Origin of the sequence: Micromonospora sp. M42 (genome assembly GCF_000568915.1) — a bacterium.
GTDB lineage: Bacteria > Actinomycetota > Actinomycetes > Mycobacteriales > Micromonosporaceae > Micromonospora > Micromonospora chalcea.
On the sequence record NZ_KK037233.1, the window covers coordinates 3,822,360 to 3,873,626 of the forward strand.

Here is a 51,267-nt window from a genome sequence, read left to right on the forward strand (position 1 = left end):
CATCAGGTCCTCGTACCACCATCGGCCGCCTCGGCGGCGAACGCGGCGACCACTGCCAGCAGCGCCAGCCCGCCCACACCCCGAGCAGCCAGGGCGGGCCGGCGGTGGCGAACCAGACCGCCAGCGCGGCGCACTCCACCACGACGAGCTGCCCGACCACGACCGGGCCGAGCCGGCCCCGGCGGCGCTTGTCGGCCGGGGTGACCGGCCGGTCCACCGGTACGGCGGGGGCGGTGGCCGTACGACCGGGTGGCGCCTGCAGCTGCGTCATCGGTGCGTCCCTTCTGGACATCCTGGACATCCGCCGGCGGGGTGCGGCGTTCGGGCGGCGGACGGGGTCCGGCGCACCCCCGGTGGCCCCTTATCGTAGGGAAGCCCGCGACGCCGCTCGGCCCTGTCGTCGTTGGACCCACCCCGCCGGAGGTTAGTCATGCGGACCCGCCGCGATCAGGTCCAGGCGTACCGCTTCGTCACCCGCCGCATCGTCTCGGCGCTGCTGTCGGGCGACCCGGAGACCAACGACCTGCCGATGCGCCGCCTCGGCATGGCGGTGTTCGGCAGCGTGATCGCGGCCGCCGTGGTGCTCGGCGGGGTGGGCGCGTACGGGCAGCTCACCAGCAACTCGGCGCCGCTGGAGCCGAACACGCTGGTGATCGAGCGGGAGACCGGCGCGACGTACTACTTCGGCGAGGACCGGGTGCTGCGCCCGACGCTCAACTACGCCTCGGCGCGGCTGATCATCAACGACGCGGCGGCGAAGCCCCGCACCATGTCCCAGGCGTCCATCAAGGACCGGCCGCGCGGCCGGCTGGTCGGCATCGTGGGCGCCCCCGACGACCTGCCGGACCGCAAGTCCCTGGTCGGGCTCCCCTGGTCGGTGTGCGACGTGCCCGACCCGAACGACACGCAGCGCTCCACCACGCACCTGGTGATCGACCGGACGCTGCCCGGCGGCACCGCGCTCACCGACCGGGCCGTCGTGGTGCGCACCGGCGACGCCCGCTACCTGCTCACCGGCGGCTCGCGGCTGCGTGTCGCCGGCGACGACCAGGCGCTGGTGGCGTTGAAGATGGCCGGCGTCACGAACCTCACCGTCGGGCAGCAGCTGCTGAACGCGGTGCCGGTGGGGCCGGTGCTGCGCAAGCCCACGATCGACGGGGACGGCGGCGCGAGCGGGCTCACGGTGGGCGGCCGGCCGGCCCGGATCGGCCAGGTCTACCAGGCGGCCGGCCAGTACTACGTGCTCACCCGGCAGGGCCTGGCCACGCTCCGGGAGGTGACCGCGCTGCTGCTGCTCGGCCGGGGTGGCGAGGTGGCGCAGATCACGCCGGACGAGGCGGGCCGGCTCCTCACCGACCAGCGGCTGGAGCCGGACGGCCTGCCCGCCCGGCTGCCGACGCCGCACGAGGTCCGCCCGGGGCGCACGGTGCTCTGCGCCACCTACCGGCCCGGCCCGGCCGGCCAGCCGCCGACCACCACGCTTGAGGTCTTCGACTCCCCGCCGGCCGAGCTGACCGAGGCGACCGCGATGCCGTCGCGGCAGGGCGGCCGGGACGCGGTACGCACCGCCGAGAACGTGCTGCTGCCCGGCGGCAAGGGCGTGCTGGCGCAGGCCACGGCCGGAGAGAGCGGCAAGCCGGCGGCCGGGTCGACGGTCTACCTGATCACCGCCCAGGGCATCCGCTATCCGCTCGGCACCGCCGGGGGCGACGCGAAGAGCGCCCTCGGGTACGGCGACGTGACCCCGCTGGCCGTACCCGCCTCGCTGCTGGCGCTGGTGCCGACCGGCCCGACGCTGTCGCGCCAGGACGCGATGGCGTACTTCGATGCCTCGACCCCGGCGGCGCCCACCGCGACCCCCTCCACCGGCGGAGCCGCGGCCCAGGTCCAGGGCGGTTGACCGGCCCCGCCCGGGTCCGATGTGGATGGGGCCTGTCACGGGTCGCCCGGGTTGGCGCGTTTCGACTAACCTGAGTGCGGCGAAGGTTATCGACGATGACTACGGGGATGCAGCCATGACGGGGCGCACGACAGTAGACGTACTGTCCCTGGAGGACTTCCACCAGCGACTTGAGCGGCGGCTGGACGAGGCGGAGTCGGTGTTGCGCAAGCTGAACACCCAGATGCAGTGCCGCCCGCCCGCGCTCGGCACGTTCACCGACGCGACCGACAACGCACGTCGCTACTCCGAGACGCACCAGAGCTACGTCAACCACGTCGACCGGCTGCGCCGGGCGATCCTGGCCGCCCGCGAGGCGACCCACAAGATCATGACGAACTACAAGACCGCCGAGGCCCGCAACGCCGCCGCCGCGGCCGACATCGCCGCCGCCCTCTCGGGGCTGAACGAGGCGATGAAGCAGCCGAAGGAGGACCCGCGTGTCTGAGTACACCCGGCGCTACGAGCACGTCAGCCACGAGGAGCTCTACCAGGGCGTCAACGCCGGCGACCCGAAGCAGATCGAGGCGCTCAGCGCCCAGTGGACCTCCCTCAAGAGCACGCTCGACGACCTCGGCCGCGACCTCACCGCCGACCTGGAGGCGCTGTCCAAGAGCTGGACCGGCGACGCCGCGCGCGAGTTCACCAGGCGGCTGGACATGGTCGTGCGCTACTCCGGCAACCTCGCCGAGGGCATGACGGGCATCCGGCAGGGCCTCGACATGATGTCCAGCGAGCTGCGGGCCGCGCAGTCCAAGGCGGAGAGCCCGGAGAAGACCGACGACAACGACAAGCTGCTCTCCGGCGCCGGCAAGGGCTTCCTGCTCGGCGGCGCCCCCGGCGCGGGTGATCGGCGGGATCGTCGGCCACCAGCAGGACAAGGCCGAGCAGGAGAAGGCGCACCAGCGGATGGTGCAGGTCGTGGCGAAGCTCGCCGAGGGCTACGACTTCTCGGCGTACGGCCGGATCGTCGTGCCGGACCCGCCCGAGGTCGAACTGCCCGGCAACACCAGCAACGGCGACCCGACGCTGCAGAACGGCCCCTCGGTCAAGACGCCGTCGTCCGGCCCGAACCTGGGCAGTTTCGGCCCGGGAGCGAGCGCCACCGCCACCACGTCGGGCGTGCACCACACGGCGCCGACCAGCGGCACGCCCGGTGCGGGCGCCCCGGGCGCGGGCACACCGGGCGGCAACCCCGGCGCGGGCGCTCCGGGCCGGTCACCACCGGCGGCACCGTCGACCCGGGCGGCACCTCGCTGGCCGGCGCCGGCCCGTTGACCGGCACCACCGGCGGCCCGACGATCGGCGGCAGCGCGGGCTTCGGCTCCGGCGGCGGCCCCGCCACGATGACGGCCGGCGGGGGCAGCGGCGGGCTCTACGGCGCCCCCGGCGTGCTCAGCACCGGGTCGCTCGCGGGCACCGGTCCCAACTCTGCGTCCTCGGCCCGGTTCGGCGGCGCGCCCGGCGCGGAGAACCGCGCGGCGGCCGGCACCGGCCGGCTCACCTCCGGTCGCGGCCTGGTGGTCGAGGCCGGGGGCAGGTCCGGCGAGCGGGCCGGCGGCACCGGGCGGCCCGCGATGGCCGGCCGTGGCGGCGTGCTCGGTGGTCGCGGCAGCCACGGCGACGACGAGTCCGACGGCCGGCTGACCTGGCTCACCGAGGACGAGATGGTCTGGGGCGACGGCGACGGCGCTCCGCCGCCGGTGCTCGGCGGCAACTGACAGCGGCATCGAGGCAGCGGTCCGTCCACAGCGACCCGTGGGACGGCTCACGTAACCAGCAAGATCTTTGAGCTGCGAAATCGTCCGCTGACCGATAGGTTGAATTGGTGCTGCCCGTAGCGTTCGCCCCGTCCACCTGGACGGCGACGCTGCGCCGGATCGCCCGCACGGCCGTGGCCGGCCTGGTGCTGATCGTCGGCCTCCAGGGCATCGCCGCCGCACCCGCCCATGCCACCGTGACCGAGCAGTCCGTCGCGGTCACTGTCGCCTCCGCCGCCGCGCCGAGCGTGATCGCGTCTCCGGTTCCGGCCGAGGTCGGCCTGACGACGGTCGCGGCGGGCGGCACGACGGCCGACGGCGCGCCGCGGTCCACCTCCGGTCCCGCCGCCGACGCGGCCGGCACCGAATCCACAGCCGCCGGGCGGGTGCCCGGCGTCGAGGCCGTCGCCGTCGCCGACCCGGCTCGGGCAGCCATCGCCCGCCGCGGTCCGCCGCGCGCCTGACCGGGCCACCTTTCCGGTACGCCCCGGCGCGGCCACACCTGCCGCACCCGCGCGCCCTGCCGCGTCTCCGTAGCGAGACGCACCCCACCCGGATGACCGGGCCACAAACCGTTGTTCGTCAGTCGTTCCACCTTGAGGTGCTGGTGATGCAGACCGTCTTCTCCACCGTCCTGCCCGACGTCCCCGCTGCCGCCGTGATCTGGCTGGCTCTGCTCGCCGTGGCCGCCACAGTGGTCGCCGCCCTGATCGTCCGCCCGTCCCGGTTCCGCTCGGAGCTTGTCGACCGGATCAGTGACGCCGCCCGGCCGAGCAGCATCGATCAGGCCGAGCGGGCCCGCGTACAGGATCGGGAGCGGGACCGGTACGCCGACGAGGTGGTGATGGCCCGCTGGTCGACGTCGGCCACCGCCGAGCGGAGCCGGACGGAGTGGCTGACCGCCCAGGAGGAGGCCGAGGCGGCCTGGCAGGCGTACCAGGCGGCGGAGGACGACGTGCGGCGCCTGGCCGCCGCCGCGGCGCTGCCGCTGCCCCGGACCGCCCGGACCCCGGCCGAGTACGCGGACCGGGAGCGCTGGCTGCACCGGGCGGCGATGGACGCCCAGTGGCGCAACGAGATCACGGTGCGGCAGCTCAGCGACATCCTCGGCGGGAACGGCTGGGACCCGAGCCGGCACCCGGTGGAGCAGGAGCTGCTGCTGCGCCGGCTGGTTCGGGACAACCTCGCCGCCCGGCACCGGGCCGCCACGCAGCGGGAACAGGCCGCCTGGCAGGCCGCCGAGCGGGCCGCGGCGGCGGCGCAGAGCCTGCGCGACGAGGCGTTCGCGGCGCTGCACCCGGCCCCTGAGCCGCAGGCGGAGCTGTCCATCGTCGGGTTCGCCGGGCCGGAGACCACCCGGGAACTGCCGACCGGTTCGGCCGCCGTCGACATCACCCGCGAGCTGACCCCGGTTGCCCGGGGACGGGCGGCCGTGGCGGCCTGAGCGCCCCGGCGTCCCGAGCCCGTTGCCACCACTTCGGCGAAGTGGCGGTCCGGTGCCCCGGGCCACGCCCCGGGGCGTCACGGCCACGACCCGCGGGCGGCATCGACCCGGCTCGGCTAGCGTGAGGGCGTGTCCCGTGAAGCCTGGGTGCTCGTCGTACTCGCCGCCGTCGTCGCGGCGGCCATGCTGGCCGGGGCGGTCGTGCTCGCCGTCCGGCTGGTCCGCACCCGCCGCATGCTCGGCGCGCTCGGCGCCGGCGGCAAGGTCGCGTTCTACGGCGCGCTGATCTACACGATCCTGCCGGTGGACCTGCTGCCCGACCCGATCTACCTGGACGACATGGGCGTGCTGGCCGGCGCGCTGTTCTACCTGGGCCGGCTGGCCGTCAAGCATCGTGCCGCCCAGGTGGAACAGCGGGCCACCGGGAAGTCCCCGGCGCTGCCGCCCGGCGCGGCGCCCCGCCGATGAGACACGCGAACGAGGAGACGGCATGGCGGGACGGCACCGGTTGGATCCGCACGACGGGCGGGTGGCCCGCTTCTTCGCGGACCGGCATCTCGCCACGCTGACCACGCTGCGCGCCGACGGCACCCCGCACGTCGTACCGGTGGGGGTGACCTTCGACCCGGAGGCCGGCCTGGCCCGGGTGATCACCTCCGCGGGGTCGGCCAAGGCGCGGCACGTCGCGGCGGCCGGACCGGACGGCACTCCGGTGGCGGTGTGTCAGGTCGACGGCCGCTGGTGGCTGACCGTGGAGGGCCGGGCGGCGCTGCGCCGCGACCCGGCTTCGGTGGCCGAGGCCGAACGGCGGTACGCCGAACGTTATCGCACCCCGCGTCCGAATCCGGCGCGGGTGGTCATCGAGATCGCGGTGACCCGGCTCCTGGGCAGCCTGCCCGACTGAGGCGCTCTGTCCGGTTTCGCGGTGGCCCCGGTCACGCCCGGAAATGAGGCCCGGAAGCAGGGCGGTTGAACTCTCCGTACGCCGAGCGCCACTCCTGGTGCCGCGTCTCCCGCACGGAGCCGTCGACCCCCGAATGGAGCCTCGACATGAATCCGATCATCCGCAAGTGCCTCCTCTCCGTCGCCGGTCTCGCCGCTGCCGGCGGCGCCGTCGCCGGCCCGGCCGCCGCCCACGCGGCCCCGGTCAAGGGCAAGGGTGACCGCACCGCCGACTACGAGTACCAGGCTCAGCCGAACTTCTTCTACTGTGGTCCCGCCTCGGCCCGCATCGCGCTCTCGGCCGAGGGCAAGGACGTGAGCCAGGACGAGCTGGCCGCGAAGCTGGGCACCACCCAGAACGGCACCGACTCCGCCATCGACATCACCCGCGTGCTCAACGAGTACACCGGCGGCAAGTACCGGACCACCGAGATCCGCGACGACGTGGCCACCCCGGAGCAGGTGGCACGCCTGCGCGCGGACATCCGGACCGCCGTGGACGACGACCGGCCGGTGGTGGCGAACATCCTGGGCGGCGCCCGGGACATCGACGGGGTGGAGCACAACTACCCCGGCCACTACCTGACCGTGGTGCGGTACGAGGGCGACGCCGACACCGTCCTCATCGCCGACCCGGCCCGGCCGGACACGCCGACGTACTGGATGGACGTGACCGAGCTGGCCAACTGGATCGCCGGACGCGGCTACAGCTCCTGACCCCGACGCCACGGCGGCCACGCTCCCTGAGGGGGCGTGGCCGCCGTCGTGTCCGGCGCCGGTGCGGGTGTACGGGGTCAGCGCCCGGTGTCACCCTCGCCGGTCCGCTGCTGCGCCATGTCGACGCCCTTGTCGATCTGGGCGTCGTACTTGCCGCCGGTGCGCTTGTCGGCCGCGTCACCCGCCTTCTCGATGCCCTGGTCGACCTGCTTGTCATGCTTGTCGGCGAAGTCCTTGGCCTTGTCCATGAAGTCGCTCATGTCGGATCTCCCTTCGATACGTTGGAAGCCTTCCCTGGGGCTGGGGGCACAAACACCGGGTGGGCGATTCCCACCGGGGTGTCGGATCGACGTGCGTCGGGTACCAACGGCCACGATCGAGGAGGCGACGTGGACGCTGATGGATCCGAGCCGACGCGGCCGGCACCGACGACCGGCCCCCGGCAGACCTGGGCGGGGCTGCCCTGGCCGGTACGGACCGCTGTCACCTGGAGCGCCTGTCTCCTCGTGGTGACGACCGGGTTGTGGCTGCTGGGGCAGATCGCGGTGCTGCTCGCGCCGCTGGCGGTGGCGCTGGCCGGCACGCTCTTCCTCACCGCGCTGCTCGATCCGGTCCTGGTACGCCTGCGCCGGCTGCGGGTGCCGGCCGGGCTCGCCGCGCTGCTCACCGTCCTGCTGTTGCTCGGCATCCTGGGTGGTGCCGGCGTCCTGGTCTGGAACCTCACCGCGAGCCAGTTCGGCGAGCTGAGCCAGCAACTCGACGAGGGGCTGCAACGCACCCGCGACTTCGTCACCTCCAGCCTGCCGGTCACCGATCAGCAGCTCGACCGGCTGGTGGAGCAGATCCGGCAGGGCCTGAGCAGCGGGACGCCCGACCCGGTGGCCGGGGCGCGCAAGGCAGCCGAGGTGGCCGGCGCGATCCTGCTCGCGCTGGTGCTGCTGTTCTTCCTGCTCAAGGACGGCCGTTCGATGTGGCACTGGGTGTTGCGCCGGCTGACCGGTCCGCGCCGGGAGCTGACCGCCGAGGCGGGCCGGGCCGGCTGGCGCACGCTCGGCGCGTACAGCCGGGGCACGATGATCATCGCGGCCATCGACGCCATCGGCATCGGACTGGCGCTTGTCGTGTTGCGGGTCCCGCTGGCCCTGCCGCTCGCCCTGATCACGTTCCTCGGCGGCTTCGTGCCGATCATCGGTGCCACGGTGGCCGGCGCGGTGGCGGTGCTTGTCGCGCTCGCCGCGAACGGTCCCACCACGGCTCTGCTCACGCTCGCCGCGGTGATCGCCGTCCAGCAGATCGAGGGCAACCTGCTGGAGCCACTGGTGATGCGGCGGCAGGTGCAACTGCATCCGGCGGTCATCCTGGTGGTGGTCACCGCCGGCACGCTGGTCGCCGGGGTGGCCGGCGCGTTCGTGTCGGTGCCGATCGCGGCGGTGCTCTGGCGGGTGCTGGACACCGTGCAGCGGCACCGCGCCGAAACCGGCCGCGCCGCCGGGCCGGACCCGGCCGTCGAAGCCGCGGGCTGACGGGCTGCCGCTCAGGCGGGGTGCGGCTGGCGCAGGTGGGTGGTGAACCAGGTACCTGCCTGGTCGGCCACCTGCTCCAGCGTGCCGGGCTCCTCGAACAGGTGGGTGGCGCCGGGCACGATCCGCAGCTCCGCCACCTCGCCGAGCGCGTCCCGGGCCTGCTCGTTGAGCACGATCACCTGCTCGTCCAGGCCGCCGACGAGCAGCAGCGTCGGTGCGCGTACCGCGGTCAGTGAGCTGCCGGCCAGGTCGGGCCGGCCGCCCCGGGAGACCACCGCGGCCACCCGGTCCGGCCGGGCCGCCGCGGCGACCAGGGCGGCGGCGGCGCCGGTGCTGGCCCCGAACAGCCCGATCGGGAGCCGCCCCAGCTCCGGGTCGGCGCCCATCCAGTCGACGATTCCGGCCAGGCGCTCGGCCAGCATCCCGATGTCGAAGCGCAGTTCGGCGGTGACCTCGTCCCGCGCCTCCTCGTCGGCGGTCAGCAGGTCGACCAGCACGGTGGCCAGCCCACGGTCGTTGAGCGCGCGACCGACGGCCGTGTTGCGCGGGCTGTGCCGCGAGCTGCCGCTCCCGTGCGCGAACAGCACCACCCCACCGGCCCCGCCGGGCACACTGACATCCCCGACGAGCCCCCCGTCGACAACAGGCACCGAAACCTCACGCATATCCCTCCACCCCCCGCCCACCCGATACCCCCCAACCGCACGATCATGAAGTTGACGGCCCAGAAAGCGCTTCCCCACGCCGTCAACCTCATGATCGACGGGGAGGCCGCGCGTGCGGGGTTGCGTTGACGTCGGCGGCAAGGTTTAGCGTCGATTCACCAGGCAGGGACGGGGGCGGCGGATGCGGATCGGGGAGCTGGCGCGGCGGGCCGGTACGAGCACCCGCACCCTGCGCTACTACGAGACCCACGGCCTGGTCCGGCCGGGCCGGTCCGCCAACGGGTACCGGATCTACGACGAGGCGGAACTGCGCGTCGTCCGCGAGATCCGCTCCCTGCTGGCGATCGGTTTCGGCCTGGACGACATCCGCCCGTTCGTCGCCTGCCTGCGCGCGGGGAACGACTCCGGTGACGTCTGCCCCGATTCGGTGGCGGTGCTGCGGCGCAAGCTCGCCGAGGTGGACGACTACCTCGACCGGCTGGGCGACGTCCGCCGCCGCCTGCACGACCAGCTCGCCCACGCGATCGCCCAACGGGAGGAAACATGCCTCAGGACACGGGGACCGGCCGGCTGACCCCGGTCACCGACGACACCTTCGCGGCCACCGTGCTGGCCGCCGACCGGCCCGTGGTGGTCGACTTCTGGGCCGAGTGGTGCCCGCCGTGCCGGGTGGTGTCGAAGCACCTGGCCGAGCTGGCCGAGGAGTTCGGCGACGCGCTGCGCTTCGTCACCCTCAACACCGACGAGAACCCGGCGACCACCCGCGCCCACCGGATCATGTCCGCGCCGACCATGCTGGTGTTCCGGGACGGCGAGGTGGTCGGCTCGATCGTCGGCTCCCGCCCCAAGGACCACCTGCGGCGCAGCTTCGCCCGCCACCTGGACGGTTGAGCCGCCGCCGGGCGGGAACGCGCGGGATGACCACGGACCCCGACGGATCGCGAGGATCGTCATGGCGAAACAGGACAGGTCCCGGGAACAGGAACTCACCGACCAGGAGCGCCGCAAGCGGGAGCTTGAGGGCTCGCCGGACTGGGCCGACCGCGCCTCGACGGCGCGGACATCCGACGATCCGCGGGCCACGGCGCCGCGCGACGCCGGCGGGCGCCCGTCCAACGGCCGCCAGTTCTGAGGGTACGCGTACCGAGCGGTCCCGCCTCTTCGGGGCGGGACCGCTACATGCGTTCCGGCAGGTGCATCAGCGGCGCGCGGCCCTGCGGCTGCTCCGGCTGCGGCTCGGTCGGGTGCTCGGGCGGGATCGGCACGGTGACCGGCTGCGCCGAGGTGACCCGCAGCGGCTCGCCGTGGTGCCGCAGCTCCACCACCGTGTCCGGGCCGCCGTTGCGCAGCGAGTACGTGGTCTGGTGCGGCCGCACGTCGACGCGCAGTCGCATCCCGCGCCACTGGAGCGAGAACTCCAGTCGGCTGAGGCGGCTGGAGAGCCGGGGCGCGAAGGAGAGCGTCCCGTCGTGGTCCCGCAGGCCGCCGAATCCGGCGACGAGCGCGATCCAGGCGCCGGCCAGGGACGCCATGTGCACGCCGTCGCGGGTGTTCTCGTTCAGGTCGTGCAAATCCATCAGCGCGGCCTCGCGCAGGTAGCGGTGGGCCAGTTCGAGGAAGCCGACCTCGGCCGCGAGCACCGCCTGGGTGCAGGCGCTCAACGACGAGTCGCGTACGGTGCGCCGCTCGTAGTAGACGAAGTTGCGCAGTTTCTCGGCGGCGCTGAACGCGTCGCCCCGCCAGTGCATGGCGAGCACCAGGTCGGCCTGCTTGACGACCTGCTTGCGGTAGAGGTCGAAGTACGGGTAGTGCAGCAGCAGCGGGTACTTCTCCGGTGGCGTGTGCTCGAAGTCCCACTCCTGGAACCGGGTGAACCCCTCGACCTGCTCGTGCACCTCGGTCTCGGCGTCGTACGGGACGTGCATGTCGTTCGCGGCGTCCCGCCACGCGGCGGCTTCCTCTTCGGTGACGCCGAGGTCGAGGGCCTGGTCCCGGTAGCGCATCGCGCAGTCCGCGGCGGTACGCAGGTTCCGCTGCGCCATCAGGTTGGTGTAGACGTTGTCGTTCTTCACGGCTGTGTACTCGTCGGGGCCGGTCACGCCGTCGATGTGGAACTGCCCGGCCCGGTCGTGGTGGCCGAGGGATCGCCACAGCCGGGCGGTCTCGACAAGCAGTTCCAGTCCGATCTCGCGTTCCAGTGTCTCGTCGCCGGTGACCAGCACGTAGCGGCGCAGCGCGTCGGCGACGTCGGCGGCGATGTGGAACGCGGCGGTTCCGGCCGGCCAGTACGCCGACGACTCGGGTCCTTCGATGGTGCGCCACGGGAAGGCGGCGCCTTCGAGGTTCAGCGTGCGGGCCCGCTCCTGGGCCTGGGCGAGCGTGGCGTGCCGCCACTGCAGCGCGTCGCGGACCGCGCCGGGCTGGGTGTACGTGAGCACCGGCAGCACGAACATCTCGGTGTCCCAGAACGCGTGGCCGTCGTACCCGGGGCCGGTGAGGCCCTTGGCGGAGATCGGCCGCCGTTCCCCGCGGGCGCCGGCCTGGAGCACGTGGAAGAGGCCGAAGCGGACGGCCTGCTGGACCTCCGGGTCGCCTTCGACGCGCACGTCGGCGGCGTCCCAGAACGCGTCGAGGTATTCCCGCTGCGCCCGGCGCAGCCCGTCCCAGCCGTCGAGCCGGGCCGCGGCGAGCGCCGCGCCGACCTGGTCGCGCAGCGCCGGCAGCGACCGGCGGCTGGACCAGCCGTATGTGAGGTACTTGATCACGTGCAGCTTCTCGCCGGGCTTGAGCACGCAGCCGATGGTGGTGCGGACCCAGTCCTCGTACCCTTCGCTCTCGATCGTGGTGCGTTCGGGGCCGTGCACGTCGTGGCCCATGGCGGCGGCGACCCGCAGACCGCTGACCTTGGTCCGGTGGATGAGCAGGCCGCCGTCGTCGGTGGTGAGTTCCTCCTCGGCCTGCAGCGGTGACTCCAGCACGGCGGCCACCCGGGGGTCGCGGCTCTGCGGCGGCAGCGTCTCGTTGGCGACCAGCTCGGACTGGAGGATCAGCCGCAGCGGCCCGTCGACCGGCTCCACCTCGTAGTGGATGGCGGCGACCGAGCGCTGGGTGAACGACACCAGCCGGGTGGTGCGGACCTTGACCTCGCGCCCGGCCGGGGAACGCCAGTGCAGGTCGCGTTGGAGCGTTCCGGCGCGCATGTCGAGGACCCGCTCGTGGGCGAGCACCTCGCCGTAGCGGACGTCGAGCGGTTCGTCGTCCACGAGCAGCCGGATCAGTTTGCCGTTGGTGACGTTGACGATGGTCTGCCCCGACTCGGGGAAGCCGAAGCCGGCTTCCGCGTACGGCAGCGGGCGCAGCTCGTAGAAGGAGTTCAGGTAGGTGCCGGGCAGGCCGTGCGGCTCGCCCTCGTCGAGGTTGCCGCGCAGCCCGATGTGCCCGTTGGAGAGCGCGAACACCGACTCGGACTGGGCCAGCACGTCCATGTCGAGGCGTACCTCCCGGACATGCCAGGGCTCGACCGGATACGCCCGTTCCCGGATCACGCGGCCGGCTCCGCCGCGAGCAGTTCGGCGAGGTCGGTGACCACCACGTCGGCGCCGTGCGCCAGCAGTTCGTCGGCCTGGCCGACCCGGTCGACGCCGATCACGTACCCGAATCCGCCGGCCCGTCCGGCGGCCACGCCGGCGAGGGCGTCCTCGAAGACGGCGGCCTGCGCCGGTTCGACGCCGAGCAGCCGCGCGCCTTCCAGGAACGTGTCCGGGTCCGGTTTGCCGCGCAGCCCGTTCGCGCGGGCGACCACGCCGTCGACCCGCGCCTCCAGCCAGCGGTCCAGCCCGGCGGCGTGCACCACGGCGGCGCAGTTGGCGCTGGCCGAGACGACCGCCCGCCGCAGCCCGGCCGCGGTGGCGGCCTCCAGGTAGCGAACCGAACCTTCGTACGCCTCGACGCCGTGCTGCTCGATCCGCTGGAGCAGGACGACGTTCTTGCGGTTGCCGAGGCCGTTGACCGTGTCCGCCTCGGGCGGGTCGTCGGGTGAGCCCTCGGGCAGGGTGATGCCGCGCGAGGCCAGGAATGTGCGCACCCCGTCGGCGCGCGGTCTGCCGTCCACGTAACGGTTGTAGTCCGGTCCGGGGTCGAACGGTTGGAACGGCTCGCCGGTTTCGACGGACCGTCGCCGCAGGTAGGCGTCGAACGTCTCCGCCCAGGCGGCGTTGTGCACCTTGGCGGTCTGCGTCAGCACACCGTCCAGATCGAAGAGACACGCGCTCACGTGCGCGGGGAGGCCCAGCATCGCTTGAATCTATCCGGCGCTCGCCCCAGGCAAACCCGTTCAGGGCTCAGCGGTTCGGGCGCAGCGTCCAGATCACGGTGAGCGAGGAGGTGAGCGTGCCGTCCTCGGTGCGGACCTCCACCTCGACCGGGAACTCGGGCCGTCGCCCGGCGTCCAGCTCGGCCAGCACCTCGGCGGGGACACCGCCGAGCCGCGCCGTCGCCAGCACCGGCCCCACCGCCACCTTGAGGTAGCGGATGGTCGCGGTCACGGCCAGGGGTACGGCCCGGTCGAGCACCTGCCCGAACGCGGCCAGGACAACCGCGCCCGAGGCGCTCTCCCCCAGCGTGAACATGGCCCCGGCATGCGGGCCGCCCACGTGGTTGTGGTGCGCCGGGTCGTCGGGGAGCCGGACCACGGCCCGGACCCCGCCCTCGGCCTCGGGCGCCACCTCGACGAACTCGATCCCGAGCGTGCGGGCGAACGGCACAGCGTCGAGGAGACCGGCCGCCACCTGGCGAGAGTCGATGCTCATGCCCGAACGCTACTCGCCGGTAACCAACCCGGCAAGACGCCGGAACGCGCCGACCCAATGTCACTAAGTAAGTGACATCCGCACCACAAGGAGCTAGCTTTGTCTCTTATTAAGAGACATTAGGACATGAGATGATCTACTCCACCCCTGAACTCAGCGATCACGACGAGACCGTGCTGGACGAGGTGCATGACATGCGCCGCGTGCTCGCTGATGTCCTGCGCACTCCTCGCCGGTGGACCGGTGGCCTCCGGCGCACGATGTTGGCCCGCGCGATTCTCGGCTCCAACAGCATCGAGGGCTACGTGGTCGCCGAGGACGACGCCGCCGCCGCGCTAGACGGCGAGGAGCCGCTGAGCGCCGACGACCGGACCTTCGCCGAGATCCGGGGCTATCGGCAGGCTCTGGGATACGTGCTGCAAACCGCCGGGGATCCGCACTTCCGGTTCGACACGTCGGTGATCCGCAGCATGCACTACATGATGCTCTCGCACGATCTGGGCAAGAGCCCGGGGCAATATCGCAAGGGCCCGATCTACGTCCACGATGAGCGAACCGATGAGCGGGTGTACGAGGGCGCGGACGCCGACCACGTGCCTCACCTCATGGAGGAGCTAACCGAAGATCTACGGTCGGATGTCACCGCCTCTCCGCTCGTCAAAGCAGCCATGGCGCATCTGAACCTGGTGATGATCCATCCGTTCCGTGATGGCAACGGGCGAATGGCACGCGCCCTTCAGACGTTGGTGCTCTCCCGACGCGCGATCGTCGAGCCTGCTTTCTCCAGCATCGAGGAATGGCTGGGCAGCAACACCGAGGACTACTACCGGGTGTTGGCGGTTACCGGACGTGGCCGCTGGAACCCCGAAGGTTCGGCGCACCTCTGGGTGTCGTTCAACCTGCGCGCCCATCACATGCAGGCGCAGACCGTCGCTCGCCGCTTCGAGGAGGCGTCCGGCATCTGGTCGGAGTTGGACGCGATCGTTGCCGAGAACAGGCTCCCTGAGCGGGTGACCGATCTCCTCTACGAGGCAGTCCTGGGCTATCGCATCCGTCGCTCCGGGTACGTCAAACTTGCCGATGTCGAGGACAGGACCGCATCTCGGGATCTGGCCAGCCTTGTCGAGCAGGGCCTTCTGGAAGCACGAGGTGAGCGGCGGGGCAGGCATTACGTCGCCGGCCCCACGCTGGTGACGGTGCGGGAAAGAGTCCATGCTCAGCGCAAACCGATCAGCGACCCCTATCCGGCCATGCCGGTCGTTCTCGCAACCGAGGCTGCCAATACGACCGGCTCAGGTGAACGCTTGTAACCACGGCTTATTTCACGGCGCTGTCGCGGCGTTTCGGCGGCTGTCGACTCCGGGTAGCGAATGGCCCATGAACCGCGATCTCGCGCGCGGGCTGACGGTGGCGTGGGCGCTCCCGGAGTTCCGCGACGGGCTGCGTCACCTCGTCGACCTCGACGAGGTGACAGTGCTGCTGGCCGCACTGTCCCTTCCGGACCGCGACCGCGAGGTCGAGCGCAGCGCGCTGGGCCTGCTGCGGTCCGGGCTCGACAGCACCGAGGTCCGGGAGGCGGTGTTGCTGCTGCTGGAGCGGGACATCGTACGCCGGCCGCTCGTCGCCGCGGCGGTGGAGCCGCTCGCCGACCGTCCCGGCCTGGTCACCGCCGTCACGTCCGCGGCCGAGGACCCCCGGGTACGCCACGAGGTAAGGGCGATGCTGGACAGCCCCGGCGTCCGCGAGCTGATCTGGCGGGCGGCCGACGACCAGGTGAGCGACAACCGGTTCGGGCTGGTCCGCGGGGCGGCGGTGCTGTTCGTCCGGCACCCGAGCGCGCGGCGACTGGCGTGGGCGCTCCGCCGGCACGGCGTGCTCCGCGAACTGCGCCGCAAGGCGTGATCCGGAGCCGCATCACCTGATCGGGCCGGTCAGCTCCGCACAGCGGGGCCGGCCCTCGACAGCTCGGCCGTCACTCGTAGCCCATGGCGGGGATGATCTCGCCCAGTTCCCGCTCGACGTACGCGCGGGTGCCGGCGTCGAACTGGTCGTCGCGGTGCGCGAGCCTACCCGCCTGGAACGTCGACGCGGTGACGGCGTCCTCGACGCCGAGCCGTGCGAACAGGGCGCGCCGCTGCCCGGCCCAGTCGGCCGCGAGGTCTTCCGCCTTCACCTCGACGTACCGCCGGCTCGTCAGGTCGGCGGCGTTCCTCCAGGCCAGCCATCGTTGATAGACCGGCACGAGGTAGGCCAGCGCCCCGTCGACGGTGGACGGCGCCCACGGCTGGGCCAGGTGGGAGGCGAGCACCGAGACCGGGTGCCGTGTGATGTGCACGATCGTCGCCTCGGGAAACAGCTCCCAGAGGAAGTCCATGGCGAAGAGGTTGAACGGCGTCTTCTCGCACCACGTCGGCTTGCCCGCGTCGGCCGCCGCGCCGCCGAACAGCGTCTCGACCAGGCCGCGCAGGACGGCGATCAGCTCGGCCCGGTCGCGGAAGTACCTCGGCACGACCCGTCGTCGGCCCGTCGGCCCGAACGGCCCGGTGGGCCGGTCGCCGTCGCCGAAGCCCGCCGCGGGCGCGGGCTCCTCGAAGGCGTCCGCGATCAACAGCGGCCAGAGCTGGTGTACGGCGTCCCGGTAGCGCCGTTCGCCGACCAGCTCGGGCACGGTCTTGCCACGATCGTCACGCCGTCCGGGCACCCGTACGGTCAGGAAGTCGCTGAGCCGCTGCAGGGCGTCCTCGCCGACGATGGGGTCGTACCGTTCGGTGAGCGCGTCGGCCAGGTCCCGCAGGCCGCCGGGTTCGACGATGAACTTGGTTTCCATCGGGATCCGGTGGATCAGCGGGTGCTGGCCGATGACGTCGGCGATCCGCGAGGTGCCCGAACGACCTGTGCCCGCGACGAAGACCGGTGAGGGGGACGGCATGGGCGGCAGTGAAACTCCCGGCCGGGCGCAGGGGCAATCCATTTATCCCCGCCGGGAGCTGATCGGCCTCCTGGCCGACGCGGTCGGGTCCGTCACCGTGCCGCACCCGACCCGGGTCGCGGTTGACGGGCCGCCCGCCGCCGGCAAGACCACGCTCGCCGACGAGCTGGCCGCCGTCCTGCGCGCCCGGGGCCGGTACGTCATCCGCGCGACGGTGGACGACTTCCTCTTCCCCCGCGCCCGGCGTTACCGGCGCGGCGAGTTCTCGGCCGAGGGCTGCTACGTCGACACCCACGATCACGGGTCGCTGAACCGGGTGCTGCTCGATCCGCTCGGCCCGGGCGGAGATCGACGCTTCCGGCCGACGGTCTACGACCACGCGACGGATACGGTGCTGTCCCCGCCGCCCACGACCGCTCCGGCGGACGCCGTGCTGGTCTTCGACGGTGTCTTCCTGCTGCGCCCGGAACTGGTCGACCGGTGGGAGCTGCGCGTCTTCGTGTCCACCGCGCTCGACAAGACGGTGGACCGTGCCGTGATCCGCGAGAGCCGCGTGTCGACGAGAGCCGACGTCGAGCGGCGCTGGCACGAGCGGTACTTTCCCGCCCAGCGGCTCTACTTCGCCACTGCCCGCCCGGCCGAGCACGCCGACGTCGTCGTGCACAACGACGACCCCGGGCGGCCGATGTGGGAGATCCGGGCGGGCGGGGATGGCAGGCTGGCAGCCCATGGACAGGAATCGGGTGGCCGCCTGGATCGCGGCGTACGAGCAGGCGTGGCGCACACCGGGCACTGCGGCGCTCGGCACGATGTTCACGCCCGACGCGACCTACCAGCAGGGGCCGTACCGGGATCCGGTGGTCGGCCTGCCCGCCATCGTCCGCATGTGGGACAGCGAACGCGACGGACCCGACGAGGTCTTCCAGATGACCTCGGAGGTCGTCGCGGTCGACGGCGACACCGCTGTGGCCCGGGTGCAGGTCCGGTACGGCGACCCGGTCCACCAGGAGTGGCGCGACCTCTGGATCATGCGGTTCGCCGAGGACGGCCGCTGCCAGTCGTTCGAGGAGTGGCCGTTCGCGCCGGAACGGCGGACCACCGCCGCCGGGTGACGACGGCGGTCGCTGCCTAACCCCGCTTCGCGTACGCGACGAACGCCGCCCAGCTCGACGGCGTGAACGTCAGCGCCGGCCCCTGCCGGTCCTTGCTGTCCCGCACCCCCACCACGCCGGGCAGATTGTCCGCCACCTCGACACAATCGCCGGAATTGCCGCTGCTGCGGGTGCTCTTGCGCCAGATCGCGCCGGTCAACTCCATCGCTTCGCCGCCTCCGAGATCGCCGCCAGAGTCGCCCCGTGCGGCATCGCCTCCGCACGGCACGACGTCCAGCTCTGCCACTCATTGATGAGCCGAGCACGAACGCTGATCGTCGGACCAGCGTTCGCGACCCGGCTGCCGGTTGACCGCTACGGGTCAGGCGCGCTTGGCGTACGCGACGAACGCCGCCCAGCTCGACGGCGTGAACGTCAGCGCCGGCCCCTGCCGGTCCTTGCTGTCCCGCACCCCCACCACGCCGGGCAGATTGTCCGCCACCTCCACGCAGTCGCCGCCGTTACCGCTGCTGCGGGTGCTCTTGCGCCAGATCGCGCCGGTCAACTCCATCGCTTCGCCGCCTCCGAAATCGCCGCCAGGGTCCCCCCGTGCGGCATCGCCTCCGCGCGGATGGACTCCCACGTCTGCCGAAGTGAGTTCACGTCCACCGTGCGCTCCACGATTGTGCCGTGCAACTGGTTGTCCAGGTAGCCCACGTCGTCACCGTCGGCCGGGGTCGCGAGCACGAAGGCACCGTTGAGCCCCGGATATGCCCCGGCCGTCTCCGGCACCAGGTGCAGGTGGACCCGGGGTCGCCGTGCCATCTCGATCAGGTGCTCCAACTGCTCCCGCATCACCTTCGGCCCGCCGACCGGTCGAGCCAGCACCGAGTGGTCGAGCACCACCACGAACTGCGGCGGCGTCGGGCCGTCCAGCACCGCCTGCCGGGCCAGCCGGGCGGCCACCTGCTGTTCGACAGCCTCGCCGACGAACTGCGCGGCCCCTTCGTAGAGCGCGCGGGCGTACTCCTCGGTCTGCAACAGACCAGGGACCACCAGCGGTTGAAAGCTACGCAGTGAGGCAGCTTCCTGCTCGATGCTCACCCACTCGCGGAACCACGGCATCAGCGCCTCCTGCATCAGCGCGTCCCGGATCCGCACCAGCAGGCCGCCGCCGTTCAGCACCTCGTCGCAGCGCTCGGTGAACTCGGCGCGCGGCGCGCGGCGGCACTGCTCGACGGCCGCCACCAGCGACGCCGAATAGCTCACCCGCTCGCCCAGCGCCTCCTGGGTAAGCCCCGCATCGGTACGTAACCGACGTAGCTCACCGGCGAACAGTTCCCACAACGGCACACGGATCATCTGCACACCTCTGCACACGGCTGCACACGGAAATCGGCCGGTCGGACGGCCGGGAAGGTGGGGGTGGAACGCCTTCCGACCCTAGCGGCGCGGTGACGAGACTGTCACGCAGTGGAATCGAATTCGTCCGATTCCCGCTACCGAGAGGAGTTGCGCCGTGCGACTGCGCTGGTTCCGCTGCCGGGGTGCGTCGGCACCGACACTGCCCCAGCGGGTACGGGGCGACAATCTGCCGGACTGGATGCGGCAACCCACCCGTCCACTCCCGACGATGGGTCCCGGCCGGGTCGGCAACCTCACCCCGGCCCAGCAGTGGCGGGCGAACGGCGGTCGCTGGCCGGTCCCGGAGCAGCGCGGCGGCGACGCCGGCAACCGGCGCGACGGCCACGAGGAGCCTCGGTGATCAGCCACCAGCTCGGGCAGCCGCCGGACGGACCCAAGCCGGATCGACCCCGGCCGTACCCGTTGCACGCCACCCCGCACACGCCGCTGCGTCCGATGTGGTGCTGCCGGGCCTGCGGCCAGCCGTGGCCGTGCCCGACGGCCCGTCTGCTGCTGCGCAGCGAGTACGAGGACAACCGGATCGGGCTGTCGATCTACCTGTGCGGGCTGCTGTACGAGGCGACGCGCGACCTCTACCGGCTGAACCCGAACGACGCGCCCGCCCCGGCCGACATGTTCGCCCGCTTTGTCGGCTGGGGCCCGTACCGCCGTCACCCGCCCGTCCCTCCGGGCGGCGGCTGTTAAGAAGGGGCCCTTCCTCTACCGGAGGCGTTAACAGGGTGCCCTTCCTTTCACCGCCAGCCGACGTCGATGCGGTCGCCTCGCTCGTCGAAGAAGTGCAGCGCGTCCATCCGCACCTGCACGGCGAGCGGGTGCCCGGGCGACACCTGCGGGTACGGCGCGAGCCGTACCGCCAGTTCCGCCGGACGACGGTGGTGGCGGCCCGGGTCGGGCAGCACGCTGGTGCGGTTGCCGCCACCCCCGCCGGCCTCCGGCGCCGGGGCTGACGCCTCCGTCGCGCGGCCGGTGAGCCGCTGCATCACCTGGTTGAACCGGCGCAGGCCGCGCTGGCCCGGTGCGGCCTGCTCCACCTGGGTGCCCATCTCGTCGACCACGATCGCGGTGGCGCCGATGTCGAGGAACGCGAGCGACTCGTGGCCGTGGTGCTCCAGGTAGCGGATACGCCCGTGCAGCACGTCACCGGCGGTGTCCGGGGCGACCGGGGTGAGCGCCTCGGCCCGCATGCCGACCACGATCCGCTCGCCGTGGTAGTGCGCCACCGCCCGGCTGCGGATGTCGTCCCAGGGCAGGTAGAGCGACTGCTCGCCGAGGTTCAGCGCGACGTACCGGTCGAGGTGCACGTAGACCGACGCCTCCAGCAGGTTCATCCGGGGGCTGCCCAGGAACGCGGCGACGTAGAGCGTGGCCGGCCGCCCGTACACCTGGGTGGGGGTGCCCACGTCCTGGAGCACGCCCTTGCGCATGATCGCGACGCGGTCGGCCATGGTCAGCGCCTCGGCCTGGTCGTGGGTGACGTAGATGGTGGTGACGCCGAGTTCGCGGGTGAGGCCGGAGATCTCCGCCCGCAGTTCGGCGCGCAGCCCGCTGTCCAGGTTCGACAGCGGCTCGTCCATGAGGAACAGGCCGGGCCGGCGCACTATCGCCCGCCCCATGGCGACCCGCTGCCGCTGGCCGCCGGAGAGCTGGCTGGGCTTGCGCGCGAGTACGTCGCCGATGCCGAGCGCGCTCGCCACGTCCTGGATCCGCTCGCCGCGCGGGCCGGGCTCGATGCCGGAGAGCCGCAGCGGGAAGCCGATGTTGTCGCCCACAGTCATGTGCGGATAGAGCGCGAAGTCCTGGAAGACCATGGCGATCTTCCGGTCGCGTGGCGGCAGGTCGTTGGCCAGCTCACCGCCGAGCAGGATCGCGCCGGAGGACGGGTCCTCCAGCCCGGCGACCATGCGCAGCACCGTCGACTTCCCGCAGCCCGACGGGCCGAGCAGCACCATGAACTCGCCGTCGTTGACGTCCAGATTGATGGTGTCGACCGCGACTGTTCCATCCGGGAACACCTTGGTGACATCCTTGAGCGCGACGGTCGCCACCGCCACCTCCCCAGTTTTCTCTCCCCAAACCCGGGAATGACTGTGACCAGGATCATCTGATTCGCACATCGGGTAAACGTGCCATGTTCGGCTCGTGACAGTCCTATTAAGCGGTATTCGCCGGGCTCCGCAGTTAAGTGACCTGCCGGTAACCACTTTTACGGCGTTTCGCCGAGGAACACGCGGCGTACCACGCGCTCGGCGGCGTGCCCGTCGTCCAGCGCGCAGAACCGCGACCGGAACGCCGCCCGGGCCCGCTCGGCCGCCTCGTCGTCGACCGCGCCGGACCGGAACACGTCGAGCAGCCCGGGGAAGTCCAGCGCGACGGTGCCCGGCGGCTCGGCCAGCAGGTCGAAGTAGACGCCCCGGGCCACCCGGTAGGCGTCCCAGTCCGGCGCGTAGACCACTATCGGCCGGTCCAGCACCGCGTAGTCGAACATCGCCGAGGAATAGTCGGTGATCAGTACGTCCGCCGCCAGGTAGAGGTCCTCCACCCGGTCGTACGCGCTCACGTCCAGCACGCCGTCCGCCGCCGGTCCCCGGGGATGCCGCTCCCGGTCGTGGAAGTAGTGGCTGCGCATCAGCAGCCGGCCCCGGGGCCCGAGCACGTCGAGCATCCGGTCCGGGTCGAACGGTGGCCGCCACCCGGGCAGGTGCTCGCGGTGCGTCGGCGCGTAGAGCACCACGTACTCGTCGGGTGCGATGCCCAGCGCGGCGCGGACCTGGCCTCGGTCCTCGGCGGTGGCCAGCGCCAGCCGGTCGTTGCGCGGGTAGCCGACCTCGAGCGTGGTGTAGTCCGCCGGGTACGCCCGCTCCCACATCTGCGTGGAGAAGCTGTTCGAGGTGATGCTGTAGTCCCAGCGGTCGACCCGGCGCAGCAGCCCGGCGAAGTCCATCCCCATCGCGCCCACCGGGTAGCGCTGCTGGTCCAGCCCCATCACCTTGACCGGCGTGCCGTGGTGGGTCTGCACGTGCACCGAGCCCGGCCGCTTGCGGACGAAGTCCGGGAAGTTGACGTTGTTGACCAGCCAGCGGGCACGCGCCAGCACGCGGTGGTACTCGCTGGTGCCGGCCACCACGTACTCGACACCGGGCGGCAGCGCGGCCACCCGGTCGCGGCGGACGATCCACACGCCGCGCACCTGCGGCGCGAGCCGGCGGGCCGCCTCGTAGATCGCCGCCGGGTTGCACGAGTAGCCCCGGTACCAGTAGGCCGCGTACACGGCGAGCGTCGGGTCGACCGGCCGGTGCAGCTCGGCCCGGTAGTACTCGCCCAGCGCCAGGTCACGGGCCCGCCGGGCGGTACGCCGCACCACCGGCGTGACCCGTCGCCGGGCCCGCCGCGCGGTCCGCCGGGCCGTCTCCGTCGCCTGGTGCGCCTCGCGCAACGCGCTGAACGTCCGCCATCGGCCGGCCGCCACCAGCCGGTGCTTGAGCCCTTCCGGGCCGGGCGGGACCGGGTAGCCCTCGGGCGGCAGGAACCGCACGTAGTCGGCGTGCATCTGGGCGAAGAACGGCGCGCGCAGCTCGGGGGCGATCCGGTCGCCGTTGCCGAGCACCGTCAGGTAGTGCCAGATCATCCGCTCGAAGACCGCCGGTCGCAGCCCCGTCACCCGCCAGCGGTCCATCAGCCCGAACACCCGGTGCCACTGGGCGAAGACCTCGAAGTGCCGGTCCCCCCGGGTCTTCGTGATCGCGCCGGTGCGGCGCTGCCGGTAGTTCAGGCAGATCCGGTCGAGTACGCCGATCCGCCCGGCGGCCATCAGCGCCGGATAGCTGAACGAGACGTCCTCGTACCAGCCCGGCTCGAAGCGCAGGCCGCGCTCGATCAGGAACTCCCGCCGTACCACCCGGTTCCACGCGGTGTGCAGCAGCTTCAGCGTCTCCGGCCGGTCCCGCAGCGTGAACGTCGTCGCGCCGGGCGGCACCGGGAACACCTCGCGCATCGCGCTGCGGGTGCCGATGTTGTTCCAGTGCGCCCGGACGTGGTCCACGATCAGCACGTCCGGCGCGGTGTCGCGGAGCCGGTCCGCGACGTGCGGCAGGCAGCCGGGCACCAGCCAGTCGTCCCCGTCGACGAACCACACGTACTCGCCGACGGCCCGATCCAGCCCGATGTTGCGGGCCGGACCGAGCCCCACGTTCTCGGCGAGGCGCACCGGGCGGACCCGGGGGTCGCGCAGCGCGTACTCGGCCAGGATCTCGCCGCTGTCGTCGGGGGAGGCGTCGTCGACGCCGATCACCTCGATGTCGGCGAACGGCTGGTCGAGGATCGAGTCGAGACATTCCCGCAGGTAGCCCTGCACCTTGAAGGCCGGCACGACGAAGCTGATCAAGGTCACCCCGGCCCGCCCTCCGTCAGCCCGGCGAGCGCACACCCCCACGGGCGCGGGCCGGCAGGACCACCCAGGCGAGGACCACGCTCGCGACAAAAACCACGAGAAGGTACGCACCGAGTGTAGCCAGAGCGATACTCGCATATCCGGCGATCAGCCCGATTGCCAGCAGCAGGGAACGCCCCGGCCAGCCCAGCGTGGCGGCGTGCAGCGGCGGAGCCGACTGCCGCTTCTCCAGCCGGGCGGTCAGGTCGTAGTGGTGCAGCGTCAGCACCAGCACGTACCCGAAGATCAGCCAGGCCGGTGCCCGGCCCGCCACCCCGACCGCGATGGCGAACAGATACTCGGCGGCCCGCAACGCAGCAGGCACCAGCCAGTCCAGCGACCCCTCGTGCGGCGCCCGCGAGCCCTGCGCGGCGCCCAGCAGCAGCACCAGCGCGAGCACCGGCACGAAGACCGGCAGGTCGCCGCCACCGTGCACCGCGAGCAGCGCCCACACCAGCGTCCCCGCCGAGCCGAGCGCGCCCAGCACCGCCAGCAGCAGCGGCCGCCGCGCGGTCGGCAGCGTCCGCGCCAGCACGCCGTCGTCACGGTGCAGACCCGCGTCCACAGTGGCCATCACCGGCACCCGCATCCACCGCGCCCGCAAGGTCCGCAACCCCCCGGTGTACGCGAACGCCAGCGTCCCCCAGACCAGCACCGCGACCAGCGCCACCAGCGGCCCGAACAGCGCGGCGGCGATCGCGATCAGCGCCCACCGCTCCCCGATCGGGAACACCACAGTGCGCTTCAGCCAGTACGACACCGAGCCGGTGTCCGCCTGCACCCGCGTCGACGCGGCGTTCAGCTTCCCGCCGATGCCGCCCGCGTCGGCGGTCACCACCTTGGGCCGCCGGGCCGCCTCGTCGTGCAACGCCCCGTACCAGGTGTCGGTCATGTGCCGCACGGTCTGCAACGTCATCGCGGCCAGCGCCAGCGCCCAGCCGTACCGGAACCCGGCATGCGTGGCCCCGAAGCCGAGCCCGGCGTAGACCACGTACTCCTTGAACCGGTCGGCCATCGTGTCCAGCCAGCCGCCCCAGGCGCTGAAGTGCCGGGTGTAGCGGGCCAGTTGCCCGTCCACGCAGTCGAGCACGAACCCCAGGTAGAGCAGGACCGCGCCGGCCACCAGCGCGGGCCGTCCACCGACGCCGAACAGCACCGCCGCGGCCACCGCGAACGCCACCGAGACCATGGTGACCCCGGTCGGGCCGATCCCGATGCGTGCCGCCGCCTTCGTGACGTACGGCGACCAGGTGCTGACGAAGAACGTGGTGAAGAAGTCGTCCCGCTCCTTCACCGACAGCTTCAACTCGGCCCGGTCCTCGTCGACAGCGGCCACCGCCGCCTCGGCCGCCGCCCGCTGCGCCTCGTCGCCGACCCGGTGCGCCACGAGCAGACGTACCCGCTGGGCGAAGATCAGCGTGCCGCGGGCGGCGAGGTCGGCCACGAGCCGGTCCACCGCGTCCCGCGGCCCGCCGTCCGCTGCGCCGACGCCCGGCGCGGACGCCGGGTCGGTCAGGCGCGCGTCCGGCGCATCCGGCGCGGCGCCTGCGGCGCGGCGGGCGGCGTCGGCGACCGCCGGCAGGTCGGCCGCGCCCACCCGCAGCGCGCCGCCGAACACGCCGGTCGCGTCGGCGGCGTCGACCTCGACCACCTGGCCGCGCTCCTCGCGCACGGTGGCCTGCCCGGGAGCGGGCGGATCGGTGAGCACCAGCGCCACCGTCGGCCCCACCGGGCTGGTCGCGAGATGCTTGAGTACGGCGGTGTGCGCCACCAGGTCCGCGCCGCTCACCAGCACCGGGCCGGTCGCGGCGGCAACCAGGTCGGCCAGCTCGGTCAGGTCGGCGGCGATACGCACGTCGTCCGCCCCGGCCCGGCGCCACTGCGCGGCCAGGCGTTCGGTGAGCGGTTCCCCGGCGGGCCGGCCCGCTGTCGGCTCGATCGGGCGGCCCGGCTCGGCCGGACGGCCCGGCGGCTCGGTGAGGTGGCCCGCCGCCGGGTCGGCGGCGAGCACGATCGCGAGCGTCACCGCTTCGCCGCGTCGGCGTAGGCGGCCAGCGCCTCGTCGATCGTCCCGTCGACGATCAGCCGTCCGGCGTCGAGGTAGAGCCCCCGACGGCAGAACCGGGTGAGGTCCTTGTCGTTGTGTGACACCAGCACCAGCGTGCGCCCTTCCGCGAGAAGTCGCTCGATGGTCGCATAGCACTTCGCGCGGAACTCCGCGTCCCCGACCGCTGTCACCTCGTCCACAAGCAGCACCGGGTGCGGCAGGTGCGCGATCACCGCGAAGCCCAGCCGCACCTTCATCCCCGACGAGTAGTGCCGCACCGACGTGTCGATGGCGCGTTCCACCTGCTCACCGGCGAACGAGACGATCTCGTCGAAATGTTCCCGCAGGTACGCCGACGACAGTCCGTGCAGCCCGCCCACCAGGTACAGGTTCTCCCGGCCGGTCAGGTCCCCGGAGAACCCGGCGGACAGTTCGAGCAGCGGCGCCACCCGGCCGTGCACCCGGATCGAACCCTCGTCCGGGATGAGCACACCGGCGATCAGCCGCAGCAGCGTGCTCTTGCCGGTGCCGTTGCGCCCCACCACGCCCACCGTCTCGCCCGGTTCGATCCGGAACGACAGGTCACGCAGCGGCCAGAACCGGCCCGCGTCCGGGTCGCGGGCGCCCCGGTGCACGATCAGCTCCCGCAGCCGCAGCTGACGGCGCCGGTTGCGGACGAACCGGATGCCGAGCCCGTCCGCCTCGATGATCGGGGCCATTCAGAGTTCCTTCAGCACTGCCGGTTCGAGGCGGTGGAACGTCCACCAGCCGAGCGCCAGCACCAACACGCTGCCGCACACAGTGATCGCGAGCAGCCGGGCGTCCGGGAACTCGTCCGGGTACCAGACCGCGTGGTGCAGCTGGAAGATCCCGACCAGCGGGTTCAGCTCGTACCCGATCTTGAGCCAGCCCGGCATGCCCGACTCCCGGACCAGGTCGAGCGGATAGATGATCGGCGTCGCGTAGAACAGCAGCCGGATGATCAGCCGCATGGTGCGCTCGATGTCGCGCATCAGCACGTTGCCCGCCGACAGCAGCAGCGCCAGGCCCACCAGCAGCACGAACTGCACCGCCACCGCCAGCGGCAGCGCGAGCAGGCTCCAGCCGGGGCGGATCTTCCCCTGGCTCGCGTAGATCGCCGCGACGGCGACCAGGATCGGCAGCCCGGCCAGGTACTCGGCGAAGCGGCCGGTGACCCGCCCGATCGGGAAGATCGGCCGGGGCAGGTTCATCGTGGTGATCAGCCGGGCCTGCCCGGTGAGCGCGTTCGCGGCCTCGGTCAGCGCCGAACTCGCCCACATCCAGGCGAAGATCCCGGTGATCAGGAACAGCGGGTACGACCCGGCCGCCTCACCCAGGTGCCGCCGGGTCGCGCCGGAGTAGAGCACGCCGAAGACGAACCAGTAGATCAAGCCCATGCCGAGCGGTTCGATCAGCGACCAGAAGTAGCCCAGCACCGACTGCTGGTACTTCACCGCGAGATCCCGCCGGACCAGGATGCGCAGCGAGGTGCGGGCGGACCAGAGCGCCGCGACGCCTGACGTCACCGCATGATGGTCGCTTTGTCAGTAGCGCTCCCGGGCCGGGTGCGGGCCGGGATCACCCCAACGAGGTCAGCACTCGATCACGTTGACGGCGAGCCCGCCCCGCGCGGTCTCCTTGTACTTGACCTTCATGTCCGCGCCGGTCTCCCGCATGGTCTTGATGACCTTGTCCAACGACACGTGGTGCACCCCGTCCCCGCGCAACGCCAGCCGAGCCGCGGTGATCGCCTTGATGCTCGCCACCGCGTTGCGCTCGATGCACGGAATCTGCACCAGGCCACCCACCGGATCGCAGGTCAGCCCCAGGTTGTGCTCCATGCCGATCTCGGCGGCGTTCTCCACCTGCTCCGGCGTACCCCCCAACGCCTCGGCCAGCCCGGCCGCCGCCATCGAACACGCCGAACCCACCTCACCCTGACAACCCACCTCCGCACCCGAGATCGACGCGTTCTCCTTGAACAACACACCGATCGCGCCCGCCGCCAGCAGGAACCGCACCACGCCCTCCTCGGACGCGCCCGGCACGAACCGGGTGTAGTAGTGCAGCACCGCCGGGATGATCCCGGCAGCCCCGTTCGTCGGCGCGGTCACCACCCGCCCACCCGCCGCGTTCTCCTCGTTGACAGCCAACGCGAACAACGTCACCCAGTCCATCGCGCGCAACGGATCCCCGCTACCGGTCTCCGCCTCCAGGCCGCGCCGCATCTCCGCCGCGCGCCGCCGGACCTTCAACCCACCCGGGAGTACGCCGTCACGCGTGCAGCCGTTCTCCACGCACTCGCGCATCACGCGCCAGATCTCCAGCAGCCCCGCCCGGACGTCCGCCTCGCTGCGCCAGGACAGCTCGTTGGCGAGCATCACCTCACTGATCGACAGGCCGGTCCCGGAGGTGACCTTGAGCAGTTCCGCGCCGGTGAGGAACGGGTGCTCCACGCGGGTGCTGTCCGCCTTGATCCGGTCCGCCCCGGCGGCCGCCTCGTCCACCACGAACCCGCCACCCACCGAGTAGTACGTGCGCGTCCGCACCTCGTTCCCGGCCGCGTCGTACGCCGCGAACGTCATCCCGTTCGGGTGATACGGCAACGACCGCCGACGATGCAACACCAGATCCGCGTCCGGATCGAAGACGATCCCCTGACTGCCGAACAGGTCGAGCCGCCGCTGGGTGCGGATCCGCTCGACGCGCGGCCCCACCGAGTCGGTGTCGACGGTCTCCGGAACCTCGCCCTCCAGCCCCAACAGCACCGCCCGGTCACTGCCATGCCCGTGACCGGTCGCACCGAGCGAACCGAACAGCTCCGCCCGTACGCGCGCCACGTCGGCGAGCTGCCCGTCGGCCTTCAGGCCCGCCACGAACGTACGAGCCGCCCGCATCGGCCCGACCGTGTGCGAGCTGGACGGCCCGATACCGACACTGAAAAGATCGAAAACACTGATCATTTGCTGCTTTCCTCGCCGTCGTCCCCGTTGTGCGGATCCGAGCCGGTGCGTGGGGTTGCCGCCCCCGCCAGGCGGGACGGCCGGCGCCCAGGGTGGGGGCGCCCGACCGGCGAGCCTACCCCGCCCTCATGAATACCCGCCCCCACTCCGCCCCATGCCCGCCCGCAAGCGAGCGCTGCCCCTCCGGCCCCCACTCCCCCCGTCGATCTTGGAGTTGTGGCGCCCGGATGGCGGCATTTACGACCTTCGTGAACCGCCACAACTCCAAGATCGCCGCACAGCGCGGCGGGAGGCCGGCTCCCGGCTCCCGGCTCCCGGCTCCCGGCTCCCAGCTCCCAGCTCCCAGCTCCCAGCTCCCAGCTCCCAGCTCCCAGCTCCCAGCTCCCAGCTCCCAGCTCCCAGCTCCCAGCTCCCAGCTCCCAGCAGATCTTGGAACCAAACGGCCCCCATAGGGACCCTTTCCTTCCAAGATCTCCACGAATCCCACTCAACGGAACGCCAGTCCCGCACCACGGAACGCCACTCGCCGCAACACGCGACCGAGCGCGGCTCCCACCGCACGCCACCCCGTCAACTGCCGCGATCTTGCACTTCCCGCCCCGTCAATCCAGAGCAAATAGGGCACGTCGAGGGCCTCAAGTGCAAGATCGCGGAAGGCGGGAGACGGAAGGCGGGAGACGGGAGCGGGAGCGGGAGGGGGCGGGAGGTAGGGCTGATGGTGTGGCCAGCAGTGCGGAAGCGCTGAGCAGGAACCGCAGTTCCCCGACCCGTGACTGCGGGACCACCTCGGACCGGAAACCGCGGCGGCGACCCGGGAGTCTCCGCGGTGAGTCGGTGGGGACGGTCCGGGGTATGCACCTACGGGTGCCCGGGTCGCCGATCATCCTCGGGGCCGAGGGCGCGGCGCGCACCCCTCTCTACCGTGGAATCAGCGCGGCGGATCGCCGCAGAAGTGGGAGACGACGATGAGTCGCAAACTGGTCCGGCCCCGCCAGGGGCGCATGATCGCCGGTGTCTGCGCCGGCCTGGGGCAGCGGTTCGGCATGTCGGCCGGCCTGGTCCGGCTGCTGTTCCTGCTGTCGCTGCTGCTGCCCGGCACGCAGGTGATCATCTACCTGATCCTGTGGGTTCTGATGCCGAACGAGGACCGCTACCTCGCCACCCGCTGACGCGACACGAAGCCGGGACACCGGCACACACGCGACACGCCCGCCCCGGACCATCGGGGCGGGCGCGCGGCGTCAGCGCACGAAGATCAGGGCGCGGTGTAGGTGACAGTCACCTTCTCGTAGCCGAGCGAGCGCAGCAGCCCTTCCAGCATCTTGCGGGTGTTCTCCTCGGCGCGGGCGGCGAGCCCACTGTCGCGGGCCGCCGCGGTGATCCGGTCCTCGGCGAGCTTGTAGATCTGCTGCTGCCGGTTGGGGTCGCCGGCCACCAGGTCGTTGAGCCGGTTGATCAGGCCCCGCTGCTGGGCGAAGACGTAGCTCTTGTCCATGTCCAGGTCGGTCTCGCCGAGCTGCGGCGCGGGCAGCTTGATCTCGGCGGACTTGCCGTCCTCGGAGACCGTCACCGCGCCGTCGGCGATCTTCGCGAAGTCGACGTACGCCTCGACGCGCCCCGCCCCGACGAACAGCGTGCGCTCGTTGAGCAGGAAGTCGGGCACGTTGCGCCGGTCGTTCTGCACGTCGACCACGACCTGGAAGTTGCCCTCGGCGGCGACGTAGCGGCTCAGGTCGCGGATCGACTTGAGCAGCGGCGGCTGGCTGCGGTCGGTCTGCTCCTTGGCGAACGGGTTGCGGAAGTCGGGCAGCAGACCGGTGGCCTGCACGCCGAGCAGCACCACCACCGCCAGCGCCGCCGCGCCGAGCACCCAGAGCAGGCCACGAGCCGCGCCGCCGCCCGACGCCGGGGCGCCCGGACCGGGCTCGCGATCGGGATCGCGGCCCGGGTCGGGCGAGCCTTCCGCCCGGTCGCGAAGGGACTCGCTGGTGGGGTAGTCCGGGAACTCCCGGGTGGGCTCGTTGATGTCACCGTCGCGGGCCATCGCCCTCACCGTCCTCGTCCGACACATCGACTGACAAAGACGGTACGGCCACCGTGCGACAGTCGCGCGTCGAGCGTCCCGATCGGGTGAAACCGCAGGTCAGGCGAACGCGGACAGGCCCGTCAGCCGCTGGCCGATGACGAGCTGGTGGATCTCGGAGGTGCCCTCGTAGGTGAGCACGCTCTCCAGGTTGTTGGCGTGCCGCATCACCGGGTACTCGCCGGAGACGCCGTTCGCGCCGAGGATCGTGCGGCACTGCCGCGCGATGGCGAGCGCCTCCCGGACGTTGTTCAACTTGCCCACGCTCACCTGATGGGGCCGCAGCGAGCCGGCGTCGGCGAGACGGCCCAGGTGCAGCGCGAGCAGCATCCCCTTGTTCCACTCCACCGCCATGTCGGCGAGCTTGGCCTGGGTGAGCTGGAAACCGGCGAGCGGGCGGCCGAACTGGGTGCGCGTGGTCGCGTACTCCAATGCGGTTTCCAGGCAGTCGCGGGCCGCGCCGAGCGCGCCCCAGACGATGCCGTGCCGGGCCTCGGTCAGGCACCCCAGCGGCGCCTTCAGCCCGATCGCCTCGGGCAGTCGCGCGTCGGCCGGCAGCCGGACGTCGTCGAGCGCGATCTCGCCGGTCAGTGACGCGCGCAGCGACATCTTGTGCCGGATCTCGCGCGCCGTCACCCCCGGCGTGTCCATGGGTACGGCGAAGCCGCGCACGCCTTCGTCGGTGCGCGCCCAGATCACGCCCACGTCGGCGATCGGCGCGTTGGTGATCCACAGTTTGCTGCCGTTGAGGATCCAGTCGTCGCCGTCGCGGCGGGCCCGGGTGGCCATCGAGCCGGGGTCGGAGCCGTGGTCGGGCTCGGTGAGCCCGAAACAGCCGATCGCCTCGCCGGCCGCCATGGCGGGCAGCCAGCGCTGCTTCTGCTCCTCGCTGCCGAAGCGCCAGATGGCGTACATGGCCAGCGATCCCTGCACCGACACCAGCGAGCGGACCCCGGAGTCGCCGGCCTCCAGTTCCAGGCAGGCCAGCCCGTACGCGACCGCGGACGCGCCGGCGCAGCCGTACCCGGTCAGGTGCATGCCGAGCAGGCCGAGCTTGCCGAACTCGCGGGCCAGCTCACGGGCCGGCACCTGGCCGTCCTCGTACCAGCCGGCGACGTGCGGGCGTACCCGGTCGGTCACGAGCTGGCGCACGACGGCGCGGATCTGCCGCTCCTCCTCGCTGAGCGACGCATCGATGTCGAGCAGGTCCAGAGGAGTCATGGCGTCACCTTAACCAAGGCTCAGCCGGGCGTCACTCGCCCTGGTCGCCGAGGACCAGCACGCGCGCGTGGATCTGGTTGCGCTGCTGCAGCGCCGCGCGCAGCGCCCGGTGCAGGCCGTCCTCCAGGTAGAGGCCGCCGTTCCACTGGACCACGTGCGGGAAGAGGTCGCCGTAGAAGGTGGAGTCCTCCGCGAGCAGCTTGTCCAGCGCCAGTTCGCGCTTGGTGGTGATGAGCTGGTCCAGCCGCAGCGGGCGCGGCGGGATCTCGGCCCACTGCTTCAGCGTGAGGTTGTGCTCCGGGTAGGGACGCCCGTCCCGGACCGCCCTGAAGATCACGGCGTGCTCTCCTCCCCCAGGCCCGGCTGACGATGTGGATGTCAGCCTAACCGCTCAGGTCCACCGTCCCCGCCGCACCACATCCTGCACCGGACGCCGCCCTCTACGCAGCGATGGTGACCGATGGTCAACGGCCCGATAACCCACTGTGATGGCTCCGACGGGGCTGAGTTCCGGCGGTACCCCGAACGCCTCCCGGTACGCCTCGATCCGCTGCGGCGGAATGCCGAAGAAGCAGGCGCCCAGCCCTTCGTCCACGGCGGTGAGCAGCATCAGCAGCGCCGCGAAGCCGGTGTCCACGTACCAGTAGGGCACCGGCCAGCGGTCCTCGGCGCGGTCCGCCCAGCCCTTGTCCGGCTCGGCGTAGCGGTCCAGGTAGGCGTCACGGTTGGCGTGCGGCACCACGATCAGCGGCGCCCGGCGCATCCCGGCCAGCCAGCGTTCCCGGCCGCCGCCACCGGGCGTGGTCGCCGCCCAGAACCGTTCCCGGTCCTCGGGTTCCTCCAGCACCAGGAAGCCCCAGCCCTGGGCGAACCCGGCCGACGGCGCGCGGACCGCGTGGTCCAGCAGGCGGTCCACCACCTCCGGCGGCACCGGGCGGTCGGGGTCGTAGTTGCGCACCATCCGGCGGCGGCGGACTACCTCGGCGAACTCCACGCTCAGACCTCCGGCCGGACGCCCCAGGCGCCCCGCCAGGTCTGCCCCGGCTCCAGCGTGATGACGTCCCTGCCGGAGCGGAACGCATCCGGCGGGCAGGTCATCGGCTCGACCGCCACCGACCGGCGGTGCCGTTCCCCGCCGAGCGTGTCGCCGGTGAACACCTGCCACCAGCCGAACTCGCGGTCCGCCCAGATCCGCAGCCCGGACGAGCCGTCCGGCGAGCCGAGCGTCACCGCCGAGCCGCCGTCGGCGTCCCGCTCGACGTCACCGAAGGCGGTGTCGAGGACCAGGTCGCCGATCGGGCGCGGGCTGGTGAAGTCGAACTCGGAGCCGGTCACCTCGGTCGCACCGACCGGAAGCAGGCGGCCGTCCACCAGCACCCGCCGCCGGGCCGGCAGGTGCAGCCGAATCCCGTCCACGCCGGCCTTCGGCAGTTGCAGGTAGGGGTGCACGGAGAAGCCGAACGGCGCCGGCTCGCCGGACAGGTTCGTCGCCTCGTGCTCGGCCCGCAGCCCGTCCGGGCCGACGCTCCACCGGGCCCGCAGCCGCAGCGCCCACGGGTAGCCGGGGCTGGGCGGCAGGTCGTAGCCGATCGTCACGCTCTGGGCCGACTGCTCGATCAGTTGCCACCGCGCCCAGTTCACCAGGCCGTGCAGCGCGTTGTGCCGCTCCGGCTCGGTGAGGTCGAGCTGGAACGACCGCTCCCCGAACGAGTAGACGCCGTCCCGGATCCGGTTCGGCCAGGGCGCGAGCACCTGACCGGCCGAGCCGGGGCAGACCTCGTCCTCGGCGTACCCGTCGAGGTAGTCCACGCCGTCGTGCCGGTAGGCCCGCAGCCCGCCGCCCACCTCGACCACGACGGCCTCGTGGCCGTCGGCGGAAATGGTCCACTGTGTACCGGACGGTGGCTGCACGTCGATCCCCATGTCGGCGACCCTACCGTCAGTGGCGCTCCTCGGCGGGGGTGGTCGAGCGATAGCGCAGCAGCGCCGGGAACGCCACCACCAGCAACACCGCGAGTACGGCGGCGGCCAGGCCACCACCGACCATGGCGACGCCGGTGCCGAACCCGGCGGCCGTCGCGCCGGCCCGCAGATCGCCCAGACGCGGGCCACCGGCCACCACGACGGTGTTCACGCCCTGGAGGCGGCCCCGCATCCGGTCCGGCGCGTAGACCAGCAGCATCGACTGGCGCAGCGTGGCGCTGACCAGGTCGGCGGCGCCGGCGACGCCCAGCAGCACCACCGCCACCCACAACTGCCCGGCCAGCCCGGCGAGCGCGATCGCCACGCCCCAGCCGACCACCGCCACGGTGAGCGCGAGGCCCTGCCGGCGTACCCGGCCGATCCACCCGGAGGTCAGGCCGCCCAGCATCGCGCCGATGGCGATCGAGCTGTAGAGCCAGCCCACCGCCGAGGCGCCGCCGAAGCGTTCCTGCGCCAGCTCGGGGAAGAGCGCCCGCGGCATGGCCAGGATCATCGCGATCAGGTCGATGGCGAAGGACAGCAGCAGCACCCGCGTGGTGGCCAGGTAGCGGAAACCGTCGACGATGCTGGCCAGCCCGGCCTTGCGGACGCCGCCGTCCGGGTCCGGCGCGGGCGGCATCGCGGGCAGCCGCAGCGTGGCCCAGAGCGCCGCCGTGTACAGCAGCGCGTCCGCCGCGTACGCGATGGGCAGCGCCGTCCCGACCTCCCACCCGGCGAAGATCAGGCCGGCGGCGAGCGGGCCGAAGACGGCGGCGGCGGTGAACGTGGTGAAGTTCAGCGTGGTTGCCGCCGGGACCAGCTCGGCCGGCACGAGCCGGGGCAGGATCGCGCTGCGGGCCGGTGAGGTGATCGCGAAGGCGGTCGACTGGAGGGCGACGAGCAGCAGGAGCAGCAGCGGGCTGCGCACGCCGGCCAGCGACTGCACCAGCAGCCCCAGCGTCGACGCCCAGAGCACGCAACCGCCGACGAGCAGCACCCGGCGGCGGTCCCGGGCATCGGCGATCGCGCCGCCCCACAACCCGAACAGCAGCAGCGGCACGAAACCGGCGATGCCCAGCAGGCCGACCCAGAGCGAGCCGCCGGTCAGGTCGAACATCTCCACCGGCACCGCCACGGCGGTGAACTGGAAGCCGAACATCGCGATCGCGTTGCCGGTCCAGACCCGCCGGTACGCGGGCACGCGCAGCGGGCGCAGGTCGATCGCCCAGCGGCGCGCACCCCGCCGCCGGGCCTGCGTGACGTCGGTCACGGCGCGAGCCGCTCGACGACGAAAACCCCGTTCCCGGTACGCCGGAAGCGCAGCCGGTCGTGCAGCCGGCTGGCCCGGCCCTGCCAGAACTCGACCGTCTCGGGCCGGACCCGGAACCCGCCCCAGTGCGGCGGCGCGGGGATCGGGTCCACGTCGGCGAACCGTTCCGCCGCCGCCCGGTACGCCTCGTCGAGCGCGGCGCGGTCCGGCACCACCGTCGACTGGGCGCTGGCCCACGCCCCGAGCTGCGAGCCGCGCGGCCGGCTGGCGAAGTACGCCTCGGTCTCGGCCCGGTCCACCGGCTCGACCCGGCCGGTCACCGTCACCTGCCGCTGCATCGGGAACCAGGGGAACACCAGGCTGGCCCACGGGTTCCCGGTCACCTCGGCACCCTTGCGCGAGCCGTGGTTGGTGTAGAAGACGAAGCCCTCCGGGTCGTACCCCTTGAGCAGCACGGTGCGCCCGCTGGGCCGGCCCCGGGCGTCGGCGGTGCCGAGCACCATCGCGTTCGGCTCGGGCAGCGGATGTGCCACCGCGTCGGCGAACCAGCGGGCGAACTGGGTGTGCCAGTCCGGCGCCAGGTCCGCCTCGGTCAGGCCCAGGTCGGCGGCGTACTCGTTACGCATACCGGCCGGTGCGGGTGTGTCGCCTGTCACTGTGCTCGTCCCTCTCCCGGGCGTGCCGGCGTCCCCCGACGCTGGCCAGGCCCCGGTACCCAGTCTTCTCCCTCTCTCACCGACGGCCAGCGGCGGGGATGTCGTGTGGCGCACAGTGGCTGTGGGTCGCGCAGCCGGTTACCCACCGGGCAAGATGTTCCGAACCACATCCCTGAAGGGTCGCCTGAGCTGCGGGGCTCGATCAGCCCGCCCGGGCGCGCCGAGCCGAAGCCAGGAGACGACATGTCCGATTTCAAACCGGGCCTGGAGGGCGTCGTAGCCTTCGAGACCGAGATCGCCGAACCCGACCGCGCGGGGGGTTCACTGCGCTACCGGGGCGTGGACATCGAGGACCTGATCGGCCAGGTCTCGTTCGGCAACGTCTGGGCGCTGCTGGTGGACGGCCGGTTCGGCCCCGGCCTGCCGCCGGCCGAGCCGTTCCCGGTGCCGGTGCACTCCGGTGACATCCGCGTCGACGTGCAGTCCGCGGTCGCCATGCTGGCGCCGTACTGGGGGCTCAGCCAGCTTCTCGACATCTCCGACGAGCAGGCCCGCGAGGACCTGGCCCGGGTGTCGGTCACCGCGCTGTCCTTCGTCGCCCAGTCGGCGCGCGGCCTGGGCCTGCCGGCCGTGCCGCAGAAGGAGATCGACAAGGCGGAGACCATCGTCGAGCGGTTCATGAAGCGCTGGCGGGGTGAGCCCGACCCGCGGCACGTCAAGGCCGTCGACGCGTACTTCATCTCGGCCGCCGAGCACGGCCTGAACGCCTCCACCTTCACCGCCCGGATCGTCGCCTCCACCGGCGCGGACGCCGCGGCCTGCATCTCCTCCGGCATCGGCGCGCTCTCCGGCCCGCTGCACGGCGGCGCCCCGTCCCGGGTGCTCAGCATGCTGGAGGCGGTCGAGCGCAGCGGCGACGCCGACGGGTACGTCAAGGGCGTGCTCGACCGGGGCGAGCGGCTGATGGGCTTCGGCCACCGGGTCTACCGGGCCGAGGACCCCCGCGCCCGCGTGCTGCGGCGCACCGCCAAGGAGCTGGGCGCGCCGCGCTTCGAGGTCGCCGAGGCGCTGGAGAAGGCCGCGCTGGCCGAGCTGCAGGCCCGCCGCCCGGACCGCGTCCTCGCCACGAACGTCGAGTTCTGGTCGGCGGTGGTGCTGGACTTCGCCGAGGTGCCGGCGCACATGTTCACCTCGATGTTCACCTGCGCGCGGATGGGCGGCTGGTCGGCGCACATCCTGGAGCAGAAGAAGCTCCAGCGGCTGGTGCGCCCGTCGGCGACGTACGTCGGCCACGGCTCGCGCAAGCCGCAGGAGGTCGAGGGCTGGGACGCCATCCCGCACGGCGTCTGACGTCTCGCCCGGGGCCCCGCTTCCACCCGCCGGTGGAGCGGGGCTCCGGCACGTCCGGGACCGGCTCGCGGCCCGTGTGGCGGACGCCTCACCGACCGGCGTGGGACTGGCCGCCGGACGGCCCGGAGCAGGTGCGAGGATTGCCGTGGCAGTGTCGCCGGAACGGGCTCGGACGCCCGCCGCCACGCGGCAGCACCTCGTCCGCGCCCTGCCAGCTCACCTCTCGCCCATGCGGAAGGATCTTCAAGACCGTGGCTGACGCACCGACCATCCGGATTCCCGACGAGATCAGGCCCGCCGACGGACGATTCGGCTGCGGCCCGTCCAAGGTCCGTCCGGCCGCGGTCTCCGCCCTCGCCGACGTCGCCACCAGCTACCTGGGCACGTCGCACCGGCAGAAGACGGTCCGCGACCAGGTCGCCCGGCTGCGCCGCGGCCTGGCCGAGTTCTACTCCCTCCCCGAGGGGTACGAGGTGGTGCTCGGCAACGGCGGCACCACCGCGTTCTGGGAGGTCGCCACGTTCGGCCTGATCCGGGACCGGGCCCAGTTCGCCAGCTTCGGCGAGTTCGGCGCCAAGTTCGCCAAGTCGGTGAAGGATGCGCCGTTCCTGGGCGAGCCGACGGTGCGCAAGTCCGACGCGGGCAGCGCCCCGACGCTGGTCGCCGAGGCCGGCGTGGACGTCTACGCCACCCCGCACAACGAGACCTCCACCGGTGTCGCGGTGCCGATCAGCCGGGTGGCGGGCGCCGACGAGGGCTCGCTGCTGCTGGTCGACGCCACCTCCGGCGCGGGCGGGCTGGACGTGGACGTCGCCCAGACCGACGTCTACTACTTCGCCCCGCAGAAGTGCTTCGGCTCCGACGGTGGCCTCTGGCTGGCCCTGATGTCGCCGGCCGCGCTGGCCCGGGCCACCGAGATCAAGGAGTCGGGCCGCTACATCCCGGCCTTCCTCGACCTGGTCACCGCGATCGACAACTCGCGGCTGGAGCAGACGTACAACACCCCGGCACTGGCGACCATCTTCCTGGCCGCTGAGCAGACCGACTGGATGAACTCCCAGGGCGGGCTGGCCTGGGCGGCCAAGCGCACCGCCGAGAGCGCCGGCATCGTGTACGGCTGGGCCGAGCGCTCGTCGTTCGCCACCCCGTTCGTGGCGGACCCTGCGCTGCGGTCCAACGTGGTCGCCACCGTCGACTTCGCCGACGGGGTGGACGCCACGGCGATCGCCAAGGTGCTGCGCGCCAACGGCATCGTCGACACCGAGCCGTACCGCAAGCTGGGCCGCAACCAGCTGCGGGTGGCGCTGTTCCCGGCCGTCGAGCCGGCCGACGTCGAGGCGCTCACCGCGTCCATCGACTACGTGGTCGAGCGACTCTGATCACGCCGTCACGGTGCGTGGCCGTCAGGGCTCCGGCGGCCACCCACCGTGATCATTACCGCAGCTCAGTCACGACATGCCGGGGTGTCGCAGTCCCCATCGGCGGGTAGATGAGCGTACGGTGGTGCGAGACGCCCGGGTGGCCGGCTCCCGTGGCGTGACGGCCAGCGAAGCGGGACGGAGGCAAGCCCATGCGCCCAGTACGCTTCGTCGCCCTCTCCGAGGACGGCCAGGCCCTGGTGCTCGCCGACGAGGTGGGGCGCCTGCTGGCGCTGCCCATCGACGAGCGGATCGCGTCGGCGCTGCACGCCGAGCCGGGCGCCCCGCCGCTCGCTGTGGTGCCGAGCGCCACCGACCCGACGCCGTCGCTGTCCCCACGGGACATCCAGGCCCGCATCCGCTCCGGTGAGTCCGCCGAGGACGTCGCCCGCATCGCCGGCGTGCCGGTCGACCGGGTGCTGCGCTACGCCGGCCCGGTGCTCCAGGAGCGGGCCATGCTCGCCCAGCACGCCCGCCGCACCCGGCTGAAGGGCGCGGAGAAGCCGACCCCGCTGGCCGAGGTCGTCAACGGCCGGCTGGCCCAGCACGGCATCGACACCGAGAAGATCTCGTGGGACGCCTACCGCCGCGACGACGGCACCTGGCGGATCATCGCGACCTGGCCGTCCGGCAAGGCCACCGCGCAGGCGGTGTGGGACCTGGACAAGACCCGGCAGAACGTCGCCCCGCACGACGACATGGCGCAATACCTCTGCGCCGAGCGGCCCACGCCGATCCTCGGCCAGGAGCCGGCGCCGGAGCGGGGCGGTCACGCGCTGCCCGGTCCGTCGCGTGGCGAGCCGAGCCGGGGCGGGCACGGCCTGCCGGCCGCCTCCGAGCACGCCCGTCCGGGGCGTGACCCGATCCGCGCCGGCCGGGACGCGCTGCTCGCCTCGCTGGACCGGCCGCTCGGCGGCACGTCCGGGCGCGGTCTCGACACCCGGTCCCCGGCCGCGCAGGAGGCGCCCCGCCAGCGGGCCGTCGCCGGTGGTGCCGCCGCGCTGCTCGGGGGTGGGCAGGGCTCGGCCTTCGACGACGACTCGGACGCGCCGAAGGAGATCCCGGCCGTACCCTCGCTGGCAGTGCTGCGGCCGCGGCGCACCGGTGCCGCGGCGGCGACCGGCGGCGCGGGCGGCGAGTCCACCGAGGCCGGTGGCAAGCCACGCAAGCGGCTGCCGAGCTGGGACGACGTGCTCTTCGGCACCGGCCCGGCGGCCCGCGAATCCTCCTGATCCGCAAGCTCCACCCTGGCTCGTTGAGAGGGCACTCCAGGTGCCGGCGTGCCAGGGTGGAGTCATGGAGTACACGAACCTGGGACGCACCGGCCTGTCCGTGAGCCGACTCTGCCTCGGCACGATGAACTTCGGTCCGCAGACCGACGAGCCGGACAGCTTCGCCATCATGGACCGGGCGCTCGAACACGGGATCAACTTCTTCGACACCGCGAACGTCTACGGCTGGAAGCTCGGTGAGGGCGTCACCGAGCACATCGTCGGCCGCTGGTTCGCGCAGGGCGGCGGGCGCCGCGACAAGGTCGTCCTCGCCACCAAGGTGTACGGCAAGATGGGCGAGTGGCCCAACGAGCAGGGCCTGAGCGCCCGGCACATCATCCGGGCCTGCGAGGACTCGCTGCGCCGCCTCCAGACCGACACGATCGACCTCTACCAGATGCACCACATCTCCCGGACCACGCCGTGGGAGGAGATCTGGCAGGCGATGGAGACGCTCGTCGCGCAGGGCAAGGTGCTCTACGTCGGCTCGTCCAACTTCGCCGGCTGGCACATCGCGCAGGCGCAGGCCGCAGCCGGAAAGCGCAACTTCCTCGGCCTCGTCTCCGAGCAGTGCATCTACAACCTGCTGACACGGTACGTCGAGCTGGAGGTCGTGCCGGCCGCCCAGCACTACGGGCTGGGCATCATCCCGTGGTCGCCACTGCACGGCGGGCTGCTCTCCGGCATCATCCGCAAGATGGCCGAGGGCAGCGCGGCGCGCGGCACCACGGGCCGCTCGGCCGACGCGCTGGCCGAGCACCGCAGCACGATCGAGGCGTACGAGAAGCTCTGCGCCGACCTGGGCCACGACCCGGCGGATGTGGCGCTGGCGTGGCTGCTGTCCCGTCCGGGCGTGACCGCCCCGATCGTCGGCCCGCGCACGATGGACCAGCTCGACCGCAACCTCGGCGCGCTCGACGTCCACCTGGACGAGCCCACGCTGACCCGCCTGGACGAGCTGTTCCCGCCCGTAGGCAACGGCGGCCCCGGCCCCGAAGCCTGGGCCTGGTGAAAGGAAGGGCCCCTTCTTAACGCCTCAGGTAGAGAAGGGGCCCCTTCTTAACACGCCGCCGAATTAGCACGCCGCCCGCATCAACGCGCCGGCGCCAGCGCCCACGCGGCGATGCGCGTGTGGCGGGGCGTACGGCCCGGGTGGCTGCGGGTCAGCATCACCTCACCGGCCGACCACTGTGGGCCGGCGTACCCGTTGAGGGTGTCCCGGTCGGCGTGGAGGTCGGCCTCGGGCACCCGGTCGCCGGGGCGGGCGATGGTCAGGTGCGCCCGGAACGGCTTGTCGTCGCAAGGCAGCCCGGCCTCGCGCAGCCCGCCGCGAATCGAGCGGGCCAGCGCGTCGAGCGCCTCGACGTCGCCGCGTACGTCGACCCAGAGCACTGTGGACCGGCCCTGACCGAAGCAGCCTCCGCCCGCGAGGCGCAGCAGTGGCGAGCGTGCCGTCCGGGCGGCCGAGGCGAGCGCGTACTTCACGTCGGGGAGCCGGACGTCCGGCACCTCGCCGAGGAAGGCCAGCGTGAGGTGCAGGTCCGCCGGATCGGCCAGCCGGGCGTGGCGGGCGGCCGCGACCCGCAGGCCCTTGACCCGGGCGGTGAGGTCGGCGACCGCCACGGCAGGTGGGTAGATCGCCGCGAAGAGACGCACCAGGTCAGCGGTGCCGCTGGTGGTGCGCGGCGCGGGCAGCCGGCAACGTCAGCCCGGCGGCGTGCAGCAGCCCTTCGACGCGTACCCGTTCGATCTCCCGGTCGACGCCGTCCAGTTCGGCCAGGTGCTCGTCGATGCCGAGCGCCCGGCAGGCGGCGCGCAGCCGTTCGTCGTACGCCTCGATGACCGCGCCGTGCCACACCACGCTGCGGTCGTTGGCGGCGAGCCGGTGGCCGCCGAGGCGGCGCAGGTCGGTGGCGAGCTGGTCCAGCGGCCGTCGGCCGTCCCGGTCGAACTCGGTGAGGTCGATGTCGCGGGTCAGCGCCTCGGCCTCGATGGCCCGGTCGAGCCGCGCGATGGTACGGCGTTCCCGGCGCTGCTCCCGCCACTCGGCCCACCCGCACGCGACCCGGTCGATGATCTCGTCAGCGCAGAACAGCAGCGCGAACAGGGCGGGTAGGCAGCAGACGGCGAGGATCGCCAGCGCCAGCAGCAGTCCCTGCCCCACTTCCACACATCGACGCTAAGCCCTGCCGCACCGGCCCGCCACCCGTTTGGGTAATCGGGCCGGTACGACCGGCTATCGGGGCTACTTGGCTCCGGGCGACACGACGTAGAAGCGGGGCATCGGGAGCACCCGCATCCGCAGCCGGGCGCCGGATCGGCGCAGCTGCCAGGTGAGCGCCAGCAGCGCGGCGGTCAGCGAGATCAGGCCGCCGGCCCAGATGCTCGCGCCCGCGCCGTAGCGCTCGGCGACCCAGCCGATCAGCGGCGCGCCGACCGGGTTGGTGCCCAGGAACACCAGCACCCACAGCGCCATCACCCGTCCCCGGAAGGAGGCGTCGACACCGAGCTGGACACGCTGGTTGGCGGCCTGGGCGAAGTAGATCATGAAGAACCCGGCGGGCAGCAGCAGCGCCACGACCAGCCAGTACGCCGGGGCGAGCCCGACGAGCGTGCCGAAGACCGCGCAGCCGATCGCGGCGCCGAGCACGAGCCAGACCGAGGGCCGGCTGCGCCGTCCGGTGCCGGCCAGCGCCCCGACCAGCGCACCGGCCGCGAGCGCGGTGCTGAACAGGCCGAACGAGGCGGCGCCGGTGTTGAACACGGTCTTCGCGAGCGCGGCGAGGGTGAGCTGGAAGTTGAACAGGCTCATCCCGATCACCGACATGAGGACCATCGGCAGCAGGATGTCGGGGCGGCGTGCCACGTACCGGAGGCCGTCGACCACCCGGGCCTGGTCCCGCTCGCCGACCGGCGGCAGGTCCTTGCGGTGCAGTTCCTCGGTACGCATCCGGACCACGTTGACCAGCGGGGCGATCGAGCTGAGCGCGGTGACCAGGAAGACCGGGCCGACGTCGACGGCGGCGATGGCCAGGCCGGCGACGGCGGGGCCGACGATCCGGGCGGAGTTGAACACTGCCGCGTTGAGCGAGAGCGCGTTCGGCAGCAGCGGCATGCCGACCAGCTCGGAGACGAACGCCTGGCGGACCGGTGTCTCGACCGCGTTGGAGACGCCGAGCAGGGCGGCGAACGTGAAGACGTGCCAGAGCTGCACCAGGCCGGTGAGGACCAGGACGCTCATGGCCAGCGCGAGCACGGTCCAGAACGCGTTGGCGACGAAGAGCAGCATCCGCTTGTCGTAGCGGTCGGCGAGCCGTCCGGAGAGCAGCGTGAGCAGGAGCACGGGCGTGAACTGCAACGCGGTGACCACGCCGAGCGCGGTCGCCGAGTTGTCGCTGAGCTCGAGCACGAGCCAGTCCTGGGCGATGAACATCATCCAGACGCCGATCAGTTTGATCAGCTGCCCGGTGGCGAAGAGTCGGTAGTTACGGACCCGTAGGGACTGGAACATCGTGCTCAATTTGGCCTGCACTCTAGGTGCGCCTCCTTGCGTCGGTACGCTTCATCCACAGCTGACGAAGCGAACCGCGGGCGGCGGTGTCAGGCGCGAGCGATGCCCTGGAGGATGTCCGCGGCGCGCCGTAGCGTTTCGCGTTCGTCCTCGGTGAGCTCGGCCAGCCGGGTGGCCAGCCACTCGTTGCGGGCCCGCTCGAACTGGTCGAGTACGGCCCGTCCCCCTTCGGTAGCCGCCAGGATGACCTGCCGTCCGTCGGTCGGGTGGGGGGTGCGTTGCACGAGGCCCCGCTCCTCCAGCTTCGCGACGATCTTCGTCATCGTGGGCGGCTGCACCCGTTCGACATCAGCGAGTTCCCGTGGTGTGAGGGCGCCCGCCAGGTTGAGGCTGGTGAGCGCCGACAGCTGGGTGACTGTGAGGTCGCCGACCGGCCGGGCCTGTCGGACCCGCCGGTTGAGCCGGGTGATCGCATCTCGCAGCTGAGGGGCCAGCTGCGCCGGTGGCACGCGTTTCGCCGTCACCGTCCGCTCCGTCACGGTAGTTAGCTTAACTAATGAGCCTGGCTAACGACACGCGTTATGACCAGGCTCACCAGCGTCAGAGCAACACGGACTCGACCGGCCCGCGCAGGAAGTACACGATGAACAGCGCGGCGACCCCGTACAGGAGCGGGTGGACCTCCCGGGCCTTGCCCTTCGCCACCTTCAGCAGCACGAAGCTGATCACGCCGGCCCCGATGCCGTTGGAGATCGAATAGGTGAACGGCATCAGCGCGATGGTGAGGAACGCCGGGATGGCGATCTCGTAGTCGGTCCAGTCGATCGTGCGGACCGCCGTCATCATCAGGAAGCCGACCACCACCAGGGCCGTCGACGCGGCCTCGAACGGCACGATCAACGACAGCGGCGCGAGGAACATGGCCAGCAGGAACAGGCTGCCGGTGACCAGGTTGGCCACGCCGGTCCGGGCGCCCTCCGCGACACCTGCGGCGCTCTCGATGTACGACGTGTTGCTGGACACCGAGGCGGCGCCACCGGCCGCGGCGGCGATCGAGTCGACGAGCAGGATCTCCTTGGCCTTCGGCGGGGTGCCCGTCTCGTCGAGCATGTCCCCTTCCTGGCCGATCGCGACCATCGTGCCCATGGTGTCGAAGAAGTCCGTGATCAGCAGCGTGAAGATGAACATCAGCGGCACCAGCCAGCCGACCCGGCTCCACGAGTTCAGCACGTTGAACTGGCCCAGCAGCGACAGGTCGGGCACGTCCACGATCTGCTTCGGCAGCTCGGGCACGTTCAGCGCCCAGCCCTTCGGGTTCGGCTTGCCGTCGACGAAGGACGGGCCGACGTTGGCGATCGCCTCGACCACGATGGCCAGCACGGTGGAGGCGAGGATGCCGATCAGGATCGCGCCCCGGACCCGGCGTACCACCAGGACCAGCGTGATCAGCAGGCCGACCACGAAGACCAGCATCGGCCAGCTGACGATCTTGCCGTTGATACCCAGCCCGACCGGCACGGTGGAGTTCGCGGCGTCCGGCACGCGCCGGACGAACCCGGCGTCGACCAGGCCGATGATGGTCAGGAACAGACCGATGCCGACGCCGATCGCGGTCTTGAGCTGCGTCGGCACCGACCGGAACACCGCGGTACGCAGTCCGGTGAGCACCAGGATGCCGATCAGCACACCCTCGATGACCACCAGGCCCATCGCGTCCGCCCAGGTCATCTGGGGCGCGATCTCGTACGCGACGAGCGCGTTCACACCCAGGCCGGCCGCGAGCGCGATCGGGAACCGGGCCACCACGCCCATCAGGATGGTCATCAGGCCGGCGACCAGCGCGGTCGCCGCGGCGAGCGCCGGAATCGCCAGCGAACGGCCGTCGCCGTCCTTCCCGCTGCCCAGGATCAGCGGGTTCAACACCACGATGTACGCCATCGTGAAGAACGTGGCGAAACCGCCCCGAAGCTCCCGGCTCAGCGTGGACCCGCGTGCCGAGATCAGGAAGAAGCGGTCGAAGCCGTTACGTGGATGCGCGGGATCGGGCGGAGTGCCGTGATCCGGCGGTGGAGCAATGGACATGGTTCCTCATCTGGTCATCGGCCGGGTTTTGTCGCGCGCATCGTCCCAGATCACCTGGCGGGCAGGGAAGAACGATCACGTAGGCTGGGCCGGTGTCACAGGAGCAACAGCCGCGGCCGGAGCCGCTCGACCCGCCGATGGTGCCGTTCGCCGTCGCCGGGCTGATCGCCTGGGCGGTGGCCGGTCTGGTGCTACTGATCTTCTTCCGGGACTGGCTCACCGAGTCCGGGCGTCAGAACTGGCTCTGGACCTGCCTGGCCGGTTTTCTGTGGGGCTTTCCCGGCCTGGCGGTGATGATGCGGCACGACGCCAACCGGCGTCGCCGACGCGCGGCCGCCGCGCAGCGGCCGCGCTGACCGGTCAGGGGTGGCCGTACGGCTCCGCCGGCTCGGACGCCTCGACCGACCCGGGGGCCCGGCTGACCGTCATGGCCTCGACCGCGCTGTCGTCGTAGACGGTGGGCAGCTCCTCGACCGGCGTCTCGGGCGTCTCCACAAGCGTCTCCGAGTGCGCGCCGCACCCGTGGTCGGCGCTGACCACCCGGCCGTCGTCGGGCGCGTAGAAGTTGCCGCACGCGCCGAAGGCCAGTCGCAGCGCCCCGGCCAGCGGCAGGTAGAAACCGCAGGTGCCGCAGCGGGCGGCGGCCGGCGCGGCCGTCGAGATCGCGGCGTCCGGGCCGTGGTCACCGTCGTACCAGCGCTGGGCGGTCTCGGCGCGCCCCTCCCGGGACAGCACCCGGGCCCGGCCCAGCCCCAGCTCCCAGGCGGTCTCCTCGACCGCCGGGTCGTCGGAGAGCAGGTAGCCGGGCGCGAGCCGCTCGTCGTCGGCCGGGGTGGGCAGCAGGTCGCCCGGGCCCAGGTCGCCCGGCTTGAGCCGCTCCTGCCAGGGCAACCAGCCCGGGGCGAGCAGCGCGTCCGGGCCGGGCAGCAGCACCGTCTCGCAGATGGTGACGTGCCGGCTGCGCGGCACCCGGGTCACCGTGACGGCCCAGCGCCAGCCGCGGTAACCGGCCATCCGGCATTCGAAGTAGTGGGTGACGACCCGGTCGCCCTCGGCGACGGCCTGGAGATGGTCGCCGATGTCTGTCGGCTCCACCTCGGTGATGGCGTCGCGGGCCACCTCGACGGCGGCGGCGCAGACCTGGTCGAGCCGGGGAGCGCGGGCGGAGGCGGGCCTGGTCACCGGACCATTGTTCCCCATGCCGGTCCACGGGTGACAGGCACTCCCCGGAGTCGTTCTCCGCGGGTGATGCGGCGCGCGTGGATCGAATGGGCGAGGATGGGACGCATGGCGCTGTCCTCCCGCTCCGGCCGCTCCTTTCTGGGGCGGACCGTCGGCACCGGCATCCGCGCCACCCGGCTGCTGTTGCGCGGGTCTCTGCACGGCGGGCGCTGGATGACCCGCCGCGCCGGCACCGCCCGGGCCCGCAGCGCCGGCAACGAGGTGGGCATGGTCCGGCTGTTCGACCTGCACGCCCTCTCCTGCGCCGGCGACACGCTCATCGCCATCGGCCTGGCCGGGACGATCTTCTTCGACGTGCCGCTGGGCGAGGCACGCAACAAGGTCGCCCTCTACCTGCTGGTGACCATGGTCCCGTTCGCCATGCTCGCCCCGGTGGTCGGCCCGCTGCTCGACCACTTCCGCCACGGCCGGCGGTACGCGCTGGCCACCACCATGCTCGGCCGCGCGTTCCTGGCCTGGCTGATCTCCGACTACATCGGCGGCTTCGGGCTCTACCCGGCGGCGTTCGGCGTGCTCGCGCTCTCCCGGGCGTACGGCGTGGCCCGCTCGGCAGCGGTCCCCCGGCTGCTGCCCGAGGGCCTGGGACTGTCCCAGGTCGGGGCGCGGGCGAGCGTCTACGGCACGGTGGCGGGCGCGCTCGTCGCGCCGATCGGGCTGGCCGCGTTCTGGTTCGGGCCGCAGTGGCCGCTGCGGGTCGCGTCGGTGATCTTCCTGGTCGGCATGGTGATCTCCCTGCGGCTGCCGCCGAAGGCCGACTCCGAGCCGCCGGAGCGGATGCCGCACCCGCTGCGCGCGATGCGCCGCCGTGATGGCGAGCGCCCGCTGGGCCGGGGCCGCCCGGCCGGCCGCCTGGTGATCGCCACGCTGATCGGCGCGGCGGCGCTGCGCGGGCTCTACGGCTTCCTGCTGCTCTTCCTGGCCTTCGCCATCAAGGCCGGCGACCTGACCACCGATTTCTTCGGCCGTGACCTCGGCGCCCAGGGCGCGCTGGGCCTGGTCGGCGGCGCGCTGGCCGTCGGCACGTTCCTGGCCACCGCGATCGGCACCCGGCTGCGCATCCACCGGCCGACCGCGCTCCAGTCCAGCGGCACGATAGTGGTGGCCGGCGTGGCGGTGCTCGCCGCGCTGAAGTTCTCCCTGCCCATGGTGGCGCTGCTCTGCCTGGTGGCGGCGATGATGAGCGGGATCGCCAAGCTGACGGTGGACGCCTCGATCCAGGAACGCATCCCGGAGCGGCTGCGGGCCAGTTCGTTCGCGCACTCGGAGACCGCGCTGATGCTCGCGTTCGTAGCCGGGGGCGGGCTCGGGCTGGTGCCGTTCACCGGGCTGATCGGGGTGACCGTCGCCGCCGTGGTGGCCGCGCTGGTGGCCGTACGCGGCGTGCTGGTCGCCGGCAAGCTGCGGGGTGAGCACCTGGTCGGCCGGCCGCTCGGCGACGAGGAACTGGCGGCGGAGCAGGCCACCCGAGCCGCGGAACCGGCCACCACCTCGTTCGACGACCCGGCGCCCACGTCACCGGCGCCTCAGCGTGCCGGCCCGCCGGAGGACGACGGGCTCGCGCCGCCCGGCTTCCACATCTACCGGCCCTCCTCATCGGTGGGCGGTTCCGGCGGCGTCGAGGACACCGAGCGGCGCGACCCCCGGGGGCCGGTGGCGTGACCGGGCTGCTCGTGGTCACGGCGGTACCCGCCGAGGCCGAGGCGATCCGCGCCGGCCTGACCGCATCCGCCGCGCCGGACGGGACGGCACCGCCGGACGTGACGGTGCTGCCGGTCGGTGTCGGCCCGGCTGTCGCCGCTGCCGCCACGGCACGGCTGCTGGCGCTGGCCGAGGCGGCCGGGCGGCCGTACCGGGCGGTGGTCAGCGCCGGCATCGCCGGTGGCTTCGTCGGCCGGGTCGCGGTGGGCGGCACGGTGCTCGCCGACCGCAGTGTCGCCGCCGACCTGGGCGCCGAGTCGCCCGGCGGGTTCATCCCGGTCGAGGACCTGGGGATGCCCCCCGAGCTGCTGGGCGGCGGCCGGATCGTGCCCGCCGATCCGGGCCTGCTGGCCGGGCTGCGGGCCGCCCTGCCGGGGGCGGCTGGTCGGCACCACCCCAGGTGTACGGCGTACACCTCGATGGGACCAGGCTAGGTGTACGCCGTACACCCGTCAAGGCGGATACTGTGACAACCGCCCCCGGGAAGGCGAGGAACCACATGCCGAAGCAGGCGGAGAAGGTGCGCCGGGCACCGCTGAGCAGGGACCGGATCCTGCGTGCCGCCGTCGCGCTCGCCGACGGGACCGGCATCGAGTCGCTCAGCATGCGCAACCTCGCCCAAGACCTGGGCGTCGTGCCGATGGCGCTCTACAAGCACGTGGCGAACAAGGACGAACTGGTCGACGGCATGATCGACGTCGTGGTCGCGGAGATCGATCCGCCGGAGGCCGGTGACTGGAAGCAGGCGATCCGGCGGCGCATCCTCTCGGCGCGACAGGTGCTGCTGCGCCACCCCTGGGCGCCGCTGGCGATCGAGTCCCGCAGCACGGCGACGCCGGCCGTGCTGGCGTACCTCGACTCCACCGTCGGGGCGCTGCGCGCCGGAGGGTTCTCCACCGACCTCGCCCACCACGTAATGCACGCGATGGGCAGCCGGGTGCTGGGCTTCAGCCAGGAACTGTTCGACGCCACCCGGCAGGCCGGCCGGTCCGGCGCGACAGTGCCCGAGCCACCGGCCGACCTGCCGCCGGAGATGGCCGCCCGATTCCCCAACCTCGCGGCGATCGCCACCGCGGCGTCGCACGACGGCGACTCGGTCGTCGGGCCGGGCTGCGACGACCAGTTCGAATTCGAGTTCGCGCTGGACCTGCTGCTCGACGGCATCGAACGGCTGCACCGGGGCGGCTGGACGTCACACCGGACGCTGTGAAGGGCGGCCCGGCCCCCGGGGTTACGGTGGGGACGTGGCGCTCTCCCTGGCGATCTCCCCCTGCCCCAACGACACGTTCGTCTTCGACGCCCTGGTGCACGGCCGGGTGCCCGGCGCGCCGCCGGTCGAGGTGACCTACGCGGACGTCGACGTGACCAACACGGCCGCCGAGCGGGGCGCGTTCGACCTGGTGAAGGTCAGCTACGCGGCGCTGCCCTGGCTGCTGGACGACTACCACCTGCTGCCCTGCGGCGGCGCGCTCGGCCGGGGCTGCGGCCCGCTGGTGCTGACCCGCGGCGACCGGACCGACCTGTCCGGCGCGACGGTGGCGGTGCCCGGCGAGCGGACCACCGCGTACCTGCTGTTCCGGCTCTGGGCGGCCGACCAGGCGCCGGCGCGCATCGAGGTGGTGCCGTTCCACGAGATCATGCCGGGCGTGGCCGCCGGCCGGTACGACGCCGGCCTGGTGATCCACGAGGCGCGCTTCACCTACCCGCGGCACGGGCTGACCGCGCTCGTCGACCTGGGCGAGTGGTGGGAGGGCGACACCGGGCTGCCGATCCCGCTGGGCGCGATCCTGGCCCGCCGAGGCGCTGTCGACCCGGCCGAGGCCGCCGCCTGGATCCGCGAGTCGGTACGCCAGGCGTGGGCCGACCCGGCTGCGAGCCGCGAGTACGTCCTCACGCACGCGCAGGAGATGGAGCCCGACGTGGTGGACCGGCACATCGGCCTCTACGTCAACGAATTCACCGCCGACCTGGGTGAGGCCGGCTTCGCCGCCGTGGAGGCGCTGCTGGGCCGGGCCGCCGACGCCGGGCTCGTCCCTCAGACCTCCAGCTCGCGCGCCACCGCGTGGACCAGCTGAGCGATCTTCTGGGAGGTCTTCCGATCCGGGAAGCGACCCCGGCGCAGGTCCGGCTGGACCTTCGCCTCCAGCACCTTGATCATGTCTTCGACCAGGCCGTGCAACTCCTCGGCCGGCCGGCGGCGCAGCTCCGCCACCGAAGGCGGCGCCTCCAGCAGCTTGACCCCCATCGCCTGGGCGCCCCGCCGGCTGTCCACGACGCTGAAATCGACCCGCTGGCCACCCTTCAGGTCGGCGACACCCGCCGGGTAGCGCGCCCTTCGACAGGAACACGTCGCCACCCTCGTCACTGGTGACGAACCCGTACCCCTTGGCGGCGTCGTACCACTTCACTCGACCCGTCGGCACCTGTTGAACCCCGCTCCACTCGAACCGTCTACCCCTCCAAGGCTAGCCCGATGATCCGGTCCAGCGCCCTCGGGAATTCGACGAGATCATCAAGCACCAGGTACGCCCCGGCCTCGGTCAGTTCGTCGACCGAGCAGGGACCGGTCGCCACTGCCACGCCTGGGATTCCCGCAGCTCGCGCGGCGGCCATGTCGGCCACGTGGTCACCCACGTAGAGCGTCGCGCCGTGCTCGCGCAACGCGACCGCCTTCTGCTCGGCGAACACGTCCCCGGCCAGCTCGTCCACCGGTAGCCCGAGGTGGTCCAGGTGCAGCTTCGCCAGCCGGCCGATCTTCGCGGTCACCACCATCGTCCGGCCGCCGCGCGCCTGCACCGCGCGC

At 72.5% G+C, this 51,267-nt stretch carries 56 protein-coding genes and 3 pseudogenes; 28 read left to right on the plus strand and 31 right to left on the minus strand.

The window, feature by feature from the left end; translation table 11 throughout:
• Positions 1 to 271: pseudogene (locus tag MCBG_RS17415) on the minus strand (hypothetical protein); the annotation flags it as partial.
• A 159-nt stretch (positions 272 to 430) separates the two neighbouring features.
• Between MCBG_RS17415 and eccB the strand changes: the two are divergent.
• The 8 genes from eccB to MCBG_RS17455 all read left to right on the plus strand — a co-directional run bounded on the left by eccB (position 431) and on the right by MCBG_RS17455 (position 6,802).
• Positions 431 to 1,900, plus strand: coding sequence for a type VII secretion protein EccB (gene eccB, locus MCBG_RS17420; protein ID WP_043327091.1), 1,470 nt, complete (start codon positions 431 to 433; stop codon positions 1,898 to 1,900).
• 115 nt (positions 1,901 to 2,015) lie between these two features.
• Entirely contained in the window at positions 2,016 to 2,387 is a 372-nt protein-coding gene (locus tag MCBG_RS17425; protein WP_030503518.1) for a hypothetical protein, read from the plus strand.
• Complete coding sequence (locus MCBG_RS17430; RefSeq protein ID WP_223201256.1) at positions 2,380 to 3,660, plus strand: WXG100 family type VII secretion target; 1,281 nt, start codon at positions 2,380 to 2,382, stop codon at positions 3,658 to 3,660. Before MCBG_RS17425 ends, MCBG_RS17430 begins: the two co-directional genes overlap by 8 nt.
• 107 nt (positions 3,661 to 3,767) lie before the next feature.
• Positions 3,768 to 4,163 carry a hypothetical protein gene (locus MCBG_RS17435; protein ID WP_043330706.1) on the plus strand — a complete coding sequence of 132 codons (396 nt, stop codon included), beginning with the start codon at positions 3,768 to 3,770 and terminating at the stop codon, positions 4,161 to 4,163.
• Positions 4,164 to 4,309: 146 nt separating this feature from the next.
• On the plus strand, positions 4,310 to 5,143 hold the full coding sequence (locus MCBG_RS17440) for a hypothetical protein (protein WP_043330707.1): 834 nt from the start codon (positions 4,310 to 4,312) through the stop codon (positions 5,141 to 5,143).
• A gap of 129 nt (positions 5,144 to 5,272) precedes the next feature.
• Positions 5,273 to 5,611 carry a YkvA family protein gene (locus MCBG_RS17445; RefSeq protein WP_043327093.1) on the plus strand — a complete coding sequence of 113 codons (339 nt, stop codon included), beginning with the start codon at positions 5,273 to 5,275 and terminating at the stop codon, positions 5,609 to 5,611.
• 22 nt (positions 5,612 to 5,633) lie between these two features.
• Entirely contained in the window at positions 5,634 to 6,047 is a 414-nt protein-coding gene (locus MCBG_RS17450; protein ID WP_043327095.1) for a pyridoxamine 5'-phosphate oxidase family protein, read from the plus strand.
• 146 nt (positions 6,048 to 6,193) lie between these two features.
• Positions 6,194 to 6,802: a C39 family peptidase gene (locus MCBG_RS17455; RefSeq protein ID WP_043327097.1), complete on the plus strand. Its 609-nt coding sequence runs from the start codon at positions 6,194 to 6,196 to the stop codon at positions 6,800 to 6,802.
• Between the two features lie 77 nt (positions 6,803 to 6,879).
• Here MCBG_RS17455 and MCBG_RS17460 read toward each other — a convergent pair whose 3' ends face one another.
• Positions 6,880 to 7,062, minus strand: coding sequence for an antitoxin (locus MCBG_RS17460; protein WP_043327099.1), 183 nt, complete (start codon positions 7,060 to 7,062; stop codon positions 6,880 to 6,882).
• Between the two features lie 129 nt (positions 7,063 to 7,191).
• Here MCBG_RS17460 and MCBG_RS17465 point away from each other — a divergent pair, with 129 nt between their 5' ends.
• Positions 7,192 to 8,325, plus strand: coding sequence for an AI-2E family transporter (locus MCBG_RS17465; protein ID WP_043327100.1), 1,134 nt, complete (start codon positions 7,192 to 7,194; stop codon positions 8,323 to 8,325).
• Positions 8,326 to 8,336: 11 nt separating this feature from the next.
• On the opposite strand, the gene MCBG_RS17470 is transcribed toward MCBG_RS17465, so the two are convergent.
• Complete coding sequence (locus MCBG_RS17470; protein ID WP_043327103.1) at positions 8,337 to 8,990, minus strand: dienelactone hydrolase family protein; 654 nt, start codon at positions 8,988 to 8,990, stop codon at positions 8,337 to 8,339.
• A 181-nt stretch (positions 8,991 to 9,171) separates the two neighbouring features.
• Here MCBG_RS17470 and MCBG_RS17475 point away from each other — a divergent pair, with 181 nt between their 5' ends.
• The 3 genes from MCBG_RS17475 (at position 9,172) to MCBG_RS17485 (ending at position 10,122) form a co-directional block, all read left to right on the plus strand.
• Complete coding sequence (locus tag MCBG_RS17475) at positions 9,172 to 9,564, plus strand: MerR family transcriptional regulator (protein ID WP_043327105.1); 393 nt, start codon at positions 9,172 to 9,174, stop codon at positions 9,562 to 9,564.
• Positions 9,534 to 9,881: a thioredoxin family protein gene (locus MCBG_RS17480; RefSeq protein WP_043327107.1), complete on the plus strand. Its 348-nt coding sequence runs from the start codon at positions 9,534 to 9,536 to the stop codon at positions 9,879 to 9,881. Before MCBG_RS17475 ends, MCBG_RS17480 begins: the two co-directional genes overlap by 31 nt.
• 61 nt (positions 9,882 to 9,942) lie before the next feature.
• Positions 9,943 to 10,122, plus strand: a complete 180-nt coding sequence (locus MCBG_RS17485) for a hypothetical protein (protein ID WP_030503531.1) — start codon at positions 9,943 to 9,945, stop codon at positions 10,120 to 10,122.
• A gap of 43 nt (positions 10,123 to 10,165) precedes the next feature.
• Here the strand turns inward: MCBG_RS17485 and MCBG_RS17490 are convergent, their stop codons facing one another.
• The 3 genes from MCBG_RS17490 to MCBG_RS17500 are packed head-to-tail and all read right to left on the minus strand — an operon-like array spanning position 10,166 to position 13,798.
• Positions 10,166 to 12,535 carry a glycoside hydrolase family 65 protein gene (locus MCBG_RS17490; protein WP_043327109.1) on the minus strand — a complete coding sequence of 790 codons (2,370 nt, stop codon included), beginning with the start codon at positions 12,533 to 12,535 and terminating at the stop codon, positions 10,166 to 10,168.
• Entirely contained in the window at positions 12,532 to 13,284 is a 753-nt protein-coding gene (locus tag MCBG_RS17495; protein ID WP_043327111.1) for an HAD family hydrolase, read from the minus strand. Before MCBG_RS17495 ends, MCBG_RS17490 begins: the two co-directional genes overlap by 4 nt.
• Positions 13,285 to 13,330: 46 nt before the next feature.
• Complete coding sequence (locus tag MCBG_RS17500; protein ID WP_030503534.1) at positions 13,331 to 13,798, minus strand: DUF4442 domain-containing protein; 468 nt, start codon at positions 13,796 to 13,798, stop codon at positions 13,331 to 13,333.
• A 131-nt stretch (positions 13,799 to 13,929) separates the two neighbouring features.
• Here MCBG_RS17500 and MCBG_RS17505 point away from each other — a divergent pair, with 131 nt between their 5' ends.
• Together MCBG_RS17505 and MCBG_RS17510 are read left to right on the plus strand one after the other, a co-directional pair.
• Positions 13,930 to 15,108: a Fic family protein gene (locus tag MCBG_RS17505; protein WP_043327113.1), complete on the plus strand. Its 1,179-nt coding sequence runs from the start codon at positions 13,930 to 13,932 to the stop codon at positions 15,106 to 15,108.
• Between the two features lie 67 nt (positions 15,109 to 15,175).
• Complete coding sequence (locus MCBG_RS17510; RefSeq protein WP_043327115.1) at positions 15,176 to 15,700, plus strand: hypothetical protein; 525 nt, start codon at positions 15,176 to 15,178, stop codon at positions 15,698 to 15,700.
• 70 nt (positions 15,701 to 15,770) lie between these two features.
• Here the strand turns inward: MCBG_RS17510 and MCBG_RS17515 are convergent, their stop codons facing one another.
• Positions 15,771 to 16,727, minus strand: a complete 957-nt coding sequence (locus MCBG_RS17515; protein WP_223201258.1) for a sulfotransferase family protein — start codon at positions 16,725 to 16,727, stop codon at positions 15,771 to 15,773.
• Here MCBG_RS17515 and MCBG_RS34200 point away from each other — a divergent pair.
• Both MCBG_RS34200 and MCBG_RS33075 read left to right on the plus strand, forming a co-directional pair.
• A pseudogene (locus MCBG_RS34200) lies at positions 16,726 to 17,430 on the plus strand (hypothetical protein); the annotation flags it as partial. The gene MCBG_RS17515 and the pseudogene MCBG_RS34200 overlap by 2 nt on opposite strands.
• A 25-nt stretch (positions 17,431 to 17,455) precedes the next feature.
• The gene (locus MCBG_RS33075) at positions 17,456 to 17,839 is read left to right on the plus strand and encodes a YybH family protein (protein WP_043327117.1); all 384 of its coding nucleotides are present in this window, start codon (positions 17,456 to 17,458) and stop codon (positions 17,837 to 17,839) included.
• Between the two features lie 16 nt (positions 17,840 to 17,855).
• Here the strand turns inward: MCBG_RS33075 and MCBG_RS17525 are convergent, their stop codons facing one another.
• From MCBG_RS17525 to MCBG_RS17535, 3 genes are all read right to left on the minus strand, one after another.
• Entirely contained in the window at positions 17,856 to 18,044 is a 189-nt protein-coding gene (locus MCBG_RS17525) for a DUF397 domain-containing protein (RefSeq protein WP_043327119.1), read from the minus strand.
• Positions 18,045 to 18,200: 156 nt separating this feature from the next.
• Positions 18,201 to 18,389, minus strand: a complete 189-nt coding sequence (locus MCBG_RS17530; RefSeq protein ID WP_043327121.1) for a DUF397 domain-containing protein — start codon at positions 18,387 to 18,389, stop codon at positions 18,201 to 18,203.
• Positions 18,380 to 19,180 carry a helix-turn-helix domain-containing protein gene (locus MCBG_RS17535; protein ID WP_043330710.1) on the minus strand — a complete coding sequence of 267 codons (801 nt, stop codon included), beginning with the start codon at positions 19,178 to 19,180 and terminating at the stop codon, positions 18,380 to 18,382. The genes MCBG_RS17530 and MCBG_RS17535 overlap by 10 nt, the downstream gene beginning before the upstream one ends.
• A 157-nt stretch (positions 19,181 to 19,337) precedes the next feature.
• Here MCBG_RS17535 and MCBG_RS17540 point away from each other — a divergent pair, with 157 nt between their 5' ends.
• Entirely contained in the window at positions 19,338 to 19,583 is a 246-nt protein-coding gene (locus MCBG_RS17540; RefSeq protein WP_043327123.1) for a hypothetical protein, read from the plus strand.
• Positions 19,580 to 19,927, plus strand: coding sequence for a hypothetical protein (locus MCBG_RS17545; protein ID WP_043327125.1), 348 nt, complete (start codon positions 19,580 to 19,582; stop codon positions 19,925 to 19,927). The genes MCBG_RS17540 and MCBG_RS17545 overlap by 4 nt, the downstream gene beginning before the upstream one ends.
• A 47-nt stretch (positions 19,928 to 19,974) precedes the next feature.
• Here MCBG_RS17545 and MCBG_RS17550 read toward each other — a convergent pair whose 3' ends face one another.
• From MCBG_RS17550 to MCBG_RS17575, 6 genes are all read right to left on the minus strand, one after another.
• Positions 19,975 to 21,288 (minus strand): ABC transporter ATP-binding protein, encoded by a 1,314-nt coding sequence (locus MCBG_RS17550; RefSeq protein ID WP_043330711.1) that lies wholly within the window; start codon positions 21,286 to 21,288, stop codon positions 19,975 to 19,977.
• Positions 21,289 to 21,446: 158 nt separating this feature from the next.
• Positions 21,447 to 23,630, minus strand: coding sequence for a bifunctional glycosyltransferase/CDP-glycerol:glycerophosphate glycerophosphotransferase (locus tag MCBG_RS17555; RefSeq protein WP_043327127.1), 2,184 nt, complete (start codon positions 23,628 to 23,630; stop codon positions 21,447 to 21,449).
• A 16-nt stretch (positions 23,631 to 23,646) separates the two neighbouring features.
• The gene (locus tag MCBG_RS17560; protein ID WP_051611550.1) at positions 23,647 to 25,608 is read right to left on the minus strand and encodes a DUF5941 domain-containing protein; all 1,962 of its coding nucleotides are present in this window, start codon (positions 25,606 to 25,608) and stop codon (positions 23,647 to 23,649) included.
• Between the two features lie 83 nt (positions 25,609 to 25,691).
• Positions 25,692 to 26,435: an ABC transporter ATP-binding protein gene (locus MCBG_RS17565; RefSeq protein WP_030503547.1), complete on the minus strand. Its 744-nt coding sequence runs from the start codon at positions 26,433 to 26,435 to the stop codon at positions 25,692 to 25,694.
• On the minus strand, positions 26,436 to 27,263 hold the full coding sequence (locus MCBG_RS17570; protein ID WP_043327131.1) for an ABC transporter permease: 828 nt from the start codon (positions 27,261 to 27,263) through the stop codon (positions 26,436 to 26,438).
• A gap of 66 nt (positions 27,264 to 27,329) precedes the next feature.
• On the minus strand, positions 27,330 to 28,700 hold the full coding sequence (locus MCBG_RS17575; RefSeq protein ID WP_043327133.1) for an L-serine ammonia-lyase: 1,371 nt from the start codon (positions 28,698 to 28,700) through the stop codon (positions 27,330 to 27,332).
• 965 nt (positions 28,701 to 29,665) lie between these two features.
• Here MCBG_RS17575 and MCBG_RS17580 point away from each other — a divergent pair.
• Complete coding sequence (locus tag MCBG_RS17580; RefSeq protein WP_043327136.1) at positions 29,666 to 29,869, plus strand: PspC domain-containing protein; 204 nt, start codon at positions 29,666 to 29,668, stop codon at positions 29,867 to 29,869.
• Between the two features lie 86 nt (positions 29,870 to 29,955).
• On the opposite strand, the gene MCBG_RS17585 is transcribed toward MCBG_RS17580, so the two are convergent.
• From MCBG_RS17585 to pdxH, 7 genes are all read right to left on the minus strand, one after another.
• Complete coding sequence (locus MCBG_RS17585; protein ID WP_043327138.1) at positions 29,956 to 30,744, minus strand: DUF4230 domain-containing protein; 789 nt, start codon at positions 30,742 to 30,744, stop codon at positions 29,956 to 29,958.
• Positions 30,745 to 30,843: 99 nt separating this feature from the next.
• Positions 30,844 to 32,004, minus strand: coding sequence for an acyl-CoA dehydrogenase family protein (locus tag MCBG_RS17590; protein ID WP_043327140.1), 1,161 nt, complete (start codon positions 32,002 to 32,004; stop codon positions 30,844 to 30,846).
• A gap of 31 nt (positions 32,005 to 32,035) precedes the next feature.
• The gene (locus MCBG_RS17595) at positions 32,036 to 32,341 is read right to left on the minus strand and encodes a type II toxin-antitoxin system VapB family antitoxin (protein WP_013283726.1); all 306 of its coding nucleotides are present in this window, start codon (positions 32,339 to 32,341) and stop codon (positions 32,036 to 32,038) included.
• 54 nt (positions 32,342 to 32,395) lie between these two features.
• On the minus strand, positions 32,396 to 32,998 hold the full coding sequence (locus tag MCBG_RS17600; RefSeq protein ID WP_043327142.1) for a nitroreductase family protein: 603 nt from the start codon (positions 32,996 to 32,998) through the stop codon (positions 32,396 to 32,398).
• Positions 32,999 to 33,000: 2 nt separating this feature from the next.
• Complete coding sequence (locus MCBG_RS17605; protein WP_043327144.1) at positions 33,001 to 33,927, minus strand: aldose 1-epimerase family protein; 927 nt, start codon at positions 33,925 to 33,927, stop codon at positions 33,001 to 33,003.
• A 16-nt stretch (positions 33,928 to 33,943) separates the two neighbouring features.
• Positions 33,944 to 35,236, minus strand: coding sequence for an MFS transporter (locus MCBG_RS17610; protein ID WP_043327145.1), 1,293 nt, complete (start codon positions 35,234 to 35,236; stop codon positions 33,944 to 33,946).
• Positions 35,233 to 35,862, minus strand: coding sequence for a pyridoxamine 5'-phosphate oxidase (pdxH, locus tag MCBG_RS17615; RefSeq protein ID WP_051611271.1), 630 nt, complete (start codon positions 35,860 to 35,862; stop codon positions 35,233 to 35,235). Before pdxH ends, MCBG_RS17610 begins: the two co-directional genes overlap by 4 nt.
• Before the next feature lie 273 nt (positions 35,863 to 36,135).
• Here pdxH and MCBG_RS17620 point away from each other — a divergent pair, with 273 nt between their 5' ends.
• The 4 genes from MCBG_RS17620 (at position 36,136) to MCBG_RS17635 (ending at position 40,943) form a co-directional block, all read left to right on the plus strand.
• Complete coding sequence (locus MCBG_RS17620; RefSeq protein ID WP_043327149.1) at positions 36,136 to 37,242, plus strand: citrate synthase 2; 1,107 nt, start codon at positions 36,136 to 36,138, stop codon at positions 37,240 to 37,242.
• Between the two features lie 251 nt (positions 37,243 to 37,493).
• Positions 37,494 to 38,621: a phosphoserine transaminase gene (serC, locus tag MCBG_RS17625; protein ID WP_043327151.1), complete on the plus strand. Its 1,128-nt coding sequence runs from the start codon at positions 37,494 to 37,496 to the stop codon at positions 38,619 to 38,621.
• 191 nt (positions 38,622 to 38,812) lie between these two features.
• Entirely contained in the window at positions 38,813 to 39,892 is a 1,080-nt protein-coding gene (sepH, locus tag MCBG_RS17630; protein WP_043327153.1) for a septation protein SepH, read from the plus strand.
• Between the two features lie 64 nt (positions 39,893 to 39,956).
• Entirely contained in the window at positions 39,957 to 40,943 is a 987-nt protein-coding gene (locus tag MCBG_RS17635; RefSeq protein WP_043327155.1) for an aldo/keto reductase, read from the plus strand.
• Positions 40,944 to 41,023: 80 nt separating this feature from the next.
• Here the strand turns inward: MCBG_RS17635 and thpR are convergent, their stop codons facing one another.
• The 5 genes from thpR to MCBG_RS17660 form a co-directional block, all read right to left on the minus strand.
• Positions 41,024 to 41,587, minus strand: coding sequence for an RNA 2',3'-cyclic phosphodiesterase (thpR, locus tag MCBG_RS17640; RefSeq protein WP_043327158.1), 564 nt, complete (start codon positions 41,585 to 41,587; stop codon positions 41,024 to 41,026).
• Positions 41,588 to 41,591: 4 nt separating this feature from the next.
• On the minus strand, positions 41,592 to 42,101 hold the full coding sequence (locus MCBG_RS17645; protein ID WP_030503563.1) for a hypothetical protein: 510 nt from the start codon (positions 42,099 to 42,101) through the stop codon (positions 41,592 to 41,594).
• Positions 42,102 to 42,176: 75 nt separating this feature from the next.
• Entirely contained in the window at positions 42,177 to 43,463 is a 1,287-nt protein-coding gene (locus tag MCBG_RS17650) for an MFS transporter (protein WP_043327160.1), read from the minus strand.
• Positions 43,464 to 43,531: 68 nt separating this feature from the next.
• Positions 43,532 to 43,981 carry a MarR family winged helix-turn-helix transcriptional regulator gene (locus tag MCBG_RS17655; protein ID WP_030503565.1) on the minus strand — a complete coding sequence of 150 codons (450 nt, stop codon included), beginning with the start codon at positions 43,979 to 43,981 and terminating at the stop codon, positions 43,532 to 43,534.
• Between the two features lie 61 nt (positions 43,982 to 44,042).
• Entirely contained in the window at positions 44,043 to 45,524 is a 1,482-nt protein-coding gene (locus tag MCBG_RS17660) for an NCS2 family permease (RefSeq protein ID WP_043327162.1), read from the minus strand.
• A 92-nt stretch (positions 45,525 to 45,616) separates the two neighbouring features.
• Here MCBG_RS17660 and MCBG_RS17665 point away from each other — a divergent pair, with 92 nt between their 5' ends.
• Positions 45,617 to 45,880 carry a DUF2530 domain-containing protein gene (locus tag MCBG_RS17665; protein ID WP_030503567.1) on the plus strand — a complete coding sequence of 88 codons (264 nt, stop codon included), beginning with the start codon at positions 45,617 to 45,619 and terminating at the stop codon, positions 45,878 to 45,880.
• A gap of 4 nt (positions 45,881 to 45,884) precedes the next feature.
• Here the strand turns inward: MCBG_RS17665 and MCBG_RS17670 are convergent, their stop codons facing one another.
• Positions 45,885 to 46,724: a DUF3027 domain-containing protein gene (locus tag MCBG_RS17670; protein ID WP_043327164.1), complete on the minus strand. Its 840-nt coding sequence runs from the start codon at positions 46,722 to 46,724 to the stop codon at positions 45,885 to 45,887.
• 87 nt (positions 46,725 to 46,811) lie between these two features.
• Here MCBG_RS17670 and MCBG_RS17675 point away from each other — a divergent pair, with 87 nt between their 5' ends.
• From MCBG_RS17675 to MCBG_RS17690, 4 genes are all read left to right on the plus strand, one after another.
• Complete coding sequence (locus tag MCBG_RS17675) at positions 46,812 to 48,425, plus strand: MFS transporter (RefSeq protein WP_043327166.1); 1,614 nt, start codon at positions 46,812 to 46,814, stop codon at positions 48,423 to 48,425.
• The gene (locus MCBG_RS17680) at positions 48,422 to 48,898 is read left to right on the plus strand and encodes a phosphorylase family protein (RefSeq protein WP_369799313.1); all 477 of its coding nucleotides are present in this window, start codon (positions 48,422 to 48,424) and stop codon (positions 48,896 to 48,898) included. Before MCBG_RS17675 ends, MCBG_RS17680 begins: the two co-directional genes overlap by 4 nt.
• 65 nt (positions 48,899 to 48,963) lie before the next feature.
• On the plus strand, positions 48,964 to 49,674 hold the full coding sequence (locus tag MCBG_RS17685; protein ID WP_043327168.1) for a TetR/AcrR family transcriptional regulator: 711 nt from the start codon (positions 48,964 to 48,966) through the stop codon (positions 49,672 to 49,674).
• Positions 49,675 to 49,708: 34 nt separating this feature from the next.
• Entirely contained in the window at positions 49,709 to 50,539 is an 831-nt protein-coding gene (locus MCBG_RS17690; RefSeq protein WP_043327170.1) for a 1,4-dihydroxy-6-naphthoate synthase, read from the plus strand.
• On the opposite strand, the pseudogene MCBG_RS17695 reads toward MCBG_RS17690, so the two are convergent.
• Positions 50,500 to 50,887, minus strand: a pseudogene (locus MCBG_RS17695) (cold-shock protein). The gene MCBG_RS17690 and the pseudogene MCBG_RS17695 overlap by 40 nt on opposite strands.
• A 28-nt stretch (positions 50,888 to 50,915) precedes the next feature.
• A partial coding sequence (locus MCBG_RS34205) for an HAD family hydrolase (protein ID WP_043327172.1) occupies positions 50,916 to 51,267 on the minus strand: 352 nt, incomplete at its 5' end.

Coding starts and splice junctions, on each gene's coding strand:
- MCBG_RS17515 (WP_223201258.1), bottom strand. CDS start 16,727: ATGCCGTCCCCCTCACCGGTCTTCGTCGCGGGCACAGGTCGTTCGGGC.
- MCBG_RS17480 (WP_043327107.1), top strand. CDS start 9,534: ATGCCTCAGGACACGGGGACCGGCCGGCTGACCCCGGTCACCGACGAC.
- MCBG_RS17475 (WP_043327105.1), top strand. CDS start 9,172: ATGCGGATCGGGGAGCTGGCGCGGCGGGCCGGTACGAGCACCCGCACC.
- MCBG_RS17460 (WP_043327099.1), bottom strand. CDS start 7,062: ATGAGCGACTTCATGGACAAGGCCAAGGACTTCGCCGACAAGCATGAC.
- MCBG_RS17605 (WP_043327144.1), bottom strand. CDS start 33,927: ATGGGGATCGACGTGCAGCCACCGTCCGGTACACAGTGGACCATTTCC.
- MCBG_RS17495 (WP_043327111.1), bottom strand. CDS start 13,284: ATGCTGGGCCTCCCCGCGCACGTGAGCGCGTGTCTCTTCGATCTGGAC.
- MCBG_RS17440 (WP_043330707.1), top strand. CDS start 4,310: ATGCAGACCGTCTTCTCCACCGTCCTGCCCGACGTCCCCGCTGCCGCC.
- eccB (WP_043327091.1), top strand. CDS start 431: ATGCGGACCCGCCGCGATCAGGTCCAGGCGTACCGCTTCGTCACCCGC.
- MCBG_RS17450 (WP_043327095.1), top strand. CDS start 5,634: ATGGCGGGACGGCACCGGTTGGATCCGCACGACGGGCGGGTGGCCCGC.
- MCBG_RS17470 (WP_043327103.1), bottom strand. CDS start 8,990: ATGCGTGAGGTTTCGGTGCCTGTTGTCGACGGGGGGCTCGTCGGGGAT.
- MCBG_RS17670 (WP_043327164.1), bottom strand. CDS start 46,724: ATGGGGAACAATGGTCCGGTGACCAGGCCCGCCTCCGCCCGCGCTCCC.
- MCBG_RS17530 (WP_043327121.1), bottom strand. CDS start 18,389: ATGGAGTTGACCGGCGCGATCTGGCGCAAGAGCACCCGCAGCAGCGGT.
- MCBG_RS17510 (WP_043327115.1), top strand. CDS start 15,176: ATGAACCGCGATCTCGCGCGCGGGCTGACGGTGGCGTGGGCGCTCCCG.
- MCBG_RS17575 (WP_043327133.1), bottom strand. CDS start 28,700: ATGATCAGTGTTTTCGATCTTTTCAGTGTCGGTATCGGGCCGTCCAGC.
- MCBG_RS17525 (WP_043327119.1), bottom strand. CDS start 18,044: ATGGAGTTGACCGGCGCGATCTGGCGCAAGAGCACCCGCAGCAGCGGC.
- MCBG_RS17425 (WP_030503518.1), top strand. CDS start 2,016: ATGACGGGGCGCACGACAGTAGACGTACTGTCCCTGGAGGACTTCCAC.
- MCBG_RS17660 (WP_043327162.1), bottom strand. CDS start 45,524: ATGTCCATTGCTCCACCGCCGGATCACGGCACTCCGCCCGATCCCGCG.
- sepH (WP_043327153.1), top strand. CDS start 38,813: ATGCGCCCAGTACGCTTCGTCGCCCTCTCCGAGGACGGCCAGGCCCTG.
- MCBG_RS17585 (WP_043327138.1), bottom strand. CDS start 30,744: ATGGCCCGCGACGGTGACATCAACGAGCCCACCCGGGAGTTCCCGGAC.
- MCBG_RS17535 (WP_043330710.1), bottom strand. CDS start 19,180: ATGATCCGTGTGCCGTTGTGGGAACTGTTCGCCGGTGAGCTACGTCGG.
- MCBG_RS17675 (WP_043327166.1), top strand. CDS start 46,812: ATGGCGCTGTCCTCCCGCTCCGGCCGCTCCTTTCTGGGGCGGACCGTC.
- MCBG_RS33075 (WP_043327117.1), top strand. CDS start 17,456: ATGGACAGGAATCGGGTGGCCGCCTGGATCGCGGCGTACGAGCAGGCG.
- pdxH (WP_051611271.1), bottom strand. CDS start 35,862: ATGCGTAACGAGTACGCCGCCGACCTGGGCCTGACCGAGGCGGACCTG.
- MCBG_RS17565 (WP_030503547.1), bottom strand. CDS start 26,435: ATGGCCCCGATCATCGAGGCGGACGGGCTCGGCATCCGGTTCGTCCGC.
- MCBG_RS17580 (WP_043327136.1), top strand. CDS start 29,666: ATGAGTCGCAAACTGGTCCGGCCCCGCCAGGGGCGCATGATCGCCGGT.
- MCBG_RS17500 (WP_030503534.1), bottom strand. CDS start 13,798: ATGAGCATCGACTCTCGCCAGGTGGCGGCCGGTCTCCTCGACGCTGTG.
- MCBG_RS17590 (WP_043327140.1), bottom strand. CDS start 32,004: ATGACTCCTCTGGACCTGCTCGACATCGATGCGTCGCTCAGCGAGGAG.
- MCBG_RS17635 (WP_043327155.1), top strand. CDS start 39,957: ATGGAGTACACGAACCTGGGACGCACCGGCCTGTCCGTGAGCCGACTC.
- MCBG_RS17485 (WP_030503531.1), top strand. CDS start 9,943: ATGGCGAAACAGGACAGGTCCCGGGAACAGGAACTCACCGACCAGGAG.
- MCBG_RS17620 (WP_043327149.1), top strand. CDS start 36,136: ATGTCCGATTTCAAACCGGGCCTGGAGGGCGTCGTAGCCTTCGAGACC.
- MCBG_RS17455 (WP_043327097.1), top strand. CDS start 6,194: ATGAATCCGATCATCCGCAAGTGCCTCCTCTCCGTCGCCGGTCTCGCC.
- MCBG_RS17685 (WP_043327168.1), top strand. CDS start 48,964: ATGCCGAAGCAGGCGGAGAAGGTGCGCCGGGCACCGCTGAGCAGGGAC.
- MCBG_RS17505 (WP_043327113.1), top strand. CDS start 13,930: ATGATCTACTCCACCCCTGAACTCAGCGATCACGACGAGACCGTGCTG.